This is a genomic window from Pseudomonas sp. TAA207 (assembly GCF_001529285.1).
Lineage (GTDB): Bacteria > Pseudomonadota > Gammaproteobacteria > Pseudomonadales > Pseudomonadaceae > Aquipseudomonas > Aquipseudomonas weihenstephanensis.
In genome coordinates this window covers 1-57,671 of the sequence record NZ_LLWJ01000049.1, presented here as the reverse complement: position 1 = coordinate 57,671, position 57,671 = coordinate 1, and the positions used below count along the sequence as shown (strand labels likewise).

Genomic DNA, 57,671 nt, shown 5'->3' with positions numbered 1-57,671 from the left:
CCAGGTAGTCGTGCAGTTCAATAAATTGCCGGGTGAGTTTGTGCTTGGGGTCGTAATGCACTAACGGTTGGCTGGCCTGATGCGATTCGCGCATGCGCACCGAGCTGCTGAGGTACACCGGCAGCACCGGCAAGCCTTCGGCAATCAGTTCGTCGAGCATTAGCTGCGGCAAACTGGCCCGGGCCTGAAACTGATTAACCACGATGCCTTCGACTTGCAGCGCGTCGTTGTGGTCTTCTTTGAGCTCTTCGATTTCGGCCAGCAGGCCGTACAACGCCTGACGCGAGAAGCTGTCGCAATCGAAGGGGATCAATACGCGATCGCTGGCAATCAGTGCCGACACGGCATAAAAGTTCAGCGCTGGCGGGGTGTCGATGTAAATGCGGTCGTAATCTTCAGCCAACTCATCGAGCAACTTACGCAGCTTGTTGATCTTGTGCTTGGCCTCAAGCTTGGGCTGGAGGTCTGCCAGCTCCGCAGTCGCGGTGATGACGTGTAAGTTCTCGAAGGGCGTTTCGTAAATATCAACACGATTTTTCTTGCCCCCCACCCCGGCTGACAGGCTCTGTTTAAAGAACTCGGCAATCCCCATCGGAATATCGTCACCGGTCAAGCCCGTGAGGTATTGAGTGGAGTTGGCCTGAGCGTCGAGATCGACCAACAAGGTTCTGTAACCCTCGCTGGCACTGACGGCAGCCAGGTTGCACGCGATGCTGGACTTGCCCACACCGCCTTTTTGATTGAACACCACGCGACGCATTTCATGACCTCCGTGTATCAATGAATGCCCGAGTGTAGATGCCCTTGGCGCGGCTTCGCTACCTCGTGGCGAAATCAACTACAGCTCTAAGCCGGTTATCTGCGAGCACTGACGAATATCTCTCACACCTTCAATCCATTTGCCCTTCCCTTAGACCAATACTGGCAAAAAGACAGTGGCTTTTTTGTAGATCGTTAAAAAACCATACTAAATCTGTAAGCAATATTTGCTACCAGCCAACTGCACCGGGATAATGCCGCCACTCTGTTACAGGTGTGGCGTCGGTCGATGCCCACTTTCGCATCAAGGAAGCCTGCAAAGGCGGGATGATTCTCCAGTGATCAATTTCAATATCGCCGCGTGGCGAGCCTGGGCACCGGGCCTCGACAGCGTGGCCGATTGGCAGGCCTGGAGCCAGCAACCCGGCGTATTTGCCGCCAGCGGTGCAGCCCCCGACGTCTCGTTTTTACCCGCCATGCAACGGCGTCGCCTCAGCCGCCTGGCACGTATGGCGTTCAGCGTGGGCTGGCCATTGGCCGAAGGCCATCAGGCGCTGCCGCTGGTGTTTGCCTCGCGCCACGGCGAAACCCCACGCACCTTCGACATCCTCAGCGACCTGGCGGCCGAACAACCGCTGTCGCCCACTCAATTCAGCCTGTCGGTGCATAACGCGGTGATTGGCCTGTGGTCGATCCTGCGCGGCGAAACCAGCGAAATGACAGCACTGGCCGCCGCCGGTGACGGGTTGGAACACGGCCTGATTGAAGCCTGCGCGCTGCTCAATGAAGGCGCGCCGGCCGTATTGCTGGTTATTACCGAAGAACAGCCCCCTGAAGCTTACGCCTGCTGGATCGACGACGTGCCCTTCCCCTATGCCGTGGGCCTGCTGCTGACACCGGGTTCACAATGGCAGGTCACGCTCACCAGCGGCCCTGCCGACGCCGAAAAAGCCCCGTGGCCGCACGCCCTGAACCTGCTGCGCCAACTGCTCGATGGGCAGGTTTCATTCCAACACGCCTGGAAAACCCGTGTATGGAACTGGCAACGCAACCTGTGAGTACGCGACAGGACGCGTGGTACTGGCGCCTGATCGCGACGGCGATCAGTTTCGGCCTGTTCGGGCTGGGCTGCCTGGGCCTGCGTTTGATCATCTTTCCGGTGTTGAGCTGCCTGCCGGGCAATACCGTTCGTCGTCGCGAACGCGCCCGCGCAACGGTCAGCCGGTTGTTCTGGCTGTTTATCCGCACGATGGCCCGTATGGGCGTGCTCACCTATGACGTACAAGGCGCCGAGCGGCTTGGCCGACCAGGGCAAATGATCATCGCTAACCACCCGTCGCTGATCGACGTGGTTTTTTTGATTGGCCTGGTGAGAAACGCCAATTGCGTGGTCAAACAAAGCCTTTGGCAAAATCCGTTTACTCGAAGCCCGGTGCGCGCCACGCAGTACATCAGCAATGATGGCAGCGTCGACATGCTGGACAACGCCGCCCGCGCCCTGCAAGAAGGCCAGACGCTGATTATTTTCCCGGAGGGGACACGCACGCAGCCGGGACAATCGCCCGCCTTTCATCGCGGCGCAGCCTCCATTGCGTTGCGAGGTGCCAAGCTCCTCACCCCGGTGATAATCAAGGTCAGCCCCACCACGCTGACCAAAGCCGAACCCTGGTACCGCATACCCGATCGGCGCGTGCACTTCAGTTTTCGCGTGGGGGCCGATATAGACCCACACACCTTTACTGCGCTGGGCCCGCCACCTAAAGCCTCGCGCCTGCTCAATGACTTCGTGCATGACTACTTTATTAAGGAGCTCGCCACAGATGAGCGATCTGAACACCCACATTAAACAACTGATCATCGACGCCCTGGGCCTCGAAGACATCAGCACCGACGACATCGGCGACGAGCAAACCCTGTTTGGCGAAGGGCTGGGACTGGATTCGGTCGACGCACTCGAACTGGGCCTGGCGATTCAAAAAACCTACGGCATCAAAATAGACGCCGACGCCAAAGACACCCGCAATCACTTTTCCAACGTGGCCAGCCTTGCGGCTTTTGTCACGGCCAAACAGGCAGCCTGAGACCGAACCATGCAAAACCGTGACGACATTTTCATTACCCTGCGCGATGCTCTGGTCGAACTGTTTGAGCTAGAACCTGAGCGCGTGACCCTGGACGCCAACCTGTACCAGGACCTGGAAATCGACAGCATCGACGCCGTCGACCTGATTGACCACATCAAGCGTAAAACCGGCAAAAAAATTGCCGCCGAGGAGTTTAAATCGGTACGCACCGTCAATGACGTGGTCGAGGCGGTTTACCGTCTGGTTCACGCTGACGCATGAGTCGCCTGATTGGCCTTGGCCTGTTGCTGGCCGGTCTGCTGTACCCCTTCGCGGTGTATTTCGGCATGGCCCATTTCGCCCCGTGGCAGTTTGCGCTGCTGCTCGGCGGCCTGTGGCTGGCCCGCGCGCTGACCGGCCAGCGGCGCCCAGGCAGCCTGTGGATGGCCGTTGTGGCACTGGCGTTTTGCGCACTGCTGGCGCTGTTCAACAGCCCCGCGCTACTGCGCTGGTACCCGGTGCTGATCAGCGGTTTCATGCTCAGCCTGTTCGGTTTGAGCCTGAAGTTTGGGCCACCGATGATCGAGCGTCTGGCGCGCCTGCGCGAGCCGGTACTGCCCGACATTGCGATTCATTACACGCGACAGGTGACCAAGGTCTGGTGCCTGTTTTTTCTGCTCAACGGGTTAGTCGCAGCCGGTTTGACGCTGTGGGCGCCGTTGAGCTGGTGGACGTTGTACAACGGCCTGATCGCCTACGGGCTGATGGGGCTGCTGTTTGCCATTGAATGGCTGATACGACAACAGGTAAGAGGCCGGGCATGAATTGGATAAAGCTTGAGCAGTTGTTGCTCAAGGGGCACGCCGGGCGCGCGGTCACGGTTGACCCGACGCTGGACCACGCCACCCTGTGTGAACACGCATTGCGTCTGGCTGGCGGCTTGCAACAGCACAACGTGCAGCGCATTGCCGTACACCTTGAAGACGCCGCCGAGTTGGCCGTCGCTTTGCTTGGCGCCTGGCGCGCCGGGGTCAGCGTGTTGTTGCCTGCCGACCTGCAAGCACAAACCCGTCAGCGTTGGGATTCGCAGGTTGACCTGTGGATAACTCAAGGCAGCGAGCTGGAGGCGTTATACGCCGAGCCGCTGGCGGCCGCGCAACTGGATCTGGACGCCTGCCAGCTCAGCCTGTGCACCTCCGGCTCCAGCGGCGAGCCCAAACGCATCGACAAAAGCTTGCGCCAGATCGCCAACGAAGTTCAGGCGCTGGAGCACTTGTGGGGCGCCGAGCTGGGCGAGGCGTGCATCATCGCCAGCGTGGCGGCGCAGCACATTTATGGGTTGCTGTTCCGCGTACTGTGGCCGCTGTGTGCAGGCCGGCGCTTTGTGCGCAAGCAACTGGCGTTCCCTGAAGACATGCAGCGCGCCAGCCGCGAGCACGCATCGTTCGCATGGGTTGCCAGCCCGGCACTGCTCAAGCGCACCAGTGACAACCTCGACTGGCCCGCTTTGAGCCAGGTGCGCCGAGTGTTTTCCTCGGGCGGCGCTCTGCCTGACGAGGCCGCGCAGAGCCTGCATGAACGCTTGGGGCAGTGGCCCACCGAAATCCTCGGCAGCTCCGAAACCGGTGGCATCGCCTGGCGCCAAGGCCCCGGCCTGTGGCAGCCATTTGCCGATGTGCAACTGAGCCAGAATGAAGAAGGCGCCCTGCTCATCGCCTCGGCGTACTTGCCCCACGGCCATCTCGAACACACTGCCGACGCCGCACGCATCGAAGCTGACGGACGATTTGAGTTGCTGGGGCGGCTGGACCGCATCGTCAAACTCGAAGAAAAACGCATCTCCCTGCCGATGCTGGAACAGGCGCTGGTCAACCACGACTGGGTGGCCGAAGCCCGCTTGGGCGTGATCCATGAAAACCGCGCCTCGCTGGGCGCCCTGCTGGTGCTCAGCGACAGCGGTCTGTATGCCCTGCGCGAACACGGCCGCCGTGCCCTGACCCACGGTCTGCGCCAGCACCTGAGCCAACACTGCGAAGCGCTGGCCTTGCCACGCCGCTGGCGGTTGCTGCGCCAATTGCCGCTCACCAGCCAGGGCAAATTGCCTCAGGCACAGGTAGATGCACTCCTGTTGGCGCCACGCCCCAAACTGCCGCAAGTGCTGAGCCAGACCGAGACCGACGGGCAATGGACGCTCAACCTGTCGATCCCGCCAGACCTGGCGTTTTTCAGCGGTCACTTTCCCAAAACCCCGGTGCTGCCGGGCGTGGTGCAAGTGGATTGGGCGTTGGCCTTGGGCCAGCAACTCCTCGACCTGCCGCCGCGATTTGCCGGGATGGAAGTGCTCAAGTTTCAGCAATTGGTGCGCCCCGGCGACGCCATTGAATTAACCCTGCGTTTTGACCGTGAGCGCGGCAAATTGCACTTCGCCTACCGCAACGCCACAGCGCCGTGCGCCAGTGGTCGCATTCTGCTGGAGGCGACCTGTGGATAAGTTACGTGACGCAATGCTCTCTGTAGCCGCTGCCGCAGGCGGCGTGCGGGGGCCAAGCGCAATCTTGTGCCTGGAGGTGACTGAGCATGCATAACCCTTGCGCCGTGATCCCGGTTTACAACCATGAAACCGCCGTACCTGCGGTGGTCGACGCCCTGCTCGCAGCCCAGTTGCCTTGCGTGCTGGTCGATGACGCCAGCAGCCCGGCCTGCCGTGATGTGCTCCAACAGCTGTCGCTGCGTGAACACGTCTTCCTGATCCGCCTGGCGGTCAATCAGGGCAAGGGCGGCGCGGTGATGGCCGGTTTGCGTGAGGCTTCGCGGCTGGGGTTCACCCATGCCCTGCAAGTGGACGCCGACGGCCAGCACGACCTGCGCGACGTCGCCACCTTCCTGCAAGTCTCGCAACACAACCCCGACGCGTTGATCTGCGGTTACCCACAGTACGACGCCAGCGTGCCCAAAGGCCGTTTGTATGCGCGCTACCTGACCCACGTCTGGGTGTGGATCAACAGCCTGTCGTTACAGATTCCCGATTCGATGTGCGGTTTTCGGGTGTACCCGCTGGCGCCGACACTGGCCCTGATCAACTCGGTCAAGCTGGGTAAACGCATGGACTTCGACCCCGAAATCCTCGTGCGTCTGGCCTGGCGCAACCAACCCATGCGCTGGCTGCCAACCCAGGTGCATTACCCGCAAGACGGCCTGTCGCACTTTCGCCTGTTCCACGACAACGCGCTGATTTCCAGCATGCACACCAAGCTCTTTTTCGGCATGTTGCTGCGCTTGCCGAGCATTCTCTGGAGACGCTGTAAGGCATGAGCGACCCTCAACAGCATTGGGCTGACCACAAGGAGCGCGGCAGTTTCCGGCTGATGAAGCTCACCGCCTTTGGCGTCAAACTCCTCGGCCGCCGCGTCCTCGCACCGGTGCTGTACTCCATCGTGTTGTACTTCTTTTTGTTCGGCACCCGTGCGCGGCGCAGCATTTGGCAGTACCAGCAACGCTTGGCCGACTGGAGCGGGCAAAGCGCGCTGCGCCCCACCCGCCGCCGCGTGTTCCGACAGTTCATGGCCTTTGCCGACGCCCTGCTCGACAAGCTCGACGTGTGGAACGGCCGTTTGAAGATTGAAGACATCGACATCGTCGACCCCGCTCGCCTGCGCGACCAATTGCGTGGCGAGCGCGGGCAACTGCTGGTGGGCGCACATTTGGGCAACCTTGAAGTGTGCCGCGCCCTCGCCGAGCTGGGTGAGCAAGTCACCATGAACGTGCTGGTGCACACCAAGCACGCCGAACAGTTCAATCGCCTGCTGGGCGAGGCGGGCGCCAGCAACCTGCGCCTGATTCAGGTCAGCGAACTCAACCCTGCGGTGATGCTGCAATTGAGCCAGCGTCTGGAAAACGGCGAATGGCTGGCGATTGCCGGTGACCGCGTGCCGCTGCATGGCGGGCGTAATGTGCAGGTGGATTTCCTCGGCCACACGGCGGCCTTCCCTCAAGGCCCGTGGCTGCTGGCCGGATTGCTCAAATGCCCGGTCAATCTGATGTTTTGCCTCAAACACCAAGGCCGCTATCGGGTAATCCTCGAACCGTTCGCCGAGGCCGTGCACTGGCGGCGCAGCGACCGCGAACAGGTGATTGCCGACTGGACCACCCGCTACGCAGAGCGCCTGGGGCATTACTGCCTTCAGGCGCCGCACCAATGGTTTAACTTTTACCCATTCTGGAAGACCGATGACGACGCATCCGCATGAGCCAGTAACCTTCGGCCAAACCCCTTTGCGCATTGAAGACGTGCTGGCCTTGGCCAATCGTCAGGTGCCGACCCAACTGCAAGACGACGCCCAATACCGCGAACGCATCGCCAAAGGCGCACGTTTTCTGGATTCGTTGCTCGACAAAGAAGGCGTGATCTACGGCGTCACCACCGGTTACGGCGATTCGTGCGTGGTGGCGGTGCCGCTGGAGCATGTCGAAGCGTTGCCGCGCCACCTCTACACCTTCCACGGCTGCGGGCTGGGCAAACTGCTCGACGCTCAAGCCACCCGCGCCGTGCTGGCAGCGCGCTTGCAGTCGTTGTGCCACGGCGTGTCCGGGGTGCGCATCGAGCTGCTGGAGCGTCTGCACGCCTTCATCGCCCACGACATCCTGCCGCTGATCCCCGAAGAAGGCTCGGTGGGCGCCAGCGGCGACCTGACGCCGCTGTCGTACGTGGCCGCGACCTTGTCCGGCGAGCGCGAAGTGCTGTTCAACGGCGAGCGCCGCTTCTCGGCTGACGTACACCGCGAGCTGGGCTGGACCCCGCTGGTGCTGCGCCCCAAAGAAGCGTTGGCGCTGATGAACGGCACCGCGGTCATGACCGGCCTTGCCTGCCTGGCTTACGCGCGCGCCGATTACCTGCTCAAACTCGCCACGCGCATCACCGCGCTCAACGTGGTGGCGCTGCAAGGCAACCCGGAACACTTCGACGAACGCCTGTTCGCCGCCAAGCCCCATCCTGGGCAAATGCAAGTGGCCGCATGGCTGCGCCAAGACCTGGCCATCGACGCCCCGACCGCGCCGCTGCATCGCCTGCAAGACCGTTACTCACTGCGTTGCGCCCCGCATGTGCTCGGCGTGTTGGCTGACAGCCTGGGCTGGCTGCGCGGGTTCATCGAAACCGAACTCAACAGTGCCAACGACAACCCGATCATCGACGCCGAAGAAGAACGCGTGCTGCACGGTGGGCACTTCTACGGCGGGCACATCGCCTTTGCCATGGACAGCCTCAAAACCTTGGTGGCCAACGTCGCCGACCTGCTGGACCGTCAACTCGCGCTGCTGGTGGACGTGCGTTACAACCACGGTTTGCCGAGCAACCTGTCGGGCGCAACGGCCGAGCGCGCCATGCTCAACCACGGTTTCAAAGCGGTGCAAATCGGTACCAGCGCCTGGACCGCCGAAGCGCTGAAAAACACCATGCCGGCCAGCGTGTTCTCGCGCTCTACCGAATGCCATAACCAGGACAAAGTCAGCATGGGCACTATCGCCGCCCGCGATGCGATCCGCGTACTGGAACTGACCGAACAAGTGGCCGCCGCGGCCTTGCTCGCGGCCAATCAGGGCGTGTGGCTGCGCAGCCGCGCCGAAGACGCCCGTGCACTGCCGCCCGCTCTGGCGGTGATGCACGCCGAACTGGCCAAAGACTTTGCACCGGTGGTTGAAGACCGCGCCCTCGAAGCTGAACTGCGCCTGTGCCTGAGCCGTATTGCCCAACAACACTGGAGGCTGCATGCGTAGCAAAGGCGTGTTGCACGTTGATACCGAAGTGTTGGTGCCGTTTTTCGACATCGACACCCTGCACGTGGTGTGGCACGGGCATTACGTCAAATACCTCGAAGTGGCGCGGTGTGCGCTGCTCGACCATGTGGGCCACAACTATACGCAGATGCTCCAAGCGGGCTACGCGTGGCCGGTGATCGACCTGCAACTGCGTTACGTGCGCGGCGCCACGTTTGGTCAACGCATCAACGTGCGGGCCAACCTGGTGGAGTGGGAGAACCGTTTGAAGATCAGCTACCTGATCACCGATCTGGCCAGCGGCGAGCGTTTGACCCGGGCTTGTAGCGTGCAAGTGGCGGTTGAGATTGCCAGCCGTGAAATGCAACTGGCGTCGCCCCAGTGCTTTATCGATGCAGTTGAGCGGGTGTTGTCATGAGTGTCTGTTTAACGGCAAAAGCCCTTCACCCCACCCCTCTCGCGCAGGCTTGGGATGAGGGCAAAAAACGCGCCCGAATCTGCAGGGTGTTCGCCGCTTTATTGGCCTTTTCACCGCTGGCCCACGCCTTCGACCTGCAACAACTGAGCGAGCAACTGGCCAAACCCCACGTGATCCACGGCGACTTCATTCAAGAAAAACACCTGCGCGCCCTGCCCAAGCCCCTGACCAGCACCGGCACGTTTGTACTGGCCAAAGATCACGGCCTGCTCTGGCAGTTGAAAACCCCGCTGCAACAGGATTACCGCATCACAGCCCTTGGCATCGCACGGCGTAACGCCAACGCGTGGCAAATGCTCCCCGGCAAAAGCGCAGGCGCTGAACAAAACCGCTTGTTCCTCGCCGTGCTGCAAGGTGACAGCAGCGGTTTGCAACGCGATTTCGACCTGCAACTGCACGGCGAATCCGCGCACTGGACGCTGACCCTGACCCCGCGCTCGCTGCTGCTCAAGCAAGTGTTCAAGCAGATCAACATCGACGGCGGCGCACTGGTGCAGCGCATCGAGCTGCAAGAAACCCAAGGCGACAGCACACTGCTGAAGATGCAAAACAGCGTCAGCAACCAGCCGTTGAGCGACGCGGAGCAACTCGATTTTGCGCAGTGAATATTGGCTGCCCCGAGGGTTTTTGATCTTGCTGCTGGTCGTGCTCGCGCTCGCCGGGTGGCAGTGGCGTCACGGCGCACCGCTGTCGGCCAACTTGATGGAGCTGGTGCCCGGCGACGCACCCGACGCGCTGCAACTGCGCGCCGAACAGCGCATGCAAGAACCCCTGAACCGCGAAATGCTGGTACTGGTGGGCAGCACGGATCGGCAACAGGCCGTCGCCGCCGCGCAGCAATTGGGCGAGCAATGGCAGGCCAGCGGTCTGTTTGAAAGCGTGCAATGGAACCTGCAAGCCGACCTCCCCGCGCTGCGCGAGCAACTGCTGCGCGGGCGTTTGGCGATGTTGTCCAGCGCCGACCGCGAACAACTGATCGACCACCCGCAGGCGTTTATCGAGCAACGGGTGCAAGCGCTGTTCGACCCGTTCACCGGGTTCAGCCTGGTGCCCAGCCAGGACGATTGGTTGGGCCTCACCGGGCGTATTCAGAACAGCCAGCCGCAACGGGGCGCGGTGCAACTGGACATTGGCAGCGGCGCCCTGATCGCCGATGCCGATGGCAAAAGCTGGGTGCTACTGCGCGCTCGCACCCAAGGCAACGCGTTTGACATGACCCTGCCACTGCACGTCGCCGCGCTGCTGGAGCGCAGCCGTGAGCACGTGGCCAGCCAACACGTCGAGCTGCTGGCGGCCAGTGGCTTGCTCTACGCCGCCAGCGGTCAGCAGCAAGCCACCCGCGAAATCACCTGGGTCGGCGGTGGCGCGACCGTTGGCATCCTCTTGTTGCTGCTGCTGGCGTTCCGCCGCTGGCGGGTGCTGTTGGCGTTCGTGCCGGTGCTGGTGGGCATGCTGTTCGGCGCCGTCGCGTGCGTCGCGTTTTTCGGCAGCATGCACGTCATGACGCTGGTGCTGGGGTCCAGCCTGATCGGCGTGGCGGTGGATTACCCGCTGCATTACCTGTCCAAAAGCTGGAGCCTGAAACCCTGGCGCAGTTGGCCCGCCTTGCGCCTGACCCTGCCCGGCCTGAGCCTGAGCCTGGCCACCAGTTGCATCGGCTATCTGGCATTGGCCTTTACCCCGTTTCCGGCCTTGACCCAAATTGCCATCTTCTCTGCCGCCGGTTTGATCGGCGCCTATCTGAGTGCAGTGTGTTTGCTGCCGGCATTACTCAACGGGGTGGAACTGCGCCCCGCGCAATGGCCACTCACGGTCGCGCAAGGTTTGCTCAACGTGCGCGACGCGTTGCTGAGTAAAGTCCCGACGCCCGCGCTGCTGGCCTTGCTGGTGGCGTTTTGTGCCGCCGGCTTGTGGCAACTGACCAGTAAAAACGACATCCGCCAGTGGGTCGGTGCGCCGCCGCAGTTGACGGCTGAAGCGCAAGCGATTGCACGCATCACCGGGTATCAGCCCACTAGCCAGTTTTTTCTGGTGCGGGCCGAGAATGAACAACAACTGCTGGAGCGCCAAACCGCCCTCAGCGAGCGACTGGATCAGTTGATCAACATGGGCAAATTGCAGGGTTATCTGGCGCTGAACCAGTTGGTCAGCCTGCCCCGCGAGCAACAGCAATTGCGCGCTGCGCTCAACGCCCTGCCCCGGCACTGGCAGCCGCTGCTGGCGCTGGGCGTGCCGCAAGCGGCGCTGCAACACGAGTTGAGCCAACTGCAAAGCTTGCCCGAGCAAGGTATCGACGACGCACTCAACGGCCCGCTGGCTGAGCCGTGGCGCCTGCTGTGGCTGGGCAAACAAACCGAGGGCGTGGCCGCGATGGTCAGCCTGCAAGGGCTGAACAACGCCAGCCTGCTGCGGGTGCAAGCGCACGATTTACCCGGCGTCGAGCTGGTGGATCGTTTGGGCGACTTGAACAACGTGTTCGCCGCCACACAAATCAGCGCCGCCGAATTGAAGCTGTTGTCCTGCGCCCTGATCGTGCTGTTGCTGATCGCCCCATTCGGCTTTGGCGGTGCGCTGCGCATCGTCGCCCTGCCGCTGCTGGCTGCGCTGTGCAGCCTGGCCAGCCTCGGTTGGCTGGGTCAGCCACTGACACTGTTCAGCCTGTTCGGCTTGCTGCTGGTGACGGCGATCAGCGTCGACTACGTGATTTTGATGCGTGAGCAAATAGGCGGCGCCGCCGTCAGCCTGCTGGGCACACTGCTGGCGGCGCTGACGACGTGGTTGTCGTTCGGCTTGCTGGCCGTCTCCAGCACGCCTGCGGTGAGCAACTTCGGCCTGTCGGTGAGCCTGGGCCTGGCGTTCAGCTTTATCCTCGCGCCATGGGCCGGCAAGCAGGAGCATCGCGCGTGATGACGCTTGTGTTCTGGCTGCTGGCCTTGGCCTTGTTTGCGCTGGCGACCCGTGTGGGCCGCCATTTTGGGCTGATCCCGATTGTCAGCCAGTTACTGCTGGCGTCCATCGGTTTGCCGCTGTTGATGCTGCTGTGGATCGAACCGCACTGGCAACTGACTGGCGCGCAACTGGTCTCGCCGACGTGGCTAAAAAGCCTCTACAGCCTCAGCTTCGCGCTGTTGCTGGGGCATATTTTGAGTGACGTGATTGACCTGCGACTCGACCGCCAAAGCGTGAAAATCGCCCTGCCCAGTTTTCTTGTGCCCTTCGCCTGCGGGCTGGCTTGCGCCATGTGGTTGCTACCGCCACAGCCGTGGCTGAGTTCGCTGGCGGTCGGGCTGGTGTTTGCCATCACCGCCATTCCGGTGTTGTACCTGTACCTGCGCCACATCGGTTACCCGCCCGCCGCCACCCGGCGGCTGGTGCAAAGCGCAATCCTCATCGACCTGACCTGCTGGAGCCTGTTCGGGCTGGCGCAGGGCAGCCTGGACCTCAACAGCCTGTTGCTGCCCATCGCCGCAGCCTTGCTGCCGTTGCTGCTGCGCGCCCTGCGCATCCGCCAGCCGCTGTGTTACAGCCTGAGCTTTTTTGCCTTGCTGGTGGTGGCCGAGCATTACCGCCTTAATGCGCTGATTTTTGGCGTGGGCTATTTGTTGTGCATGGCGTGGCTCAAGGTGGCGCTGGTGATGCCGTTAAAGGCTGTCTGGCTTGAGCGTTTGCAAACCTTTGTAGCGATTCCGCTGATCCTCACGTTCGGCATTGTGCAGATCAATGTGCACAGCGCCTTGAGCGCCATCAGCCCGCTGCAACTGTGCGCGCTGTTGCTACTGCCGGTGCTGAGCAAAGTGTTGGGCAACTGGCTGGGCCTGAGCTGGGCCACGCCCTCGTTTGCCGGTGCCAGCCGCTGGCGTGAAAGCCTGTTACTGAATATTCGCGGGTTGAGTGAAATCGTGTTCCTCAACCTGCTGTTGCAACAACAGCTCATCAGCCCCGCGCTGTACTTCGCGCTGATGCTGATGGGCCTGGCCGCCACGCTGTTACCGGCGCTGGCGGGCATGAACAAAACCCCTTTGAAGTCTGCCGTAGTCCCCGGCAAGGAGCCCTTGTGTCAGTAGTAGAAATGGAACGTCGTCAGGTGGTAGTGATCGGTGCCGGGCCGTCTGGCGCGATTGCCTCGGCCTTGCTCAAGCGCAAAGGTCACGATGTGTTGATCATCGAGCGCCAGCACTTTCCGCGTTTCTCGATTGGCGAAAGCCTGCTGTCGCATTGCATCGATTTTCTCGAAGAAGCCGGCATGCTGGAGGCCGTGCAAGCCGCGGGTTTTCAGGTCAAAAACGGTGCTGCATTCGCCTGGGGCGAGCAGTACAGCGCGTTCGATTTTGGCGACACGTTCAGCAACGGCAAACCCACCACTTTTCAGGTACAGCGGGGCGACTTCGACAAGTTGCTGGCCGATCAGGCCGCGCTGCAAGGCGTTGAAATCCGTTACGGCCAAACCGTCATCGCCACCGACATTGAACGGGCCAAACCGCAGTTGCAGGTCGAACGCGAAGACGGCAGCCGCTACACGGTTGAAACCGACTTCATCCTCGACGCCAGTGGTTATGGGCGCGTGCTTCCACGCTTGCTCGACCTTGAGGCACCCTCCAACTTCCCAGTGCGCCAAGCGGTGTTCACCCACGTCGAAGACCGCATTGATTGCCCAGGTTTTGAGCGCAACAAAATCCTCGTCACCACTCACCCGACCCACCGCGACATTTGGTTCTGGAGCATTCCGTTCAGCAATGGCCGCTGTTCGGTGGGCGTGGTCGCGGCGGCGGAACATTTTGCAGGGCGCAGCGAAAACCTCGATGAGCGCCTGCGCAGCTTCATCGACGAAACCCCGAGCCTGCAACGGGTGCTGGCCAACGCGGTATGGGACACCCCGGCACGCACCATTGGCGGCTACTCGGCCAATGTCAAAACCCTGCACGGCCGGGGTTTTGCCTTGCTGGGCAACGCGGCTGAGTTCCTCGACCCGGTGTTTTCTTCGGGCGTGACCATTGCCATGCGTTCGGCGAGCATGGCCGCAGGCGTGCTGCACCGTCAGTTGCAAGGCGAGGCCGTCGATTGGCAAACCGAGTTTGCCGACCCGCTCAAACGTGGGGTCGACACCTTCCGCTGCTACGTCGAAGGCTGGTATGCCGGGACCTTTCAAGACGTGATTTTCCACCCCGGCAGCTCGCCCCAGATTCGCCGCATGATCAGCTCGATTCTGGCGGGTTATGCCTGGGATGAACGCAACCCATTCGTCAGCGAACCCAAGCGCCGTTTGCGCATGCTGTCAGATATCTGCGCCACGGAGCCTGCATGAAACCTCTGAGCGACACCTATGTTGAAGAAACCCGTTTCGGCTTTTGGTTTTTGCGCAGCCACACTTGGCAGCACCACGTATTGCGCGTGGCGATCAACGACCTGCACGGCCTGTTCAGTGACCACCTGCCCTGCGCACCGGTGATCCTGGATGCCGGGTGCGGTCAGGGGAAGTCGTTCCAGTACCTGCACAAAACCTTCGCCCCGCAGCGTTTGATCGGCCTCGATGCCGACCCGCTGAGCCTTGAGATGAGCCGCGCAGAAGCCGCGCGCCAGGGCATCGACATCGAACTGATCGGCAGCGACTGCGCGCAACTCGACGTGCCTGACGACAGCGTCGACATTCTGTTCTGCCACCAGACGTTTCATCATCTGGTGCAGCAGGATCGGGCGCTGACCGAGTTTTACCGAGTGCTCAAACCGGGCGGTTACTTGCTGTTTGCCGAGTCCACCGAAGCCTACATCGACACCTGGGTGATTCGCTGGTTGTTCCGCCACCCGATGCACGTCCAAAAAAACGCCGCGCAATACCTCGACATGATCCGCGATCAGGGCTTTGAGTTTGATGCGCAGAACGTGTCCTACCCGTACCTGTGGTGGAGCCGTTCCAAAGACTTCGGCCTGTTGGAGCGCTTTGGCCTGCGCCGCCCCAAACCGGTGGGCCAGCGCGAGGAGACGCTTGTTAACGTCGTGGCCCGCAAACCCCTGACAGGCACACCGACATGCTAAACACACGCCCCGCAGGCGGCCAAACGTTGCGGTGTAAAGGGCCTGCGGCGCTTATCGACGCCGTTGCCAGCCGCTACAGACTCTGCGCTGCGTTGTGTGTGGCGCTGCTCCTGAGCGGTTGCAGCACTCAGCCGTTGCCGCGTCAGACCCCGACTCTCGCGCTGCCGATGCAATTGCATGTACAGCGCCAGCAAGCCGATCAGCGCCAAGACTGGTTGCTGGTCATTCAGCAGGAAGACGGCGGCCTGCGCTGGTCACTGATGGACCCGCTGGGGATTCCGCTGGCGCGCCAGTTGCTCACGCACAACCGCTGGCACGCCGACGGCTTGTTGCCGCCCAACCCCGAGGCCCGAGAGTTGTTCGCCGCACTGTTGTTTGCGCTGACCCCGGCCCATGAGTTGAAGCGTAATTATCCACAGGCCAAGTCCGTGTCCAATGTGCGCGTGATCAGCCAGCGCTGGCAGATCCAGTACGACCAGCCGCAGGTGTTTCGCATCGATACCCAAGGCGATGTGTATTACGACATCAGCCCACTCAACGCCGAGGCGGCTCAATGACTGCGTACCTGAATGCCGTGGGCCTGATCTGTGCGCTGGGCCGTGGCCCCGACGAGGTCGCGCGCAACCTGTTTGCCGGTGATTGCACCGGCATGCAGCGCGAAAACGGCTGGGTGCCAGAGCGCTCGCTCACCGTGGGCGCAGTGCACGACGCGTTACCGGTCATCCCGCCCGAGCTGCGCCAGCAAAGCAGCCGTAACAACCAGCTGTTGCTTGACGCCGCGTTGCAGATTCACAGCCAAATCCAACAGGCGATCAGCACCTACGGCCCTGCGCGCGTAGCCATTGTGTTGGGCACCAGCACCTCGGGCATTGATGAGGCCAGTCGTGGCATCGCCCACTACTTGCAGGCGCAGCTTTTCCCCGACGATTACGACTACCGGCAACAAGAGTTGAGCGCCCCGGCTACCTTCCTCGCCGACTGGCTGAACATCACCGGCCCCGCCTATGTGATTTCCACGGCCTGCACCTCCAGCGCCCGTGCCCTGATGAGCGCCCAGCGCTTACTGGACATGAACCTGTGCGACGTGGTGCTGTGCGGTGGCGTCGACAGTTTGTGCAAGCTGACCCTCAACGGTTTTAGCGCGCTGGAAGCAGTGGCGGATGAACGCTGTAACCCGTTCTCGGCCAATCGGCGCGGTATCAATATCGGCGAAGCAGCCGTGCTGTTTGTGATGAGCAAACAACCGGCCGCTACACATGCCATCGCACTGCTGGGCGCCGGCGCCAGTTCGGATGCGCACCATATTTCGGCCCCGGAGCCGTCCGGGCGCGGCGCGGCGCAAGCCATGCGCAAAGCCTTGAGCCGTGCGGGCCTGCAACCCGGTGACATCGGCTACCTGAACCTGCACGGCACCGCGACCCATCACAACGATGCGATGGAAAGCCACGCCGTGGCGCAGGTGTTCCCGCACGGCGTGCCGTGCTCCTCGACCAAACCCATGACCGGCCACACCCTCGGCGCGGCCGGTGCCCTTGAAGCCGCGTTTTGCTGGCTGAGCCTGACCCACGCCAACGCCCTCGCGCCGCATGTGTGGGACGGCCAGCCCGACCCGACGCTGCCCGCGCTGGATTGGGTGACGCCCGGCCGCACCCTGGCTTCTAACGCACAGCGCTGCCTGATGAGCAATTCGTTTGCCTTCGGCGGCAACAACGTCAGCCTGATTATCGGAGACGCCCCATGATTGATTGGCCTCTCGCCCAATTGCTGCCCCACGCTGGCGACATGATCCTGATCGATCAGGTGCTGGCGTTCGATCAAGAGCAGATCCACACCCGCCTTACCGTGCGCGCAGGTGGCTTGTTCAACCGCGAAGACGGCAGCCTGCCCGCCTGGGTCGGCGTCGAGTTGATGGCACAAAGCGTGGCCGCCTACGCCGGTTGCCGCGCCCGCGTGCAAGGCGATCCGGTCGAGCTGGGCTTTTTGCTCGGCACGCGCAAATTTGAATGCAACGTCGACCACTTCCCGCTGGGCTGCGAGTTGCATATCCATGCGCTGCGCTCGCTGGAAGACGACAACGGCATGGGCGTATTCGAGTGCCACCTCACGGGTCCCGATATCCATGCCACCGCCCGCCTGAACGTGTTCCGTCCGCCTCAGGCCGATAACTACCTTGCTCAAGCATCTCAGGAGACCCGCCATGACTGAGTCTATTTTGGTCACCGGCTCCAGCCGTGGCATCGGTCGCGCCATCGCCTTGCGTCTGGCGCAGGCCGGTTTTGATCTGGTGCTGCATTGCCGCAGCGGCCGCAGCGAGGCCGACGCCGTGATGGCCGAGGTGCACGCCTTGGGTCGTAGCGCACGCGTGCTGCAATTCGACGTGTCAGAGCGCGCCCAATGCAAAGCCATTCTGGAGGCCGACGTAGAAGCGCATGGCGCTTATTACGGCGTCGTCCTCAACGCCGGCCTGACCCGCGACGGCGCCTTCCCCGCGCTCAGCGAAGACGACTGGGACGTGGTGATGCGCACCAACCTCGACGGTTTTTACAACGTGCTGCACCCGGTGATGATGCCCATGATCCGCCGCCGCAAGGCCGGACGCATCGTGTGCATCACCTCGGTGTCGGGCCTGATCGGCAACCGTGGGCAAGTCAATTACAGCGCCTCCAAAGCCGGGCTGATCGGCGCCGCCAAGGCGCTGGCCATCGAGCTGGGCAAGCGCAAGATCACCGTCAACTGCGTAGCGCCGGGGTTGATCGACACCGCCATGCTCGACGAAAACGTCCCTGTAGAAGAACTGATGAAAATGATCCCGGCACAACGCATGGGCACCCCGGAAGAAGTCGCGGGCGCGGTTAACTTTTTGATGTCGGCCGAAGCCGGTTACATCACCCGCCAAGTGCTGGCCGTCAACGGGGGCCTGTGCTGATGAAACGCGTTGTCGTCACCGGCATGGCCGGCATCACCTCGCTGGGCAGTGACTGGGCCAGTATTGAAGCCCGCTTTGTGGCCGGACGCAGTGGCATCCGGCGCATGGATGAATGGGACCGTTTCACCGAACTCAACACGCGCCTGGCCGGGCCGATTGATGACTTTGCAGTGCCCAAACACTGGACCCGCAAACAACTGCGCAGCATGGGCCGCGTGTCCCGGTTGGCGGTGGGTGCGGCCGAGCAGGCGCTGCAAGACGCGGGCTTGCTGGGCAACCCGATCATTCGTGACGGGCGCATGGGCGTGGCCTGCGGCTCGTCCACCGGCAGCACCGACGAAATCAAAGCCTTCGGCAACATGTTGCTCAACTCCGTGGCCGAAGGCCTGAACGCCAACAGCTACGTGCGCATGATGCCGCACACCACAGCGGCCAATATCAGCATCTTTTTTGGCCTCACCGGGCGTTTGATTCCCACCTCCAGTGCCTGCACCAGCGGCAGTCAGGGCATCGGCTACGCCTACGAAGCCATCAAGTTCGGGCGTTTACCGCTGATGCTCGCCGGTGGCGCCGAAGAACTGTGCCCCACCGAAGCCATGGTGTTTGACGCGCTGTACGCCACTAGCCTGAAAAACGACGCCCCGCACACCAGCCCACGGCCTTACGACAACGGCCGCGACGGCCTGGTGATCGGGGAAGGTGGCGGCATGCTGGTACTCGAAGAACTGGAACACGCACTGGCCCGTGGCGCTCACATTCACGCTGAAATCGTCGGTTTTGGCAGCAACGCCGATGGCCAGCACACCACGCGCCCGGAAGTCAGCACCATGCGCCGGGCGATGGAGCTGGCGCTGGAAGACGCAGGTATCGAGGCCAGCGCCATCGGTTACGTCAACGGTCACGGCACCGCCACCGAACAGGGCGACATCGCCGAAACCCTGGCCACCAGCGAACTGTTCGGCCCAAGCATGCCGATCAGTTCACAGAAGAGCTTTTTGGGCCACACCCTTGGCGCCTGTGGCGCGCTGGAATCCTGGTTCTGCATCGAAATGATGAACCGCGACCGCTACGTGCCGACCCTCAACCTGGACGTCATCGACCCGCGCTGCGGCGAGCTGGACTACCTGCGCGGCGAGTTGCGCACGATGCACAACGATTACGTGATGAACAACAACTTTGCCTTCGGCGGGGTCAACACGTCGTTGATCTTCCGTCGCTGGTCGTGACCTTCTGGAGTCAATGGAATGCCTTACCTGTTACGCGCAACCCTGATCGCCCTGGCGCTGCTGAGCACAGTGTCGTGCAGCAGCAAACGCCTGCTCACGCCCGACCGCAGCGTGCCGGTGTCGATCCAGACCGACCGGGCGAGCATGCAGCACGCCATCGTCAAAACCCTGGTCGCGCGCCAATGGACGGTACAGAAAATCACCCCGCAGTTGGTGCAGGCGCACATTACCGTACGCGGCCAATACCACGCCGAAATTGACATCCCGTACAGCGCCGACCACTACCGTATCCAGTACCGCGACAGCAGCGGCCTGGACTACAAGGACGGCAAGATTCACAAGAATTACATCCGTTGGGTGCGCCTGTTGGACAAAGGCATCCTGCGTGAGTTGAAAGACCACCAGAACGAACAGACCGCTCAACAGCTGTCGCAATCGGCTTTGGCAAAACCGCAATAACACACCTTTTTGACGTCAAGGAGACTTCAATGCAATTCAAAACTCTGGCCGCTGCCACCACCCTGCTGCTGTGCACCCTGCCAGCCGTGAGTCAGGCGCGTGATACCGCGCTGTACCTGCCATTTGACCAGGTGGTGACCGAAGCCATCAGCACCGGCAAAATCGACGGCAGCGTCAAGTTCTACCTGGCAGGCAACACGCCACGCGGCAAAGTCACCGTGGTCAGCCCGGGCGCTGTGACCAACAAAAAGACCAACGCCTTCAACAAAAGCGACGAACAAGCCTGTTCTTGGGCCCTGCAATCGGCGCTGATCACAATGCACGAAGCGGCGAAAAAAGTCGGGGCCAACGCTGTGACCAACATCGCCAGCTTCTACAAACGCAACGAACGCAAAGACCCTAAAACCTACGAATGCCATGCGGGCGCGGTCATCGCGGGCGTGGCGCTGAAGGGTGATCTGGCGAAGGTGAACTAAGACCTCGTAGATACGCTGTACTCTCACGGCCTTGCCGTGCCTCCCGCAGGCTGCGATCTTTTGACCTTAAGAAAGATCGCAGCCTGCACCAGCGCCTACGGGATGTTGGGGACGGTTTTGCGTGTTAGCAGGTCGGCAAACGCATGGGCCATCGGTGAGTGCTGACCTTTGCGTTGCACCAGCCACACGGCGGTGTTGGCATCCGGGTCGAGCAATGCCCGATACACCACGCCTTTGATACGCATGTGCTGGAACGACGCAGGTAAAACCGACACGCCCAACCCCGCCGACACCAGCCCGATGATGGTCATGGCCTCGCCGGCTTCCTGTGAAAAATGCGGGCTGAACCCGGCTTGCCGGGCCAGGCTCAGCAACTGCGCGTACAAGCCGCTGCCATAACTGCGCGGAAAGAATACAAACGGCTCTTCGGCCAGCGCCGCCAGGTGCAAGCCCTCTTCACTGCCTTCGGCCAACGGGTGGTCAGCGCGAATCACGGCGACCAACGGCTCGCGGAACAATTCCACGGCATGCAGCGAATCGGGCAATACCAGCGGGCGCATCATGCCCACTTCGATGGACTCATCCACCAGCCCTTCGGCGACTTCGCGGCTGCTCATTTCTTTGAGGTTCAAGTGCACGGCGGGGAAAGCCTGACGAAAGGCAAAGATCGCCTGCGGGATGCTGGAGCTGAACGGGGCCGATGAGGTGAAGCCGATCTTTAATTCGCCCAGTTCACCCAACTGCGCGCGCCGCGCCACATCGGCGGCTTTATCGACCTGCGCCAGCACCACGCGCGCCTCTTCCAAAAACAATCGTCCCGCTTCGCTGAGTGCAACGCGCCGGTTGGTGCGCTCGAACAATCGCGCACCCAACTCCTGCTCCAGCGCCTGTATTTGCTGGCTCAGCGGCGGTTGGGAGATGCCCAGTAACTGAGCCGCACGGCCAAAGTGCAGCTCTTCGGCGACGGCGATGAAGTAGCGCAAATGACGCAGTTCCATACAGGCTCCATTGAGTCGTAAAACCTATCAAACAGGTCGAACAATATATTGGAAAGAATCGTTAGCCGCCTATATTCTTTTGCCATTGCCGCCCGGCTTTACGTGTTTTTTGAGGTCTCCCGTGAAAACTGCTGTTGCCCCGCTCGCCCACGAAGTCCCGCCTTCTGCGCTGGATGATGTTGTCGCTGAACTCAATGACGTGTTTATCGAAAAAGGCACACCGATGTTTATGCGCACGGTGCTGGCGTTGTTCTCGGGCGGGTTTGCGACCTTTGCACTGCTGTATTGCGTGCAGCCGATGATGCCGGTGCTGTCCCATGAATACGGGATCAATGCAGCGCAAAGCAGCCTGATCCTGTCGGTCGCCACCGCGATGCTGGCCATTGGTCTGCTGGTAACCGGGCCTATTTCTGACGCCTTTGGGCGTAAACCGGTGATGGTGTTTGCGCTGTTTTCAGCCGCCGCTTTTACCGTACTCAGTGCCTTGATGCCGACGTGGGAAGGCGTGCTGATCACCCGGGCGTTGGTGGGTTTATCGCTCAGTGGTCTGGCCGCAGTGGCGATGACCTATTTGAGTGAAGAAATTCACCCGCAGCACATCGGGCTGGCGATGGGGTTGTACATCGGCGGCAACGCGATTGGCGGCATGAGCGGGCGTTTGATCAGCGGCGTATTGATTGACTTTGTGAGCTGGCACACGGCGATGCTGGTGATCGGCGGGCTGGCACTGGTGGCGGCGCTGGTGTTCGTAAAAATCCTTCCCGAATCGCGCAACTTCCGCCCACGGGCCATGAACCCACGCAGCCTGCTTGACGGCTTCACCATGCACTTTCGCGACGCCGGGTTGCCGTGGCTGTTTCTCGAAGCGTTCCTGCTGATGGGCAGCTTCGTGACGCTGTTCAACTACATCGGCTATCGCCTGCTGGCCGACCCGTACAACATGAACCAGGCCGTGGTGGGCTTGCTGTCCATCGTGTACCTGTCGGGCATCTACAGCTCGGCGCAAATTGGCGCGCTGGCGGACAAACTGGGGCGCCGCAAAGTGCTGTGGGCGGTCATCGTGCTGATGCTGGCCGGGATTGCCCTGACCCTGCTGGAACCAATCGCGTTCGTGGTCATCGGCATGCTGCTGTTCACGTTTGGTTTCTTTGGCGCGCACTCGGTGGCCAGCAGCTGGATTGGCCGGCGCGCCACCAAGGCCAAGGGCCAAGCGTCGTCGCTGTACCTGTTCAGCTACTACGCAGGCTCGAGCGTGGCCGGAACCTTGGGCGGGGTGTTTTGGCACCTCGCGGGCTGGAACGGCATTGGTCTGTTTATCGGCGGTTTGTTGGTGATTGCCCTGCTAGTGGCACTGCACCTGGCCAAACTGCCCGCGTTGCCGGGAAATGTGAAGAACGCCTGAGCTTTCAACCCGCCATAAAAAAGGCCCGGGTCTCTAACGAGAACCGGGCCTTTTGCGTACCGCTACTTACTGGTGGTATTGCCCCGAGAACTCATGCACGGCGCTGATGAAGGCCCCTGCGTGTTCCGGTTTAACTTCCGGGGTGATGCCATGGCCCAAGTTGAACACGTGGCCCGAACCGTTGCCGTAGCTGGCCAGAATGCGTTTAACCTCGGTGCGGATGGCTTCGGGGTTGGCGTAGAGCACGGTGGGGTCCATGTTGCCTTGCAGCGCGACTTTGTTACCCACGCGACGGCGGGCTTCGCCCAGGTCGCAGGTCCAGTCCAGGCCCAGTGCGTCGGCGCCTGCATCGGCGATGCTTTCGAGCCACAGTCCACCGTTTTTGGTGAACAGGATGACCGGTACTTTGCGGCCTTCGTGCTCGCGGATCAGGCCGCTGACGATTTTGCGCATGTAAGCCAGGGAGAACTCCTGATACGCCGCCGACGACAGGTTACCGCCCCAGGTGTCGAAGATTTGCACCGCTTGCGCACCGGCAAGAATCTGCCCGTTGAGGTACGACGTCACCGACTGCGCCAGCTTGTCGAGCAGCAAGTGCATGGCCTGCGGGGTGTCGTAGAGCATGGCTTTGGTTTTGCGGAAGTCTTTGGACGAGCCGCCTTCAACCATGTAAGTGGCCAGCGTCCACGGGCTGCCGGAGAAGCCGATCAGCGGCACGCGACCGTTGAGTTCTTTGCGGATGGTGCTGACCGCGTTCATCACGTAGCCGAGGTCTTTTTGCGGATCAGGGATTGGCAGCGCTTCGATGTCGGCCAGGGTGCTGACCACCTTTTTGAAACGCGGGCCTTCGCCGGTTTCGAAGTACAGGCCTTGGCCCATCGCGTCGGGGATGGTCAGGATGTCGGAAAACAGAATCGCGGCATCGAGCTGCGGGAAACGGTCCAGAGGCTGCATGGTGACTTCGCAGGCGAACTCGGCGTTCTTGCACAAGCTCATGAAATCACCGGCCTTGGCGCGGCTGGCGCGGTATTCCGGCAAGTAGCGACCGGCCTGACGCATCATCCAGACAGGCGTTACGTCTACGGGTTGCTTGAGCAAAGCGCGAAGGAAACGGTCATTCTTGAGATCAGTCATGTCAGCATCCGGAAAAAAAGTGGGGGCATTTTCTCAGAGACGGACGCAAAAGGCACGGCAAGAGCCGTGCCTTTTATCTATAGGGGCGATTTGCCGCGTTTGGGGTGACGCTTTGCCCTCACCCCAACCCTCTGCCAAAGGGAGAGCGAGCTGTTTTATGGCGTTGCATAAATCTGCGGTACACCCAGTCAATACCCTCTCCCTTTGGGAGAGGGTTTTTAGACCCCCAAATAATCCATGATCCCTTCGGCCGCCGTACGGCCTTCGAAGATCGCGGTCACCACCAGGTCAGAGCCACGCACCATGTCGCCACCGGCAAAAATCTTCGGGTGGCTGGTCTGGTGCTTGAACTGCGACTGCTCAGGCGCAATCACGCGGCCCTGGCTGTCGGTCTGGATCTCAAACTGTTCAAACCACAGCGCAGGGCTTGGGCGAAAACCGAACGCGATGATCACCGCATCTGCCGGAATGATTTCTTCTGACCCCGGAATCGGCTCCGGGCTACGGCGGCCACGCGCATCCGGCTCGCCCAGACGGGTCTCAACCACCTTCACGCCTTCGACGCGACCTTCACCCACAATGGCAATCGGCTGACGGTTATAGAGGAACTTGACGCCTTCTTCCTTGGCGTTTTTCACCTCTTTGCGCGAGCCGGGCATGTTGGCTTCGTCACGACGATAGGCACAGGTCACAGACTTGGCGCCCTGGCGGATGGAGGTGCGGTTGCAGTCCATCGCCGTGTCGCCACCCCCCAGTACCACGATCTTTTTGCCTTTCATGTCGACGAAATCGTCCGGCGACTTTTCAAAGCCCAGGTTGCGGTTGACGTTGGCGATCAGGAAATCCAGCGCATCATGCACGCCCGGCAGGTCTTCACCGGCAAACCCCCCTTTCATGTAGGTGTAGGTGCCCATGCCCATGAAGACCGCGTCGTACTCTTCCAGCAGCTGTTGCATGCTGATGTCTTTGCCGATTTCGGTGTTGAGGCGGAACTCGATCCCCATCCCGGTAAAGACTTCACGCCGATGGCTGAGCACGGTTTTTTCGAGCTTGAACTCGGGAATACCGAAGGTCAGCAGGCCGCCGATTTCCGGGTTTTTGTCGAACACCACCGGGGTCACCCCACCGCGCACCAGCACGTCAGCGCAACCCAGGCCCGCAGGCCCAGCACCAATGATGGCCACTCGCTTGCCGGTCGGTACGACCTTGGACATGTCCGGGCGCCAGCCCATAGCGAAAGCGGTGTCGGTGATGTACTTCTCGACCGAGCCGATGGTCACGGCGCCAAAACCGTCATTGAGGGTGCAGGCACCCTCGCACAGGCGGTCTTGCGGGCACACCCGGCCGCACACCTCGGGCAGGGTATTGGTCTGGTGCGACAGCTCGGCGGCGGCGAGGATGTTGCCCTCGGCCACCAGCTTGAGCCAGTTGGGAATGAAGTTATGCACAGGGCATTTCCATTCGCAGTATGGGTTGCCGCAGCCCAGGCAGCGGTGGGCCTGATCGGCCGACTGCTGGGGTTTGAACGGTTCGTAGATCTCCACGAACTCTTTTTTGCGTTGACGTAACAGTTTCTTCTTCGGATCTTTGCGCCCGACATCGATGAACTGGAAGTCGTTACTCAGACGTTCAGCCATGGTTAAAACCTCATCACACTATTCAGGCGCATATCACTGCGGGTTGGCACGGATGCTGGAAAGCAGCGATTTCAAGCTGGCAGCCTTGGGCTTGACCATCCAGAAACGACGCAGGTAATCATCGAGGTTTTCCGAGAGATTACGGCCCCACTCGCTGTTGGTTTCCTCGACGTATTCGTCCAGCACGTGTTGCAGATGGTTGCGGTACGCCTCCATCGCTTCGCCGCTGATGCGCTGGATTTCCACCAGTTCGTGGTTAACGCGGTCGACGAAGGTGTTGTCCTGATCCAGCACGTAGGCGAAACCGCCAGTCATGCCTGAGCCGAAGTTGTAACCGGTTTTGCCCAACACGCAGACAAAGCCGCCCGTCATGTATTCGCAGCAGTGATCGCCGGTGCCTTCAACCACGGTGTGAGCACCGGAGTTACGTACGGCGAAGCGCTCGCCCGCGGTGCCCGCCGCAAACAGTTTGCCGCCAGTGGCGCCGTACAGGCAGGTGTTGCCGATAATCGCACTGTCCTGGGTTTTGTACACGCTGCCGGTCGGCGGCACGATCACCAGCTTGCCGCCCGTCATGCCTTTGCCTACGTAGTCGTTGGCATCGCCTTGCAGGTAGAGGTTCAAACCACCGGCGTTCCACACACCAAAGCTCTGACCCGCAGTGCCTTTGAAGCGGAATGTGACCGGCGCCTTGGCCATGCCCTGGTTGCCGTGGGCACGGGCGATTTCACCCGAGATGCGGGCACCGATGGAACGGTCGCAGTTGCAGATATCGAGGTCGAACTCGGCACCGCTCAGGTCGTTGATGGCCGAACGTGCCATGTCGAGCATTTGCTCGGCCAGCAGCCCTTTATCGAACGGCGGGTTGCGCTCCACTTGGCAGAACTGCGGTTTGTCCGCCGGGATATGGTCGCTGCCCAACAGCGGCGTCAGGTCCAGATGCTGCTGCTTGGCGGTTTCGCCCGGCAGGAGGTTCAGCAGGTCGGTGCGCCCGATCAGTTCTTCGAGGCTGCGCACGCCGAGCCGGGCCAGCCACTCGCGGGTTTCTTCGGCCACGTAGGTGAAGAAGTTGACCACCATGTCGACCGTGCCGATGTAGTGGTTTTTGCGCAGTGATTCGTTCTGCGTGGCCACGCCGGTGGCGCAGTTGTTGAGGTGGCAGATACGCAGGTATTTGCAGCCCAGTGCGATCATCGGCGCCGTACCGAAGCCGAAGCTTTCGGCACCCAGAATCGCCGCTTTGATCACATCGAGGCCGGTTTTCAGGCCGCCGTCGGTCTGCACCCGCACTTTGCCGCGCAGGTCGTTGCCGCGCAGGGTCTGGTGGGTTTCAGCCAGACCCAGCTCCCACGGTGCGCCTGCGTACTTGATGGAGGTCAGCGGCGAAGCGCCGGTGCCGCCGTCATAGCCGGAGATGGTGATGAGATCGGCATAGGCCTTGGCCACGCCTGCGGCGATGGTGCCCACGCCCGCTTCTGCCACCAGCTTCACCGAGACCAGCGCTTTGGGGTTGACCTGTTTCAAGTCAAAAATCAGCTGCGACAAGTCTTCAATCGAGTAGATGTCGTGGTGCGGCGGTGGCGAAATCAGGGTCACGCCCGGTACGGCATAACGCAATTTGGCAATCAGGCCGTTGACCTTGCCGCCCGGCAGTTGCCCGCCCTCGCCCGGCTTGGCGCCTTGCGCGACTTTGATTTGCAACACTTCAGCGTTGACCAGGTATTCGGGGGTTACGCCGAAACGGCCGGTGGCCACTTGCTTGATTTTTGAGCTTTTGATGGTGCCGTAGCGCGCCGGGTCTTCGCCGCCTTCACCGGAGTTGGAGCGCGCGCCCAAGCGGTTCATGGCTTCGGCCAGGGCTTCATGGGCCTCGGGCGACAATGCTCCGAGCGAGATACCGGCCGAGTCGAAACGCTTGAGGATCGATTCCAGCGGCTCGATCTGGTCGATGGCCAGCGGCGTGTCGAGGGTTTTGACCTGCAACAGGTCGCGGATCATCGACACCGGGCGCTTGTCGACCAGAGCGGTGTATTCCTTGAACTTGTTGTAGTCGCCTTGTTGCACAGCCGCTTGTAGGGTGGCGACCACGTCCGGGTTGTAGGCGTGGTATTCGCCGCCGTGCACGTATTTGAGCAGGCCGCCTTGCTGGATCGGTTTGCGCGCGCTCCAGGCTTCGGCCGCCAACAGTTTCTGCTCGGCTTCAAGGTCGACAAACCGGGCGCCCTTGAGACGGCTTGGTACGCCGCGAAAGCTCATGTCGCAGATTTCTTCAGACAAGCCAATGGCTTCAAACAACTGCGCGCCACGGTACGAGGCGATGGTCGAAATGCCCATCTTCGACAGAATTTTCAGCAGGCCCTTGGTGATGCCTTTGCGGTAGTTTTTGAACACCTCGTAGAGGTCGCCCAGCACTTCACCGGTGCGGATCAGGTCACCCAGCACTTCGTAGGCCAGGAACGGGTACACCGCCGAAGCGCCGAACCCGATCAGCACGGCAAAGTGGTGCGGGTCACGGGCAGTGGCGGTTTCGACCAGGATGTTGCTGTCGCAACGCAGGCCTTTTTCAGTCAGGCGGTGATGCACCGCGCCCACAGCCAGCGACGCGTGAACCGGCAATTTGCCCGGCGCGATATGACGGTCGCTCAGCACGATCTGGGTACGGCCCGCGCGGGCCGCTTCTTCGGCCTGGTCCGCAATGTTGCGCACCGCGGCTTCCAGCCCAAGGCTCTCGTCGTAGTTGAGGTCGATGATCTGACGCTCGAAACCCGGTAGGTCGAGGTTCATCAGCGAGCGCCACTTGGCAGGCGAGATGACCGGCGAGCTGAGGATCACGCGCGAAGCGTGCTCAGGGGATTCCTGGAAAATGTTGCGCTCGGCACCAAGGCAGATTTCCAGCGACATGACGATGGCTTCGCGCAACGGGTCGATGGGCGGGTTGGTGACCTGCGCGAACTGCTGGCGGAAGTAGTCATACGGGGTGCGCACACGCTGGGACAACACCGCCATTGGCGTGTCGTCGCCCATCGAGCCGACGGCTTCGTAGCCTTGCTCGCCGAGCGGGCGCAGCACTTGGTCGCGCTCCTCGAACGTGACCTGATACATCTTCATGTACTGCTTGAGCTGGTCGACGTCGTAAAACGCCGAACCGTGGTCATGGTCATCAATGGTGGCCTGAATGCGCAGGGCATTCTTGCGCAGCCATTGCTTGTACGGATGGCGCGACTTCAAGCGGTTGTCGATGGAATCGGTGTCGAGCACCTGACCGGTTTCGGTGTCTACCGCCAGAATTTGGCCGGGGCCGACGCGACCTTTGGCGATCACGTCTTCTGGCTGGTAGTTCCACACGCCGATTTCCGAGGCGATGGTGATGTAGCCATTGGTGGTGGTCACCCAACGCGCCGGGCGCAGGCCGTTACGGTCGAGCAGGCAAACGGCGTAGCGACCGTCGGTCATGACCACGCCCGCCGGGCCGTCCCACGGCTCCATGTGCATGGAGTTGTACTCATAGAACGCCCGCAGGTCGGGGTCCATGGTTTCAACGTTTTGCCACGCAGGGGGTATCAGCATGCGCACGCCACGGAACAGGTCGATGCCGCCAGTGACCATCAGCTCCAGCATGTTGTCCATGCTGGAGGAGTCAGAACCCACACGGTTGACCAGCGGGCCGAGTTCGTCCAAATCGCCGATCAGGTCGTTGGCGAACTTGGTGCGACGAGCCAGCGCCCAGTTGCGGTTGCCAGTGATGGTATTGATTTCGCCGTTGTGGGCAAGAAAGCGAAAGGGCTGGGCCAGCGGCCATTTCGGCAGGGTGTTGGTGGAGAAGCGCTGGTGGAACACGCAGATTGCGGTTTGCAGGCGCTCATCGCTCAGGTCCGGATAGAAAGCGGTGAGGTCCGCCGGCATCATCAGGCCTTTATAAATGATGGTCTTGTGGGAAAAGCTGCAAATGTAGTGATCGGTGTCGGCGGCATTGGCCACGGACGAACGACGGCGAGCGCTGAACAGCTTGATCGCCATGTCCTGATCGCTCAAGCCATCGCCTGCGATGAACACTTGTTCGATCTGCGGCAAACGCTCCAGCGCCAGACGACCCAGCACGCGGGTGTCGATCGGTACTTTGCGCCAGCCCACCAGGTGCAGGCCGGCCGCGAGAATCTCGCGGTTCATGTTGTCGCGGGCCGCTTGGGCCTTGATCGGGTCCTGGTTGAAAAACACCATGCCGACCGCGTATTGCTTGGGTAAATCGGCACCGAACTGTTCTTTGGCGACTGCACGCAAGAACAGATCAGGCTTTTGAATCAGCAGGCCACAACCGTCGCCGGTTTTGCCGTCTGCGTTGATCCCACCGCGGTGGGTCATGCAGGTCAGTGCCTCAATGGCTGTTTGTAAAAGGGTATGACTGGGTTCGCCCTGCATATGGGCAATCAGGCCGAAACCACAGTTATCCTTGAATTCGTCGGGGTGGTACAGACCTGCTTTCATAGACACTTTCTCACCAGGCTGCCCCAAAAAGGGGCAAATTTCTTTTTAATTCAACCACTTGCTTCCCGCGCTGAACGTACGCCAGCTTGGCAGGGGCAAAAGGGTGGTCATTCTACACACCGCCAGAAACACCCACAAATTAAGCGGCGATTAACCGTACATTCGTGTCGCATTTATGAAAGGTTTAAAGAGATTACTTGTGCTAGTCAAAACATTTTTGATGTTGACTGCCACAAGGCGCAGACACCACAAGGCACACGGCTTGAAAAGCCGCATGCGCAAGCAGGAATGTTAGGTGTGAAGCACGGCGACCTGGGTAAGGTCGCCGGGGCATCAACGAGCGGCTGCCAGTTCTTGTTGGACGCTGGCGACAGTGCGAGGCCAAGGTTTACCAGCCTGAATCTTCGCTGGCAAGCTCTTGATAGCGGCGGTGGCCGCGGCATGGCTTGAGAAATTGCCGTAAGTCACGACATACAACGGTTTGCCGTTGAGCATTTTTTTGAAGTAACGGGAGTCGCCGCCTACTTCTTTGACGACGTTTTGCGCAGACGCTTCGGAGCTGGTGCCCACGATCTGGACTACATAATTACCCGCTGGCTGGCTGCTGTACCAGCTACCACCCGGTGCTGCTTTGGCCAGAGTCACCGGTTTTTCGGCTGGTTTGGCTGCAGGCTTGGCCGCTGGCGCAGGTGCTGGCTTGGCTGCCGGAGCAGGTGCTGGCGTCGGCTTGGCGGCGACAACCGGCGCGGGGGCCGGACGTGGCGCAGGAGCAGGCGTTGGCACGGGCTCAGGGCCTGCTGGCACACCCACAGGCGGTGCAGTGGTGGTCACGGTCGGCGGCACATTGGCACCACCTTCGACCGCAGGCACGCCGCCGTCATCGCCTTCAGAAATTCCGCCTGCTGCTTCCGCCAAAGGACCACGCATCACTGGCTGCGACTGACCCACCAGCGGCAGCGGCATAGGCTGCGAAGAGCCGGCGAAGTCAACCGACGGGTTAGCGCCGTTAGGTGTGGCCTGGCCCAATGGCAATTGGGCTTGCTCGGCAGTGGGCGCCGTCGGTGTTTTGCCGCGACCCGGAATCAGAATGGCGGCGGCGACGGCCACTACCACTACGGCACCAATGGCCAATACGTGTTTTTTCGGCATGTTGAACCCCATACTTGGACGCTTGACCGCTGTGCGGCTGGCAATCATGGCTTCGATCATTGCATCGCGGGCGACCTGATTGATGTTGCCAGGCCAGCCATCGGAGCTTTCGTGTATCTCTGAGATCTGTTGCGCGCTTAAGAGTTCGATTCCGGCGCCCGCTCCTTCAAGGCGCTGCGCCAGATATTCGCGGGTTTCTTCTTCGGTGTAAGGCTGCAATTCGATGACGTGAAAGCGTTCTTCGTCCGCGCTCAGTTGCTCAAGCCCGGCAATCATCGACGGCTCGCCAAACAGGAACACATGCGGACGGCCTTCGGGCGTGCCGCCTGCCAGCGCCAGCAGGGCTTCCAGTGCAGAGTCATCGAGCTGCTCGGCATCGTCGATCAGCAAGTAGACTTCTTGGCCGGTGAGGGCCAATTGCACCACTTGCGCCAGAATCGAGCCGACATCGGCATGGGCTACGTTGAGGGTTTGCGCAATCTGGCGCAACACGCCTGCCGCATCACCGGCGCCACGGGCCGACACCACCACACTTTGCACCGACTGTTTGTTGGTACTGGCGACCAACGCCTGACGCAGCAACGTTTTGCCGCTGCCCTCAGGGCCGGTAACGACCAGCAGCAACTGGCTGTAGCGGGCAAGGTGATGCAGTTGACCCAACACCGGTTTGCGCTGGGCCGGGAAAAACTTGAACCCAGGCACCCGGGGGGCAAAAGGGTCGTGGTTGAGCTGGAAGTGACCGAGAAACGCCTCGTCGGCATGCAAACTAGTCATCGGGATCTTATTAACCTTTGAGCTGAGCCAGCGCGCGGTAATCCGCACCCAGCGTGGCCTGTAGAACCTCTTGTGGATAATCGTCGGTCACTGTGGCTTCGCCCATCCGGCGCAACAGCACCAGGCGCAAGCGGCCGTCGATCACTTTTTTATCAATTGCCATGTGTTCCATGAAATCGGCGGGGGTCATTTCGGCCGGTGGCACCACTGGCAAACCCGCACGTTCAAACAAGCGAATACCGCGGTCACGTTCGGCGTGGGTGATCCAGCCCAAACGTGCGGACATTTCCAGCGCCATCACGGTGCCTGCCGCCACGGCTTCACCGTGCAACCACACGCCGTAGCCCATATGGGTTTCGATGGCATGGCCAAAGGTGTGGCCCAGGTTGAGGGTGGCGCGCACGCCTGCCTCGCGTTCATCCGCGCCCACCACTTCAGCCTTGGCCGCGCACGAGCGCTGAATGGCGGTCGTCAGGGCCACCTGATCGAGCGCGCGCAGCGCGTCAACGTGGTCTTCAAGCCAGGTCAAAAACGGTTCGTCGCAGATCAGGCCGTACTTGATGACCTCCGCCAGCCCTGCGGACAATTCGCGGGCCGGGAGCGTGTTCAGGCTGGTGGTGTCGATCAGCACCAGGTTGGGCTGATAGAACGCACCGACCATGTTTTTGCCCAGCGGATGGTTGATGCCGGTTTTGCCGCCTACCGATGAGTCCACCTGAGACAACAACGTGGTGGGCACCTGAATGAAATCAACGCCGCGCTGATAGCACGCCGCTGCAAAGCCGGCCATGTCACCAATCACGCCGCCGCCCAAGGCGATCACCGTGGTGCGACGGTCATGGCGTGCGGTGAGCAGGCCATTAAAAATCAGTTGCAGGGTTTCCCAGTTTTTAAACGATTCGCCGTCGGGCAGGATAATCGGCAGTACCGAATACGCCGCCAGGCTGCGGGTCAGACGCTCAAGATAGAGAGGCGCTACGGTTTCGTTGGTCACAATCGCCACTTGGCGACCGGCGATGTGTGGGGCCAGCAACTGCGGCTGATCCAACAGGCCTTCGCCAATATGAATCGGGTAGCTGCGCTCGCCTAGATCAACCTTCAGTGTCTGCATGAATCCCCGCATTAAAAAAGGACGACGGGCGCCCTGTCTCGCAATTATCAAGTGTTGGCCGCGCCGGGTAATGACGCAGCCCAGTAGCCTTTGGCCATACCGCTGAACGGGCAAGGCCGGCGCCGAGGATAGCGCATTTTGTGACAAGCTTTAACGGGGAGGAAGCTGAGCCAGACGCTCCAGAATGTCCAAAACCACCATTCGCGGTGGCCGCTCATCGGTTTCGACCACTACATCGGCGATTTCGCGATAAAGCGGATCACGGATCGCCAGCAAATCGCGAAGGATTTTCTCGGGGTTGGCATTGCGCAGCAGCGGCCGATTACGGTCACGCGAGGTGCGCGCGACCTGCTGCTCAATCGAGGCATGCAAATACACCACACGGCCACCGGCATACAGCAACGCACGGTTCTCGGGGCGCATGACGGCGCCACCGCCGGTCGCAAGCACAATGCCATCTTCCTTGCACAGGCACTCAATCATGGCGGTTTCGCGATCACGAAAACCCGCCTCGCCTTCTTTATCGAAGATCCACGGGATATTGGTGCCGGTGCGCAGTTCGATTTCCTTGTCGGAATCTTTGAACGGCAGCCGCAGCTCCTTTGCCAGCAAACGTCCAATGGTGCTTTTACCGGCGCCCATTGGCCCAACAAGAATCAAATTTCGCACAGAATCAATGACTCGCAGCAATCGCCTGGTTGTTCATGATACGCGGAGTCAAGAACACCAGCAGCTCGGATTTTTTTTCGAGGACCAGGTCCCGGCGGAAAAGTCGGCCAACATACGGTAGATCGCCTAAAAATGGCACTTTATCTACCACATTGCTTTGCGTATTTGAGAACACGCCTCCAATCACGATGGTTTCGCCATCTTTGACCAGCACCTTGGCCTGCACTTCGTTTTTCTTGATGGGGGGCACGTTGTTGACCATGTTCAGGTAGTCAGGCTCATCTTTGGTGACGACGACTTGCATGATGACGCTGTTATCAGCAGTGATCTGCGGGGTCACTTCCAGCGACAGGGACGCCTCTTTGAACGACACCGAGGTTGCACCGCTGGAGGTGGACTCCTGATAAGGGATTTCAGTGCCCTTTAAGATGCGGGCGGTTTCCTTGTCTGCCGTGACGACCTTAGGCTGAGAAATAATCTCGCCATTCCCGGTTTTTTCCATGGCGCTGAGTTCAAGGTCCAGCAACACATTGTTGGTGATGAATGCGATGCCCAGCCCCGAGGTATGGCCTGCAATGCCCATGTCCACAAACGGCGCACTCACCTCCCCTGCCCCCTGCACAACCGGTTTGGCGATGCCGCTCGCCGTCCACTGGCTGGCCTGGCGTAATGCCCCGCCCCAACGCACCCCCAGGCTTTTTTCGAAATCGACACCGGCCTCCACAATTCGCGCCTCGATCATGACCTGACGCACCGGCACATCCAGTTGAGCCACGATGCGCCGCAACTCGTCCAGCCGCTCGGGTGACTGAAACGCGATGATGTGGTTGGTGCGCTCATCCACTGTGATCGAACCGCGCCCTGGCTCGCCTGTTTGCCCACTGATCACTGACTGAAAGAGCGCCGCAATATCCGCCGCCCTGGCGTGATTGACCTGCACCAACTCACGCCGTAAAGGCGCCAGATCGGCCAGCGGGTTGCGCTCAGCCAGGTCCTGATGCGCGTAGCTCGCGATTTCGTCCTTGGGCGCAATCAATAACACATTGCCCTGCACGCGCTTATCCAACCCTTTGCTTTTGAGCACCACTTCCAGTGCCTGATCCCACGGTACGTCTTGCAGGCTGAGCGTGACATTGCCTTGCACCGTATCGCTGACCACCACGTTGAGCCGGGTGAAATCGGCCAGCACGTGCAGCACCGTGCGCACTTCGATGTCTTGAAAGTTGAGGGACAGCACGTCCCTTGAGTAAACCGGGGGGGTGCTCGGCACAGGCGATTCGAGCCACGGTGAGGCGTGGTCAGGCAACATCGCGGGCACATTGGCCAGCACTGCCTGTGAATTCAGCGCACTCCATAGCGCCAGTCCACAGACCGGGAAAATCCTTTTCATGGTGTATTTCCGTTAAGACTGCTGTTTCAGAGAGATCGTCAGGGTTCGCTCAAGCCATCCGCCCCGACCATCGGAAATCACTTCAAACACGTCAACGTGTTGCGGAGTAATGTCGGCAATCTGTCCGTTGTTGCGGCCAAGGTAATCACCTGGCTGCACACGGTGAACGACGCCCTTGGCGCGCAGCAAGGCGTTGGCCTGCTGGTGATTGGACAACGTGCCCACCAGTTCGAATTGCGCCAGCTCGGTGCCTTCCAACAAGCTTCTGCTGCGCGCCTCATGCAGTGGGTAATCCACCAGGCTGGCTTGCCAACGGCTGCCTTCATCTTCGTACAACCCGTGAAAAGGGCTGCGCAATAAGGTGGCCTCGTAGATAAACGGCTGGCGTTGCACCCGCACAGGCAGGGGGTCAATCACACTGACAACGTGCGCGTGGGCAGTGTGCAGGTCGCGCGCTAACTGCGCGGTGCCTTGCGGGCTGTCACACCCCATCAAACTGACCAGCGCCGCCGCGACAAGGCCGTGGGCATGCACACTCATGGGATCAATCCTTGATCATTGGCGCGATAGGTTTTAGCCAGCAACGTCATGCGCAACGGGCCGTTGGCGCCATCCGCGGCGGCCGTGAGGGTGAAGTCGTGGAGCGTGACGATACGCGGCAAAGTGGCGATGTCACTGAGGAAAAGCCCCAGGTCGTGATAACCACCCACCAGTAGCAGTTGCAGGGGGAGTTCGGTGTAAAAAGGTTGCAGGGTTTGGGGCAGCCATTGCATGTGCTCGATGACCAGGCCACGGCTGAGGCTGATCCGTGACACTTCTTCCAGCAGGCCAGGCACTTGAGCCTGGCTGGGGAGCTGGCTGTGCACATCGTCGAAGGTGGTTTGCAGCGATTGCAGGTGTTGGCGATAGCGCTCAAGCGTCGCAACCTCCCGCACTCTGGCCTCCCATTGCGCTTTCAATTGCGGTTCAACACTGCGCTGCTGCTGAAGGTGTGCCAACCCGGGCTGCACTAAAAGCATGTATCCCAGCGCCAGGACTGCGGCCATCACTAGCACCGCCGTCGCTGCTTGACGCCCTGTTGTCCAGGCGCCTGCCTGCTTGAAACTTAACGTTTGCACGTCAAAAGTACGCAGGCTCTCCAGCCATTGCGTACCCATCAAAACTGACTGCCATCATGGGCGTTTTGCGACTGGTGCACGGTCATCTGAAACAGTCGGGTATGGCTGCCATCTTTTTCGATGCCCGCCTTCACTTCTATCAGTGCTGGCGCTTCGAGCCAGTGCGAGGCATCCAGGTTACGCATCAGCTCTGCAACCAGCGCGTTGGACTGCGCTACGCCCGTTATCGCGATTGTGCGCTCGGCCATTTTCACGTCGGTGAAATACACCCCGCCGGGCAAACTGCGCGCCAACTGATCGAGCACAATGCTGCTGCCGGACCGATTACCTTGCAGGGTCTCGATGGTTTGCATGCGTTCGAGCAATTGCTCGCGCCGCACTTTCAACTGATCAATTTGTTGCGCCCGACCATCGAGCTGCACCATCGCGCTGCGGATCAGATCATTGCGCGCCAGCTGGCGCTCTACCGCCCGGTCAACGAAATGATCCAGCGCATACAGCCCTGCGGCCGCAACGGCCAACAGTGCAACCAACACCATCACATAGCGTTTGCGACGTTTTTCGCGCAGCCACTCGCGCCAGGGCAGTAAATTGATTCCTGCCATTAATCGAACCCCCTCAAGGCCAGACCACAGGCTGTTAATAGCTGCGCAGCATCGCAGAACACAGCGCCGGGCGCGAGTCGGGGGTTACGCTTGATGCCCGCTAAAGGTTCGCTCACCTCATAGCCGGGCAAACGACTTAACCCTTCAAGCCCGCGGGCCAAGGCATGGCTTTGAACCTCAATGACACGCGGGTTCAAGCCTGCGCCCAACAACACAGCTTGATGCCAATCGAGGGTCTCTTGCCGGCACACGACCAGCAAAACATCCAGTTGTTGAGGGTCTACGTCTGATACCCCCAACACGTCGAAATCCAGTGCCGCTTCGTCGAGGCTGTACGGGACGTATTGCTCGGCCTCCAGCCGCACATGCAGCTCTAGATCGCTGGTGCTCAGGTCCGCCTCCACTCGAATGACTTTACTGATGACCTGTGTATCGGGCATCGACATCACGGCATCCCGCGCCTGCACCCCAGCGGCGCCGAGTGCCTTTAGTAAAGCCTGTGCGACACTTTTTGCCGGGATGCCGGTCAGATCGTGCACAGGCATGGCTGGCAGAGGTTCTATGGCATAGGCTTCAAGCTGAATGCCACTGCGCGAGCGGCTCAGTTCGACCATATTGATCGACTGCGCACCGACTTCGATGCCCACATACCGCTGGGGCTTTGTCGTGAAAAATCCGGGCACTGCTGTTTTCCCTAATGCAATCCGTGACTTACGGAGGGTTAAAAATGAGATCCGTTCATATCCCGTTCCGACATGAGGCCCATGACGCTCATGCTCGAAAAATGCTTATAATGCCGGGCGTTTTTTTCCGCATTGTCGACCCGGCGCTCCTGCGCACTGCCCTGACGTGCAACCCATTTCTTAATCTGGAAATTCAAAAGCCTTGATTCGTCTGCTGAAGTTTTTCGGGTGGTCATTCGTTGCTGTGATCTGCGGGCTCGTGCTCGGGTTGAGCGGTGCGTTTCTCTATCTTAGTCCTGGCTTGCCGTCTGTAGAGTCGTTGAGAAGCATCCAGTTGCAGATTCCTTTGCGGGTCTACACCAGCGACGGCAAATTGATCGCAGAGTTTGGCGAAATGCGCCGCTCACCGATCAAGTTCGCCGACATTCCGCCCAATTTCATTAATGCGCTGCTGTCGGCAGAAGATGACAACTTCGCCAATCATTACGGGGTCGACCCCAGCAGCCTGATGCGCGCCGCCACCCAGTTGGTAAAAAGCGGACACATACAATCGGGCGGCAGCACGATCACCATGCAGGTGGCGAAGAACTATTTCCTCTCCAGTGAGCGGAGCTTTTCGCGCAAAACCAACGAAATTCTGCTGGCCCTGCAAATCGAGCGCGAACTGACCAAGGACGAAATCCTTGAGCTGTACGTGAACAAGATTTACCTGGGCAACCGCGCCTATGGCATCGAGTCAGCCGCACAGGTCTATTACGGCAAATCGATCCGGGACTTGAGCCTGGCGCAGATGGCAATGATCGCCGGCCTGCCAAAAGCCCCGTCGCGCTTCAACCCGCTGGCCAACCCGGTGCGCAGCAAAGAGCGCCGCGACTGGATTCTGGGCCGCATGTACAAGCTGGGCAAAATCGATCAGGCCAGCTACCAGGCCGCCATTGCCGAGCCGGTAAACGCCAGCTATCACGTGCCAACCCCCGAGGTGAACGCGCCTTACATCGCTGAAATGGCCCGCGCCGAAATGGTCGGCCGTTATGGCAGCGAGGCCTACACCGAAGGCTACCGTGTCACCACCACCGTGCCGAGCGATCTTCAGGAGTTGGCGAACAAGTCCGTCGAAGAAGGGCTGATCACCTACGATCAACGCCACGGTTATCGCGGGCCAGAATCGCGCCTCCCTGGCAAGACCCTGGCCGCGTGGACCCAAGAGCTGGCCAAACAACGTGCAATCAGCGGCCTTGAGCCTGCGATCGTGACCGAGGTCGACAAAGACGGCCTGCAAGTGCTGACCCGCACCGGTGAAGGCCGTGTGGCGTGGGACAGCATGAAATGGGCGCGGCGCTTTCTGAATACCAACAGCATGGGCCCGATGCCCAAGCAGCCTTCGGATGTGGCGCAAGTAGGCGATTTGATTCGTGTGCAGCCGCAAGCCGACGCCAGCCTCAAGTTCAGCCAGGTGCCGACCGTGCAAGGCGCACTGGTGTCTCTGGACCCGAACAACGGCGCCATTCGCGCACTGGTGGGTGGCTTCGCGTTCGAGCAAAGCAATTACAACCGTGCGATGCAGGCCAAGCGCCAACCGGGTTCAAGTTTCAAACCCTTCGTTTACAGCGCGGCGCTGGATAACGGCTACACCGCCGCCACGCTGGTGAACGATGCACCGATCGTGTTTGTCGACGAGTACCAGGACAAAGTCTGGCGCCCGAAAAACGACAACAACACCTTCCTCGGCCCGATCCGCGTGCGCGAAGCGCTGTACAAGTCGCGCAACCTGGTGTCGATTCGCCTGCTGCAAAGCCTGGGCGTCGACAAGACGGTCGACTACATCAGCCGTTTTGGCTTCAACAAACAGGACCTGCCGCGCAACCTGTCGCTGGCACTGGGTACCGCGACGTTAACGCCGATGGAAATCGCCACCGGCTGGAGTACGTTTGCCAACGGCGGTTACAAAATCACGCCGTATCTGATCGACAAAATTGAAAGCCGCAACGGCGAAACGCTGTTCGTGGCCAACCCGCCAAGCGTGCCAAAAACCGACAGCAAAGACGTACCGCCGCAGGCCGAAGCGCTGACCATCGACACGATCAATGCCGCACCGGGCCTGCCGACCGTTGAAACCCAGGCGGTCGCCGAGCGCATTATTGACGGGCGCACCGCCTACATCCTGACCAGCATGTTGCAGGACGTGATCAAGCTGGGCACCGGTCGCCGCGCACTGGCCTTGGGCCGCACCGATCTGGCGGGCAAAACCGGTACCACCAACGAATCCAAGGATGCGTGGTTCTCGGGCTATAACGCCGATTACGTGACCACGGTCTGGACCGGTTTCGACCAGCCTGAAAGCCTGGGTCGTCGCGAATATGGCGGTACGGTGGCGCTACCGATCTGGATCAACTACATGGGCGGCGCGCTCAAGGGCAAGCCCGCGCATACTCAGGCAGAACCCGAAGGCATCCTCAGCCTGCGAATCGACCCGATCAGCGGTCGCGTCGCCTCGCCGGGCACACCGGGCGCGTACTTTGAGTTGTTCAAAAGTGAAGACACGCCGCCGTCCAACAGCGAGTTGGGCAATGGCGTCGCACCGGGCAGCCCGTTGCCGGCGGATGAAGGCGCCCCGATCGACCTGTTCTAATTCCCGACGACACGCTGCCATGCATGGGCAGCGTGTCGTTAGGCCCCTTTCAGAAGGTCATCAATATCAAACGGCGCACCGATTACATGCTCCCTGAAGCCGGTGATCGAGGCCGTTAACTCCCGCATCGACAGCCCAGGCGGCGCCATCGCCAATTGCTCTTTGCGCTTATTTTCAGCGTGGGCCAGCCAGCGCTCGATATTCACGGCCAGCGCCTCAGGCTGTGCAGCGTGATGGCCATACACTTCGTCCGCTTCGAGCGCTTGATGCTTCAAGTGCAGTAAGCGCATCAGGGTCTCTTCGATCTTTTTGGCCTCCAATTGCAGCGAACTGATCGCATATTGCGTGGTGCGCCGATAAGGGTCCGCCGAACTGCGCAACTCCCTGCTGCGCTGAATCACTTGCTGCTTGACCCGCTCCAGCAAGGTTTCGACCCACTCCAGCTCCAGATCGGTAATGCGCGCGCGATTAAGGTCCAAGGCCTCCTGCCAGCGTTTTAACGTCGCCCAACTGCATGGCACATACCCGTGGGTCATGGAGTGATCCGCCGCGCTCAGCATCTGCTCCACCATCCCGGCCCGCCGGGGCAGCCCTTCATACACCTCAAGCGCCAGAGAGCAGGCCGCGTGCTGCGCCAGGGTTTCGCAGGCCGGCGCCCACAAAATGTGCGACCTCTCGCCTTTGCCCAAGTCCACCGGCATAAAGTGCTGCAACTCGCCGTGATGGCCAAAAGGCTCACCGTCCCAATTGATGATGCTGGTGACATACGCGCCAATAAACCTGGGCACCCCACCAAACAACAGGCCGGACCGCGGCTCATAGTCTGAGGGTTTAATCTTCATCCACGTCATTGGCACACTGGGCACCGGGTCGTTGTGATTGACCATGCGGTGATGCACCAACGGCTTGGCGCCAGCGATAAACACCTCATCCCCCGCACGGGGCGCGCCGTAAGTGTAGAGAACGATGTTGTAGCCTTCAGGTCGGCGACGCAGGGTTTCGGCAAGGATCAAGGCAATCGCACCCCCCAGGCTGTGGCCACAGATCAGGAGGGTTTGGCCGGAGTAGAATCTTTCTAGATATTCAGTGACAAACTTTGCCGCCACCTTCGCCGCTTCGTAAAACCCATGATGCACAGCACCCACGCCTTCATCGAAAGGCACCTGGAACGCATCGATATCACGCAAACCGTCCGGGCCAATTTCGCTGGTACCGCGCACGGCTATCAGGATGATTTCATCGCTGTGGGTAACAAATGCTTGAGTATCTGTGTTATTCGCATGACCACGATCATCTAGAAAATGCACTTTGGCAGGACTTTCCTGATCAGCGCCCAGCCTGTGGTCATTTGATGGATACAACTGAGAATCAAACGGCACAGTTTCAAAACGTCTGGAGTAAGCCACTTCCTCATACAACGGGTAATGCGCTTCTATCTGTCCAGCATCCACGCGCCATATTTCCTTGTAAGTGGCCAGCGCTTCCGCAAACCAGTTACCCACGCTGGGAACTTGAGTAAAGCTGACGCTGGGCTCAAGGATGGGGGTTGTGTCCGGTCGCTGACCAAAGGGGCAATAGCTCAAGGTGGCCATCAACGCCAGTTGGTAGAGGTTCAGCGCACAGAATTGCGGGGTGGTGGACAGCAAGGGTCGCAGGGCGCGTAAGGGTCGAATTTGCAACACCGTATGCCGACTGCCCGAAATGCACACCCCACGCTGGCCGTGCTTGCCCATCAAACGTTTGGCACCTATGCAGGGGGGGTAGTGCGACTCAACTTCGGGCGGTAAATGTGAGACGTGCTCAACCAGATGCCGAACCTCAATCTGGCAAAAATCGGTGTCCCCATCTGTTTTATAGGGGTTGCTTTGAGGGCGGCTGGCGTCTTGATTGATAAAACGTGTTTGCTCGGCGCGGACTTGGAGTTCGGTTATTTTTAGGGGGTAATTCTGACGAGCCATCAGATCCCGATAGCTAACACCTAGCCCCTGATAGAGAGTAGAAATTATTAATGCAACAGGCCCAGCAAAATGATCTTCAACAATACCCACTCCTTCTGAATTCAAGACGCCTTGATACTTGATACCCTCTGAATCCACGCACACATACGCAAGCCCAGCATAATGCTCGCCAGAACCTGACTCATCCACCACCTGAAAACTGGATCGCTTACCACCTACAGGGCAAGTAAACATTACGGACTGACGCTCACTATGCATTCTATTTTGCAAGATGTTCATTTCCCGAAATATCCTTATTCAGTACAACTTGGATAAATAGTGCACGGCGTGCCATCCGACATAATGAAAGAACTAAAGTCCGTTTCATTACCATTACAAAAAGCATGCTGATCTTCGAAACCTTCCCCCAGACATCTTTTCCACCCCAAGGGAAATTTCACCCACTTACCCTCATAATAAGGCGTCTCTTCTTTAGCCATGACTACCTTCATTTTGATGGTCTTATTCGCAAGCTGATCAAATGTATACAAAGCTATAGGCCCGCCTCGAGAAGACGGTCGCCCCTCATTTAAATCTTTGCAATTGAGCAATTTTCTAAGCACTCGTGTTTTCCCGGAGGTTCTAAACCACCACTCACACTCTCCTGTAAACGTACTCACACCCAATACGTCAAAAACCTCTCGATGTATTTCAGTATCCAGCTCTTTTTTAACGACGACCTGCGCACTTGCTCTTCCAAAGTCAGCCCATGACTTTCCGTAAGTGCCATAAACGTCAAGCCTGATGTTGTACACCACTAACGGGCAACCTCGGGGATTACGATAAATAGGTATTTCTATCGTAGGCTTATAATTTTCCCACCATAAGTAATTAAAGGTTGGCAGCCGACTGTCTTTATCTGTCACCGTACAAGTCTCACCCGGCGCTGGAACATAGTGGACATCCGCTTTATATTTAAACCCCGGCGGCATATCCACGGTAAACATGAAGGTATTTTGCTGTCGGGCATACCAAACACCGACAGCAATCCCACACCCAAGTATTATTAGAATCACATAAACCACACTTCGCTTCATCACCATAGTCATCTACTCAGTACAACCGGGATAAATAGTGCACGGCGTTCCATCCGACATAATGAAATGACTGAAGTCTTTTTCATTGCCGTCACAAAAAGCATGTTGATCTTCGAAGCCTTCCCCCATACAGCGCTTCCATCCACCTTCAAATTTAACCCAAGCCCTCTTATAATAAGGCGTCTCTTCTTTAGCCATGACTACCTTCATTTTGATGGTCTTATTCGCAAGCTGATCAAATGTATATGCCGCTATAGGTACGCCTCGCGAAGACGGCCGACCCTGATTTAAATCTTTGCAATTAAGTAATTTTCTAAGCACCCGGGTCTTCCCCGACGTACGAAACCACCATTCACATTCACCCGTGAAGGTACTGACACCTGAAGCATCAAAAAACTCTCGATGTATTTCATCAGGCAGTTCTTTTTTGAAAACAACCTGCGCGCCACTCGAGCTAAAATCGGCCCACAACTTCCCATAAGTAGCATAAATATCCAGTCGTATATTCTTCACCACCAAAGGGCAGCCTTTACGAGTGCGATAAATAGGCACTTTGAAATCGGGCTTATAATCTTGCCACCATCGATAGTTAAATGTCGGCGCCAAGTTATCTTTTGTGGCGACCGTACAGGTCTCGCCCGGCGCAGGAACGTAATACACCGCCGCTTTATATTTAAACCCCGGCGGCATATCCACGGTAAACATGAAGGTATTTTGCTTGCGGGCATAGCCAATCCCCACCGCTGTACAGCACGCGATAAACACCAGCAACCCATAAACTAGTACGCGTTTCATAACTCGCCCTCGCCCGCCCAGTACTTGGCGGTCAGGCTCACGCGTTCAAAATGGGCCACGGGGTCTTCATGGGGTTGCGGGTGTAAGTCTGACGGCAGTTCGCCGGGGGGAAATCCCAGGCTCAGGGCCAGCAGGGTTTCGAATTGTTTGGCGCCGCTCCACCCCCATTTGTCGGCCTGTAGCCAGCGTTCATGGGCCCATGCCGCAGGGCATTGTTGCGTTGCCAAGCGCTGGTACGCGGGCAAGTGGTGATCCAGCAAGTATCGACGGGCGTTGGTTTCCCGGATGGCTGCAATCTGTGGCGGCTGCAAGGGCGCGTGCAGCCACGCGGGGTCTTGCGGCACGGGGTAGGTGCCCGGTGCCGGGTTGTGAGGGGTGGCCCAGGTGTCACCCGCCCAGTAGCACACGCTGATGGCCGGGCCGAGGTAGGCAGGGTGCGTGCCTTCAGGCAGCCAGGCCAAAGCTCGCGTGAGTACGCGGTTGTCGTGGAACCGGTACAGGGCAAGGTGGGGTCGCGTACCAGACACACACCGTTCACGCCAATGCGCTGTCCACGCCGGTAACGCGCCCGGTGGCAAACTGGCGAGCCAACCCCAGTCACGTTGCGGTGCGCTGCACAACGCTCGTACAGACTCCGTGTCGGCGGGGTCGAGCAGGATCAAAAAGGGACTGGCGGCGGCAAGTTCGGCGACGACGGTTTGGGCGTAGACGTTGCTGTACCGGTCGTGCGCCCGCCCCTTTAGCAGCCTTTGGAGGGCGGGCAGTGCGCTCTGCGAGTCCAGGGTCACACACAGTTCGTTGCCCAGTCGCCGTTGCTCCTCTAGCCACTGGCCCGGCACGCTCGTGCTCATGACAGGCTTCCTTGTGGTGAACCCGGCGCTTGTTTACAAGCCTCGCAAATGGGGCATTGGCAGGCACCCAACTGGCGGCTGTCGTCGATGATCAGCGACAGCGCGGGCGACATGGCTGGCAACTGCGCAAGCGCTGGTTGCATGGAGGCGACTTGCCCCGGCAGCAAGGGCGCAGCCGCGAGCACAGCCTGCGGCACACCCCCGAGTTCAAGCGCGGTGCTGCTGAAAATACCTGCCGCATTGATCACCAGGTGCTGCCCGCCCGCCGTGAGCGTGAGGCTCTGCCCGCCGTCCAGCACCATGTGCCCACCGGCCTTGATGTGAACCTGTTGTCCGGCTTGCACCAGCAGGTCTTGCCCGGCGCAGGTCTGGATACTGGCCGCGACGTGCAGATGGTCGTCAGCCTTGAGCTGTACTTTGCGGTCGGCCCCGACGGTGTGCTGTTCTTCGCTCTGAAACACGCAGCGGCTGGTGCCGCTGATGTGCGCTTCACGCTGACCCTCAATGTGCACGCGGCTGTCGTGCTTGATGATGTGGTGCATGTCGCGCTCGGCGTGCAGGTAAATCAGTTCCTGGCCTTTGCGGTCTTCGATGCGCAGTTCGTTGTAACCCGCGCCGCCGGGTGTACTGCGGCTACGAAATACGCTCTGGGTTTTATCGGCGGGCAGCGTCAGCGCAACGGGATGCGTGCTATTGGCCAGGCAACCGCAAATGATCGGGCAGTCCGGGTCGCCATTTTCGTACTCAATCAGCACTTCCATGCCCACCCGCGGGATGGTCACCGCACCGTACTGTGCACCCGCCCAATTCGACGCCACCCGCACCCAGCAACTGCTGCTGTCATCGTTGGCCTCGCTGCGGTCCCAATGGAATTTAACCCGCACCCGGCCGTATTGATCGCAGTGGATTTCTTCGCCCGCAGGCCCGGTCACGCGAGCCGTCTGGCTGCCAAAGATGCGGGGTTTGCCGTATATCTTTTGCGCCCGGTACGTACCCTCCTCAGGCGTTGCCCGAAACACGTTGCGGTAGCCCTCAGTGAAATCCAGCTCGTGTTCAAGCGTGGAGTGGGCCGCGTATTGCTCAAGGACCTGCGGCTGTTTGCCTTCGTGCTGAAGGTGCGTCAGCAGCCACTGCACGTTGCAGGCGGCAGCGGGATGCTGGCTCAGAGTAAAAAAGTGGCCGCTGAGCCAGGCGGGCTGATCGCTGCTGCCCGTCACCACAGAGGCTTCAGCCTGATGGCGCTCAAGGGTTCGCTGGTTGTAGCGCTCGCCCTGCTGGGCAGTATTGAACCGGCCGGGGTAGCTGTAGTGCTCCAGCACCCGCTCGGTATCGGGCTGGGCCGTGCGGCTGTCCGCTTCCAGCGTTCGACTGGCGGTGTCGAAGTCGTAGTCACGGGTGAACGTTTGATTGGTGCAGGCCTGGCGTTGTAGCGAAAAGCGATTAACCGAAGGCTCAGTGGCCACCAGCCCTTGGTCGGTGACGTAAGGCGTCGGCTGTTCAATGGGGCTAAACGCCTGCTGTTTGTCCCCGAACACCACATGGTGGTGCTCTGGCGAATGCTTGAAGTGGTAATGAAAGCCCTCTTCAAAACACAGGCGTTGAATAAACGCCAGGTCGGACTCGCCGTACTGAACGCAATATTCACGCGGCGCGTAAGTCGAGAACGCGACGAAAGTGTAAGCGTCGCTGAAAATGCCGTGTTCTTTGAGCACCTGCTCGATGATCTGCTGCACGCTCTGGTGCTGAAAGATTCGATGCTGGGTACGCAAGGCCAGATACGCCAGGCTCGGCACCAGCGTCAGTTGATAGTGAGCCAGCCGTGTATCGGCGCGTGTTTGAGCAATGCGCTGGATCTGCCCGTGGATACCGTGGCGTTGGTTAAACGCCAGATACGCGCTTTGGTGCAGCAGCGCCTTGAGGTCCAGCGAGGTGCGATCACTGACGAGTTCAACGTTGAAGGCGTAAGGTTCACTGATGGCCTCGTGACCTTTGAACGCCAATACGTGCAACGCGTGTTGGCAGGCAGGCACCGTCAGGCTAAAGCGGGCGTGGCGAGTGAGCGTGGACATCCGTGGTCCCTCTTAAAAGCTGAGGCTCGCTTCAATCAGAAACCGCCCTCATTAAGAGATGAACGCTAACGGATAGCCCTAGACGTCACGTGTAGGTGCTTTCCTAATTTTTTATAAGATGCCGATAAATGACTACGCGTTAATTCACTGAGCATAAAAAAGCCCCGGCTCTCATGAGCCGGGGCTTAGGTAAACGCTATCGCGGCTTAGCCGTTGAACACGTCATCCACGCTTTTGAGCGGGTAGTTTTTCGGGTACGGCAGGGTCGCAACACCGGTCTCGATGGCGGCTTTGGCCACAGCATCGGAGATCACGGTGATCAGGCGGGCATCCATTGGTTTGGGGATGATGTACTCACGACCAAATTCCAGCTTGATACCGCCGTAGGCGTCACAGACCTCTTGTGGCACTGGCAGTTTGGCCAATTCACGCAAGGCGTTGGCCGCTGCGATTTTCATCTCTTCGTTGATGCGCTTGGCGCGAACGTCTAAAGCACCGCGGAAGATGAACGGGAAGCCCAGCACGTTGTTGACCTGGTTCGGGTAGTCCGAACGGCCAGTGGCCATGATCACGTCGTTACGCGTGGCGTGTGCCAGCTCTGGCGCGATTTCCGGGTCGGGGTTCGAGCACGCGAACACGATCGGGTTCGGCGCCATGCGCAGCAGGTTTTCAGCGCTCAGCAAGTTTGGACCCGACAGGCCGACAAACACGTCTGCGCCGTCCAAGGCATCTGCCAGGGTGCGTTTTTCAGTCGCGTGAGCAAACACTGCTTTGTACTGGTTCAGGTCGTCGCGGCCGGAGTGGATCACACCGGTACGGTCAACCATGAAAATGTTTTCGAGGGTCGCGCCCATGCTCACCAGCAACTTCATGCAGGAGATGGCCGCAGCGCCAGCGCCCAGGCAGACGATTTTGGCGTCAGACAGGGTTTTGCCTGCGATTTCCAGGGCATTGATCATGCCGGCCGCCGTCACAATCGCGGTGCCGTGCTGGTCATCGTGGAATACCGGAATATCGCACTGCTCGATCAGAGCACGTTCGATCTCAAAGCACTCAGGGGCTTTGATGTCTTCGAGGTTGATGCCGCCGAAGGTGATGGAAATGCGTTTAACGGTGTCGATGAAAGCCTGTGGGCTCTCGGAATCAACTTCGATATCGAATACGTCGATACCGGCAAAGCGCTTGAACAGTACGCCTTTGCCTTCCATTACAGGCTTGGAAGCCAATGGGCCAAGGTTACCCAGGCCCAGAATGGCGGTGCCGTCAGAAATCACTGCGACCAGGTTGCCCTTGCCGGTGTACTTGTAGGCCAGTTCAGGATCGCGGGCGATTTCACGCACTGGTTCGGCTACACCCGGGCTGTAGGCCAGCGCGAGATCGCGGGCAGTAGCGGTAGGTTTGGTGAGCTCGACACTCAGTTTCCCTGGACGTGGCTGGGCATGATATTCGAGAGCGGCGGTTTTCAAATCAGACATAGGGGCATTCCGCTTTTTTGCTGTTGGACAGACGGATCGCCGAGCATACGCGTGTCGTAAAGTCCCGACAAGACTGACCAGTCAGCAGTGTCAAGGGCTTTACCCTACGACTTTGGACCAAGAGCCGCGGCCCGTAAGGGCTACAGTGTTCACAATCCACATTAAAAATTGTCTACAATTTTTAGCGGGTGACGACTTTAAACATCCCCGGATGCGTCAATGGCAGCATCCAGCGCGCCTGACCCGGCTTCAACCCGCCACGCCGTGAACGGTCCAGCACCCAGCCACGCGCCTCAAGCTGCGTGCCCTTCAAGTTCGCGAGACGTTTTTGATCGAAATGGGTCAGTTGATTGGGTGCAATGTGCAGCACCAGTCCGCCCTCAAGGTCGATCCAAAAACCACCACGATTGCGCTGAACCCGACTCACTTTTGCACCCACTATCGCGAAACCGGAGCGGGTGATGTGCTGCGGCGCCTGCACCGGCGATTGGCGCCACACCCCGGCCCTGGCGGAGCGTGCGCGCTGCTCTGCCGCCTGTTGGCAGCCCAGCAGTTCGGTATTGGGTGCAATGGCCACCTGATAACCCAGACCGTCTGCCAGCAGTTGAGCTTCAAGGTTGCTGCCGTCTGCCCCGAACACATGGGCCAGGGTGCGCCCATAGCGGTCCTGCGCCTGCTTGCCTGTCAGCAACCCCACGCGGCCATCACTGCGCGCCACCAGCGCTTGCAGCCGTTGGCGCGCCGCCTCCGCAAAAGGTTCGGCGGTTTGGCCTTTTTTGCCGGTTTCTGGCGCATTGAGACCGATCATGCGCACGCTGCGCCCGTCTTTGAGGCGCAAGGTGTCGCCATCGACCACGCGCTCGACTTGCGCGGGTGTGGGCGCTTTTGGCGCAGGGCAAAGCACCTGGGCCTGTACGCTGGAAAGCCAAATCGCAGGCACAAAAAAGGCGCCCGCAAGGGACGCCTTTTTCAATAACCCGGCCAGCCTCAAAAGGTTGCCCAAGGTCATGCGCCTTACTCGGCGGCTTTTTCTGCTTCTGCTGCTGGAGCGGCTGCTTTAGCGCCGAAAGCACCAAAACGAGTCTTGAAGCGATCAACACGACCGCCAATGTCCAGAGTTTTTTGCTTACCGGTGTAGAACGGGTGGCACTCGTTGCATACGTCAGTGCCCAGTGGCTTGCACAGGTTCGAACGTGTTTCGAACTTGTTGCCGCAGCTGCAAGTTACCAGGATTGTTTCGTACGCTGGATGGATATCGGCTTTCATGGGGTATTCCTCAGGCTAGCGTGCCGCCACTCAACACCATTGTTGAATACCGCACGTAAATTTAGGGCGCCGATAATACCAGACCTATGCATTGACGCAAGCAGCCAATCATGCTCCCGCTAAAATCATTCGCCTTTCAGTGCCCTGCCTTTTAGTCGCGCAGCGCTTTGTCTGCTAGGCTCCGGGCCATCTTTGCCGTTCATCACTTGAGAGCCCCGCGTGCCCGACGCCATTTTGCGCCTTGCCCTGCCTTCCCCCCTGCGCCGCCTGTTTGACTATCGGGCGCCTGCGGGCGTGCGACGCGATCAATTGCAGCCGGGTATGCGCTTGCGGGTGCCGTTCGGGCGGCGCGAGATGATCGGCATTCTGGTTGAAGTGGTCGATCACAGTGACGTCCCGGCCGACAAGCTCAAACCGGCGATTGCATTGCTCGATACCACCGCGCCGCTGCCAGCCTCGCTGCTCAAACTGTGTTTATGGACCTCGCAGTACTACCAGCACAGTCTGGGCGACACCCTGAGCTGGGCCTTGCCCGTACTGCTGCGTCAGGGGGAGCTGGCTGAAACCCGCCAAGAGCGGTTTTGGCAGATGGCGCCCGGCGCCCGTCTCGACGACCCGCGCATCGCCCGCGCACCCCGTCAGCGTGAAGCACTGGCCACTCTGGCCCAGCACCCGCATGGCGTCGCACATACGCTGCTGAGCAAGTTAATGCTGAGCAAAGACAGCCTCGATCTGCTGCTCGCCAAAGAGTTGGTCAGCGTAGAAATCCGCCGCCACGCCCCCCTTGAGCGTCACGACCACTGGCTGGCGCAGCCTGAACTGCCGCTCAACAGCGAGCAGCAGGCGGCCTATGAAGCCATCCACGCAGGACTTGGCAGCTTCCATGCATTTCTATTGGCCGGGGTAACCGGCAGCGGCAAGACCGAAGTGTATTTGCAACTGATCCGCGAAACCCTTCAGGCTGGCAAACAGGCGCTGGTCCTGATCCCGGAGATCAACCTCGGCCCGCAGACCCTGGCCCGCTTCGAGCAGCGTTTCAATGCGCGTATTGCGCTGGTGCACTCGGCGGTTAACGACCGCGAACGTCTGGAAAGCTGGCTGGCCGCTCGCGATGGCGAAGCCGACATTATTATTGGCACCCGTTCGGCACTGTTCACCCCGATGAAAAACCCGGGGCTGATCATCATCGACGAAGAACACGACGGCTCTTATAAACAGCAAGAAGGTTTGCGCTATCACGCCCGCGATTTGGCGCTGGTGCGCGCACGCCAGGAAAACATCCCCATCGTGCTCGGTTCTGCCACGCCATCTCTCGAAAGCCTGCATAACGCCTACACCGGTCGCTATGGTTTGCTGCGCCTTAATGAGCGCGCTGGGGGCGCCAGACAGCCACGGTTCCTGCGCCTGGACGTGAAAAGTCGCCCGCTGGACAGCGGCATATCCGGGCCAATGCAACAAGCCATTGGTCAGACCCTGGCGGCAGGCCAGCAAGTGCTGGTCTTCCTTAACCGCCGTGGCTTTGCCCCCACGTTGTTGTGCCATGACTGCGGCTGGATGTCGGAATGCCAACGCTGCGATGCGCGCATGACCGTGCACCAGCGCTCAGGCGAGTTGCGCTGCCATCACTGCGGCCATGTTGAGCGTGTGCCGCGCAATTGCCCGCAATGCGGCAAAGTTGACTTGCGCCCTGTCGGTGCAGGTACCGAGCGGGCTGAAGAGCGGCTGGGGATTTTATTTCCCGACTACCCGGTTTTACGGGTCGACCGCGACAGCACTTCGCGCAAAGATGCGATGAACCAGCTGTTTGCCACCATCCAGAAAGGCAAGCCGTGCATTTTGATCGGCACACAAATGCTCGCCAAGGGTCATCACTTCCCACGGGTGACGCTGGTGTCGATTCTGGACGCCGATGGTGGCCTGTTCTCCGGCGACTTTCGCGCCAGCGAACGCATGGCCCAATTGATTGTGCAGGTGGCCGGGCGTGCCGGGCGGGCGCAAGAGCCGGGCAAAGTGATTATCCAGACCCACTTGGCTGACCACCCGCTGCTGATTCAACTCACCGAACAAGGCTACTTTGCCTTCGCTGAACAAGCGTTGAGCGAGCGGCGAGCGGCGGGCCTGCCGCCTTTTGCGCACTTGGCCCTGCTACGGGCCGAAGCCCACAAACCGGGGCAAGCCGAAGGCTTTTTGGACCAGGCATGCAGCGAGGCCGAACGCCTGCTGGGCGAGCTGAACCTGACCGGCGTCGAACTGCTCGGCCCGGTGCCTGCGCCCATGGAACGCCGTGCCGGACGCTACCGCGCGCAACTATTGTTACAAGCCAACGCGCGCGCGCCGCTGCACCGCTTGCTCAACCAATGGCTGCTGCTGCTCGAACAAATGCCCAGCGGGCGGCAAGTGCGTTGGTCCCTGGACGTTGATCCGGTCGACCTGTATTGACCGCCAAACTGTTGATCGTGAGCAAGCTCACGCCGCAAAATTTATGCACCCTGATAAGAGCGAAGTGATCCGGGACCACCGCGTGATCATCACCGCAGATCCATTACCCAACTGCCAAGGTTGGCAAGGCCGACCCGGCAACGGATAATGCCCAGTTTTTCCACCTGCGCACTGAAGCGCTACCGCGCTTGCGGTCGAAAGAGAAGACCATGAAAGACACCATTCGCCAGCTGATTCAACAAGCCCTAGCTCAACTCGTCACAGAAGGTGTGTTGCCTGAAGGCCTGACGCCAGCGATTCAGGTGGAAAACGCCCGTGACAAGACCCACGGCGACTTTGCCAGCAACATCGCCATGATGCTGGCCAAGCCGGCCGGCATGAAGCCGCGCGATCTGGCTGAAAAAATCATCGCCGCCCTGCCGGCCGATGAACAAATCAGCAAAACCGAAATCGCCGGTCCCGGCTTCCTCAACTTCTTCCAAAACACCCAGGCACTGGCCTCACGCCTGGACGCAGCCCTGGCTGACGAGAAAATCGGCGTACGCAAGGCTACCCCCGCCATGCGCACCGTGATCGACATGTCCGCGCCCAACCTGGCCAAAGAAATGCACGTCGGCCACTTGCGCTCCACCATTATTGGCGACGGCGTGGCCCGGGTACTTGAGTTCCTCGGTGACGACGTGATTCGTCAAAACCACGTGGGCGACTGGGGCACTCAGTTCGGCATGTTGATGGCCTACCTGGAAGAAAACCCCATCACCAGCGACGAGCTGTCTGACCTCGAAAACTTCTACCGTGCGGCCAAACAGCGTTTCGACGAGTCGCCAGAGTTCGCCGACCGCGCCCGTAGCCTGGTGGTCAAGCTGCAAGCCGGCGACCCGGACTGCCTGGCACTGTGGGCCAAGTTCAAAGACATCTCGCTGTCGCATTGCCAGAAAATCTACGAACTGCTGAACGTCAAACTGACCATGGCCGATGTGATGGGCGAAAGCGCCTACAACGACGACCTGATCAACGTCGTCAACGACCTCAAGGCCAAAGGCATGCTGGTCGAGAGCAATGGCGCACAATGCGTGTTCCTCGACGAGTTCAAAAACGCTGACGGCGAGCCGTTGCCGGTGATCATCGTCAAGGCCGACGGCGGCTACCTGTATGCCACCACCGACCTGGCAGCCATCCGCTATCGCAGCGGCGTATTGAAAGCAGACCGCGCCCTGTACTTTGTAGACCAGCGTCAGGCGCTGCACTTCCAGCAAGTGTTTGCCGTTGCGCGCAAAGCCGGTTTCGTGACCCACCCGATGGAAATGGAACACATGGGCTTCGGCACCATGAACGGCGCAGACGGCCGCCCATTCAAAACCCGCGACGGTGGCACGGTTAAATTGATCGACTTGCTCAATGAAGCCAAAGAGCGCGCCTACACCCTGGTCAAAGAGAAAAACCCTGAGCTGCCAGAAGACGAACTGCGTGCCATCGCCAAAGTGGTCGGCATCGACGCGGTGAAATACGCCGACTTGTCCAAGCACCGCACCAGCGATTACAGCTTCAACTTCGACCTGATGTTGAACTTCGAAGGCAATACCGCGCCTTACTTGCTGTACGCCTACACCCGTGTGGCGGGCGTGTTCCGCAAACTGGGCAAAAACTTCACCGAAGTTGAAGGCCAGATCGTGCTGCAAGCGCCACAAGAGCAAGAGCTGGCCGCCAAGCTGGCGCAGTTCGGTGAAGTGCTCAATAACGTGGCTGAAAAAGGCACGCCGCACACCTTGTGCACCTACCTGTACGAGGTGGCAGGCCTGTTCTCCAGCTTCTATGAGAACTGCCCGATCCTGAACGCCGAAGACGAAGCACAAAAACAAAGCCGCCTGCGCCTGGCAGCCCTGGCGGGCCGTACCCTCAAGCAAGGTCTGGAATTGCTGGGCCTGGAAACTCTGGAGCGCATGTAAGTTGGCCGCCAAGAAAAAACCTGCACCCAAGCGTGGCGCCAGCCGGTATCAGGCGCCCGCCAAACAACCGATTCCAGGTTGGCTGTGGATGGCCATCGGCCTGACCGTGGGCGCATTCATCGTATTTTTGATGAAACTCGAACCCGGCAAGGGCGACGACGTCAAACGCGTCAAGCAAGAGCAGCAAAAGGCGGCGCAAACGGCCCAGGCGAATAAAACGCCGCCAAGCCCTGCGCAACCGGTCAAGCCCAAGTACGACTTCTACACCTTGCTGCCCGAGTCTGAAGTGATCGTGCCGCCAGAAGCCGTACCGGAAAAAACCCCGCCAACGCCGCAAACTGCGCCGCTGGCACCGGTAACCCCGGCCGAAGCGGCAAAAATTGACACGGCCCGTGCTCAGGCTGCCTTGAGCGGTGTAACCCCGCCACCTGCACCGCCCGTGGTAAAAGCGGCGCCGGTGACCAAGTTCTTCTTGCAGGCGGGCTCGTTCCGCAAACAAGCCGACGCGGAAAAAGTGCGTGCGCAAATCATCTTGCTCGGCCAAACCGCCACTGTTGAAGCCGGCACCGTGAAAGACGAAACCTGGTACCGCGTGCTGGTTGGCCCCTTCAGCAACCGTGACCAACTGACTGTTGCGCAAAAGCAACTGGCGGGCAGCGGCTTTAGTAACTTGTTGCTACAGCAGCGCCGCTGATACCCGTCGGCTTGACCCGTAGCAGTTGCCGAAGGAACGAGGCTGCGTCCGATTGCGAAGCGATCGTAAAACCCAAGTCCGAGATTTAACTGACAGATCACGGCTTCAGGTTTTACGACGGCTTCGCCGACGGACGCAGCCATCGTTCCTCGACAGCTGCTACAGGATTTGTCCTTTCTCCGTTCATCCGCATTCCCTCCCCACTGTTGAAATATTCGCTACAACCCCCATATGTATCTCCATCAGGCATTTTCGCCCCGCTGCGTGGAGACTCTTCCCTTGACCACCATCGTTTCAGTACGCCGTCACGGCAAAGTTGTCATGGCTGGCGACGGCCAGGTTTCACTTGGCAACACCGTCATGAAAGGCAACGCGAAAAAAGTCCGTCGTCTCTATCACGGTCAGGTCATTGCCGGTTTCGCCGGTGCCACCGCTGATGCATTCACCCTGTTCGAACGCTTTGAAGGCCAGCTTGAAAAACATCAAGGCCATCTGGTTCGCGCAGCCGTCGAGTTAGCCAAAGAATGGCGTACCGACCGCTCGCTGAGCCGCCTTGAAGCCATGCTGGCCGTGGCCAACAAAGACGCATCTTTGATCATCACCGGCAACGGTGACGTGGTTGAGCCAGAAGACGGCTTGATCGCCATGGGTTCGGGGGGTGCATTCGCCCAGGCCGCAGCCCGCGCGCTGCTGATGAAAACCGATCTGTCGGCCCGCGAAATTGCCGAAACTGCGCTGGGCATTGCCGGCGACATCTGTGTATTCACTAACCACAACATCACTCTTGAGGAGCAGGACCTCGCCGAATAAGCCGCTGGCCGGGTCAATTCACCGACCCGTTTGTGCCCCTTCATTCTGCTAGAGGAACGCCAACTACTATGTCCATGACTCCCCGCGAAATCGTCCACGAACTCAATCGCCATATCATCGGCCAGGACGATGCCAAACGCGCCGTCGCCATCGCGCTGCGTAACCGCTGGCGCCGCATGCAGCTGCCCGAAGAGCTGCGTGTTGAAGTGACCCCCAAAAACATCTTGATGATCGGCCCCACCGGTGTCGGTAAAACCGAAATCGCCCGCCGCCTGGCCAAACTGGCCAACGCACCGTTCATCAAAGTCGAAGCCACCAAGTTCACCGAAGTGGGCTATGTCGGCCGCGACGTAGAGTCGATCATTCGTGACCTGGCCGATGCAGCCATCAAACTGCTGCGCGAGCAAGAGATCGTCAAAGTTCGCCATCGTGCAGAAGACGCCGCAGAAGAGCGCATCCTTGACGCACTGCTGCCACCGGCTCGCACCTTCGGCGAAGAAGCGGCCACCCCGCAGGATTCCAACACCCGTCAACTGTTCCGCAAGCGTCTGCGCGAAGGTCAGCTGGACGATAAAGAAATTGAAATCGAAGTCGCCGATGCTGTGGGCGTCGATATTTCCGCGCCGCCTGGCATGGAAGAAATGACCAACCAATTGCAGAGCCTGTTTGCCAACATGGGCAAAGGCAAGCGCAAGAGCCGCAAGCTGAAAGTCAAAGAAGCCCTGAAAATGGTGCGTGACGAAGAAGCGGGCCGCCTGGTCAACGACGAAGAACTCAAAGCCAAGGCGCTGGAAGCGGTTGAGCAGCACGGCATTGTGTTCATCGACGAAATCGACAAAGTGGCCAAGCGTGGCAACGTGGGCGGTGCTGATGTATCGCGTGAAGGCGTACAGCGCGACCTGCTGCCGCTGATCGAAGGTTGCACCGTCAACACCAAACTGGGCATGGTCAAAACTGACCACATCCTGTTTATTGCTTCGGGCGCCTTCCACCTCAGCAAACCTAGCGACCTGGTACCTGAGCTGCAAGGCCGTTTGCCGATTCGGGTTGAGCTCAAAGCGTTGTCCCCGGAAGACTTCGAACGCATCCTCAGCGAACCGCATGCCTCCCTGACCGAGCAATACCGCGAGCTGCTGAAAACTGAGGGCCTGAACATCGAGTTCATGCCTGAAGGCATCAAGCGCCTGGCTGAAATTGCCTGGAAAGTGAACGAGAAAACCGAGAACATCGGTGCGCGTCGCTTGCACACGTTGCTGGAGCGCTTGCTCGAAGAGGTGTCTTTCAGTGCCGGTGATATCGCCAGCGCTCATCAAGACGAACCGATTCGTATCGATGCTGAATACGTGAATAGCCATTTGGGCGAATTGGCAGAAAACGAAGACCTGTCGCGCTACATCTTGTAAAAGCGCTTGCACCTCCTGTAGCCGCTGATGCGGACTGCGATAAGGCCACCGGCCTTCAGTGATCTTAGTATCCTGCGCCAACGTCGTTGGCGATTGCAGTCTGCGCCAGCGGCTTTATTGTTTGTGTGAAACCAAAGGTTATGACCATGATCCCGAGCGCCATCAACCTGCACAAAGCCTCGAAAACGCTGACGCTGAAATACCCCTCAGGCGAGGAGTTTCATCTGCCTGCCGAGTTTTTACGCGTGCACTCCCCCTCTGCCGAGGTGCAAGGCCACGGTAATCCGATCTTGCAACACGGCAAGACCAATGTGGGCATCAACAAAATTGAGCCCGCAGGCCAATACGCCTTAAAGATCAGCTTCGATGACGGCCACGACAGCGGGCTGTTTACCTGGCAATACCTGTATCAATTGGGCCAGCGCCAAGAAGCGCTGTGGGCAGACTATCTGGAAGAATTGAAAAAAGCTGGCAAGTCACGCGACCCGTCCGAGTCCATCGTCAAATTGATGCTGTGACGCCTGCTTGCTCTGTGGGTGCGCGGTTACCGGCCAGGCCCGCGCCGTGCTGGTTTTGTGTAGTCGCTGACGAGTAATGCGAGGCTGCGATCAAATGCGCAGCGCTCCTAAACCCGAGCGCTGCGGTGTGGATCAAGTATCGCGTTAAATGACTCTACGGCCGCTGCGCGCCCGATCGCAGCTACAGGAACACTAGTTTGTGTAGTCGCTGACGAGTAATGCGAGGCTGCGATCGAGTGCGCAGCGCTCGTAAACCCGAGCGCTGCGGTGTGGATCAAGTATCGCGTTAAATGACTTTACGGCCGCTGTGCGCCCGATCGCAGCCTCGTACCTCGACAGCGACGATAGGAACACTAGCTTTTGTAGTCGCTGACGAGTAATGCGAGGCTGCGATCGAGTGC

At 59.8% G+C, this 57,671-nt stretch carries 50 protein-coding genes and 1 pseudogene (1 of these 51 running past the window's edge); 30 read left to right on the top strand and 21 right to left on the bottom strand.

What is annotated here, in order from left to right:
• Nucleotides 1–760 carry the 5' portion of a ParA family protein gene (locus tag AP059_RS02735; RefSeq protein WP_059761785.1) on the bottom strand. 14 nt of this gene lie to the left of the window's left edge, so 760 of the gene's 774 nt are visible here — the first part of the coding sequence; it begins with the start codon at nucleotides 758–760; its stop codon lies beyond the left edge, outside the window.
• Between the two features lie 337 nt (nucleotides 761–1,097).
• Between AP059_RS02735 and AP059_RS02730 the strand changes: the two genes are divergently transcribed.
• The 22 genes from AP059_RS02730 (at nucleotide 1,098) to AP059_RS02625 (ending at nucleotide 20,189) form a co-directional block, all read left to right on the top strand.
• On the top strand, nucleotides 1,098–1,817 hold the full coding sequence (locus tag AP059_RS02730) for a beta-ketoacyl synthase chain length factor (protein ID WP_059761784.1): 720 nt from the start codon (nucleotides 1,098–1,100) through the stop codon (nucleotides 1,815–1,817).
• Nucleotides 1,793–2,605: a lysophospholipid acyltransferase family protein gene (locus tag AP059_RS02725; RefSeq protein WP_059761783.1), complete on the top strand. Its 813-nt coding sequence runs from the start codon at nucleotides 1,793–1,795 to the stop codon at nucleotides 2,603–2,605. The genes AP059_RS02730 and AP059_RS02725 overlap by 25 nt, the downstream gene beginning before the upstream one ends.
• Nucleotides 2,580–2,840 (top strand): phosphopantetheine-binding protein, encoded by a 261-nt coding sequence (locus AP059_RS02720; protein ID WP_048364521.1) that lies wholly within the window; start codon nucleotides 2,580–2,582, stop codon nucleotides 2,838–2,840. Before AP059_RS02725 ends, AP059_RS02720 begins: the two co-directional genes overlap by 26 nt.
• A gap of 9 nt (nucleotides 2,841–2,849) precedes the next feature.
• Complete coding sequence (locus AP059_RS02715) at nucleotides 2,850–3,104, top strand: acyl carrier protein (protein ID WP_059761782.1); 255 nt, start codon at nucleotides 2,850–2,852, stop codon at nucleotides 3,102–3,104.
• Nucleotides 3,101–3,646 carry a membrane protein gene (locus AP059_RS02710; protein WP_048364523.1) on the top strand — a complete coding sequence of 182 codons (546 nt, stop codon included), beginning with the start codon at nucleotides 3,101–3,103 and terminating at the stop codon, nucleotides 3,644–3,646. Before AP059_RS02715 ends, AP059_RS02710 begins: the two co-directional genes overlap by 4 nt.
• Nucleotides 3,643–5,313, top strand: a complete 1,671-nt coding sequence (locus tag AP059_RS02705; protein ID WP_059761781.1) for an acyl-CoA synthetase family protein — start codon at nucleotides 3,643–3,645, stop codon at nucleotides 5,311–5,313. Before AP059_RS02710 ends, AP059_RS02705 begins: the two co-directional genes overlap by 4 nt.
• An 86-nt stretch (nucleotides 5,314–5,399) precedes the next feature.
• Nucleotides 5,400–6,134, top strand: a complete 735-nt coding sequence (locus AP059_RS02700) for a glycosyltransferase family 2 protein (RefSeq protein ID WP_059761780.1) — start codon at nucleotides 5,400–5,402, stop codon at nucleotides 6,132–6,134.
• Nucleotides 6,131–7,069, top strand: a complete 939-nt coding sequence (locus AP059_RS02695) for an LpxL/LpxP family acyltransferase (protein WP_059761779.1) — start codon at nucleotides 6,131–6,133, stop codon at nucleotides 7,067–7,069. Before AP059_RS02700 ends, AP059_RS02695 begins: the two co-directional genes overlap by 4 nt.
• Nucleotides 7,050–8,594 (top strand): HAL/PAL/TAL family ammonia-lyase, encoded by a 1,545-nt coding sequence (locus tag AP059_RS02690; RefSeq protein ID WP_048400589.1) that lies wholly within the window; start codon nucleotides 7,050–7,052, stop codon nucleotides 8,592–8,594. The genes AP059_RS02695 and AP059_RS02690 overlap by 20 nt, the downstream gene beginning before the upstream one ends.
• Nucleotides 8,587–9,012, top strand: coding sequence for an acyl-CoA thioesterase (locus tag AP059_RS02685; RefSeq protein WP_059761778.1), 426 nt, complete (start codon nucleotides 8,587–8,589; stop codon nucleotides 9,010–9,012). Before AP059_RS02690 ends, AP059_RS02685 begins: the two co-directional genes overlap by 8 nt.
• Nucleotides 9,009–9,677, top strand: coding sequence for an outer membrane lipoprotein carrier protein LolA (locus tag AP059_RS02680; protein WP_256209664.1), 669 nt, complete (start codon nucleotides 9,009–9,011; stop codon nucleotides 9,675–9,677). The genes AP059_RS02685 and AP059_RS02680 overlap by 4 nt, the downstream gene beginning before the upstream one ends.
• On the top strand, nucleotides 9,667–11,979 hold the full coding sequence (locus tag AP059_RS02675; RefSeq protein WP_059761776.1) for an MMPL family transporter: 2,313 nt from the start codon (nucleotides 9,667–9,669) through the stop codon (nucleotides 11,977–11,979). The genes AP059_RS02680 and AP059_RS02675 overlap by 11 nt, the downstream gene beginning before the upstream one ends.
• Nucleotides 11,976–13,136, top strand: a complete 1,161-nt coding sequence (locus AP059_RS02670) for a hypothetical protein (protein WP_059761775.1) — start codon at nucleotides 11,976–11,978, stop codon at nucleotides 13,134–13,136. The genes AP059_RS02675 and AP059_RS02670 overlap by 4 nt, the downstream gene beginning before the upstream one ends.
• On the top strand, nucleotides 13,127–14,374 hold the full coding sequence (locus AP059_RS02665; protein ID WP_120752307.1) for an NAD(P)/FAD-dependent oxidoreductase: 1,248 nt from the start codon (nucleotides 13,127–13,129) through the stop codon (nucleotides 14,372–14,374). The genes AP059_RS02670 and AP059_RS02665 overlap by 10 nt, the downstream gene beginning before the upstream one ends.
• Nucleotides 14,371–15,102: a class I SAM-dependent methyltransferase gene (locus tag AP059_RS02660; protein WP_059761773.1), complete on the top strand. Its 732-nt coding sequence runs from the start codon at nucleotides 14,371–14,373 to the stop codon at nucleotides 15,100–15,102. Before AP059_RS02665 ends, AP059_RS02660 begins: the two co-directional genes overlap by 4 nt.
• On the top strand, nucleotides 15,096–15,659 hold the full coding sequence (locus AP059_RS02655; RefSeq protein ID WP_165599908.1) for a DUF3261 domain-containing protein: 564 nt from the start codon (nucleotides 15,096–15,098) through the stop codon (nucleotides 15,657–15,659). Before AP059_RS02660 ends, AP059_RS02655 begins: the two co-directional genes overlap by 7 nt.
• Complete coding sequence (locus tag AP059_RS02650; RefSeq protein WP_059761772.1) at nucleotides 15,656–16,843, top strand: beta-ketoacyl-[acyl-carrier-protein] synthase family protein; 1,188 nt, start codon at nucleotides 15,656–15,658, stop codon at nucleotides 16,841–16,843. The genes AP059_RS02655 and AP059_RS02650 overlap by 4 nt, the downstream gene beginning before the upstream one ends.
• Complete coding sequence (locus AP059_RS02645) at nucleotides 16,840–17,307, top strand: ApeP family dehydratase (RefSeq protein ID WP_048364534.1); 468 nt, start codon at nucleotides 16,840–16,842, stop codon at nucleotides 17,305–17,307. The genes AP059_RS02650 and AP059_RS02645 overlap by 4 nt, the downstream gene beginning before the upstream one ends.
• Entirely contained in the window at nucleotides 17,300–18,028 is a 729-nt protein-coding gene (fabG, locus tag AP059_RS02640) for a 3-oxoacyl-ACP reductase FabG (protein ID WP_048400605.1), read from the top strand. The genes AP059_RS02645 and fabG overlap by 8 nt, the downstream gene beginning before the upstream one ends.
• Complete coding sequence (locus AP059_RS02635) at nucleotides 18,028–19,254, top strand: beta-ketoacyl-ACP synthase (RefSeq protein ID WP_059761771.1); 1,227 nt, start codon at nucleotides 18,028–18,030, stop codon at nucleotides 19,252–19,254. Before fabG ends, AP059_RS02635 begins: the two co-directional genes overlap by 1 nt.
• Before the next feature lie 18 nt (nucleotides 19,255–19,272).
• Nucleotides 19,273–19,713, top strand: a complete 441-nt coding sequence (locus AP059_RS02630; protein ID WP_048364537.1) for a hypothetical protein — start codon at nucleotides 19,273–19,275, stop codon at nucleotides 19,711–19,713.
• Nucleotides 19,714–19,742: 29 nt separating this feature from the next.
• Complete coding sequence (locus AP059_RS02625; RefSeq protein WP_059761770.1) at nucleotides 19,743–20,189, top strand: hypothetical protein; 447 nt, start codon at nucleotides 19,743–19,745, stop codon at nucleotides 20,187–20,189.
• A gap of 95 nt (nucleotides 20,190–20,284) precedes the next feature.
• Here AP059_RS02625 and AP059_RS02620 read toward each other — a convergent pair whose 3' ends face one another.
• Nucleotides 20,285–21,187 (bottom strand): LysR family transcriptional regulator, encoded by a 903-nt coding sequence (locus AP059_RS02620; protein WP_059761769.1) that lies wholly within the window; start codon nucleotides 21,185–21,187, stop codon nucleotides 20,285–20,287.
• Nucleotides 21,188–21,356: 169 nt separating this feature from the next.
• On the opposite strand from AP059_RS02620, the gene AP059_RS02615 reads away from it, so the two are divergent.
• Nucleotides 21,357–22,589, top strand: a complete 1,233-nt coding sequence (locus AP059_RS02615) for an MFS transporter (protein WP_426247737.1) — start codon at nucleotides 21,357–21,359, stop codon at nucleotides 22,587–22,589.
• A 66-nt stretch (nucleotides 22,590–22,655) separates the two neighbouring features.
• Here the strand turns inward: AP059_RS02615 and hemE are convergent, their stop codons facing one another.
• The 11 genes and pseudogenes from hemE to pilM all read right to left on the bottom strand — a co-directional run bounded on the left by hemE (nucleotide 22,656) and on the right by pilM (nucleotide 37,341).
• Nucleotides 22,656–23,723 (bottom strand): uroporphyrinogen decarboxylase, encoded by a 1,068-nt coding sequence (hemE, locus tag AP059_RS02610; protein ID WP_048364541.1) that lies wholly within the window; start codon nucleotides 23,721–23,723, stop codon nucleotides 22,656–22,658.
• A gap of 218 nt (nucleotides 23,724–23,941) precedes the next feature.
• A complete protein-coding gene (locus tag AP059_RS02605; protein ID WP_059761767.1) occupies nucleotides 23,942–25,360 on the bottom strand; it encodes an FAD-dependent oxidoreductase in 1,419 nt (472 codons plus the stop codon).
• Nucleotides 25,361–25,393: 33 nt separating this feature from the next.
• Nucleotides 25,394–29,842 (bottom strand): glutamate synthase large subunit, encoded by a 4,449-nt coding sequence (gltB, locus tag AP059_RS02600; RefSeq protein ID WP_059761766.1) that lies wholly within the window; start codon nucleotides 29,840–29,842, stop codon nucleotides 25,394–25,396.
• A gap of 333 nt (nucleotides 29,843–30,175) precedes the next feature.
• Nucleotides 30,176–31,765, bottom strand: a complete 1,590-nt coding sequence (locus tag AP059_RS02595) for an AAA family ATPase (protein WP_059761765.1) — start codon at nucleotides 31,763–31,765, stop codon at nucleotides 30,176–30,178.
• Between the two features lie 10 nt (nucleotides 31,766–31,775).
• Nucleotides 31,776–32,876, bottom strand: a complete 1,101-nt coding sequence (gene aroB, locus AP059_RS02590; RefSeq protein ID WP_059761764.1) for a 3-dehydroquinate synthase — start codon at nucleotides 32,874–32,876, stop codon at nucleotides 31,776–31,778.
• A gap of 150 nt (nucleotides 32,877–33,026) precedes the next feature.
• Complete coding sequence (gene aroK, locus AP059_RS02585) at nucleotides 33,027–33,545, bottom strand: shikimate kinase AroK (RefSeq protein WP_048364758.1); 519 nt, start codon at nucleotides 33,543–33,545, stop codon at nucleotides 33,027–33,029.
• Between the two features lie 4 nt (nucleotides 33,546–33,549).
• Nucleotides 33,550–34,794: pseudogene (locus AP059_RS02580) on the bottom strand (type IV pilus secretin PilQ); the annotation flags it as partial.
• Nucleotides 34,795–34,947: 153 nt separating this feature from the next.
• The gene (locus AP059_RS02575) at nucleotides 34,948–35,475 is read right to left on the bottom strand and encodes a pilus assembly protein PilP (protein ID WP_059761762.1); all 528 of its coding nucleotides are present in this window, start codon (nucleotides 35,473–35,475) and stop codon (nucleotides 34,948–34,950) included.
• On the bottom strand, nucleotides 35,472–36,092 hold the full coding sequence (locus AP059_RS02570) for a type 4a pilus biogenesis protein PilO (protein ID WP_059761761.1): 621 nt from the start codon (nucleotides 36,090–36,092) through the stop codon (nucleotides 35,472–35,474). Before AP059_RS02570 ends, AP059_RS02575 begins: the two co-directional genes overlap by 4 nt.
• Entirely contained in the window at nucleotides 36,092–36,658 is a 567-nt protein-coding gene (locus AP059_RS02565) for a PilN domain-containing protein (protein WP_059761760.1), read from the bottom strand. The genes AP059_RS02570 and AP059_RS02565 overlap by 1 nt, the downstream gene beginning before the upstream one ends.
• The gene (gene pilM, locus AP059_RS02560) at nucleotides 36,658–37,341 is read right to left on the bottom strand and encodes a type IV pilus biogenesis protein PilM (RefSeq protein WP_082706729.1); all 684 of its coding nucleotides are present in this window, start codon (nucleotides 37,339–37,341) and stop codon (nucleotides 36,658–36,660) included. Before pilM ends, AP059_RS02565 begins: the two co-directional genes overlap by 1 nt.
• Nucleotides 37,342–37,546: 205 nt before the next feature.
• Here pilM and AP059_RS02555 point away from each other — a divergent pair, with 205 nt between their 5' ends.
• Complete coding sequence (locus AP059_RS02555) at nucleotides 37,547–39,970, top strand: penicillin-binding protein 1A (RefSeq protein ID WP_371260599.1); 2,424 nt, start codon at nucleotides 37,547–37,549, stop codon at nucleotides 39,968–39,970.
• A gap of 38 nt (nucleotides 39,971–40,008) precedes the next feature.
• Here the strand turns inward: AP059_RS02555 and AP059_RS02550 are convergent, their stop codons facing one another.
• The 8 genes from AP059_RS02550 to rpmE form a co-directional block, all read right to left on the bottom strand.
• Nucleotides 40,009–41,928, bottom strand: a complete 1,920-nt coding sequence (locus AP059_RS02550; protein ID WP_306354406.1) for a lipase family protein — start codon at nucleotides 41,926–41,928, stop codon at nucleotides 40,009–40,011.
• A gap of 293 nt (nucleotides 41,929–42,221) precedes the next feature.
• Complete coding sequence (locus AP059_RS02545; protein ID WP_131811512.1) at nucleotides 42,222–43,004, bottom strand: hypothetical protein; 783 nt, start codon at nucleotides 43,002–43,004, stop codon at nucleotides 42,222–42,224.
• A 12-nt stretch (nucleotides 43,005–43,016) separates the two neighbouring features.
• Nucleotides 43,017–43,799 (bottom strand): hypothetical protein, encoded by a 783-nt coding sequence (locus tag AP059_RS02540; RefSeq protein ID WP_059761755.1) that lies wholly within the window; start codon nucleotides 43,797–43,799, stop codon nucleotides 43,017–43,019.
• Nucleotides 43,796–44,650, bottom strand: a complete 855-nt coding sequence (locus AP059_RS02535; protein WP_059761754.1) for a DUF4123 domain-containing protein — start codon at nucleotides 44,648–44,650, stop codon at nucleotides 43,796–43,798. The genes AP059_RS02540 and AP059_RS02535 overlap by 4 nt, the downstream gene beginning before the upstream one ends.
• The gene (tssI, locus tag AP059_RS02530; protein ID WP_059761753.1) at nucleotides 44,647–46,719 is read right to left on the bottom strand and encodes a type VI secretion system tip protein TssI/VgrG; all 2,073 of its coding nucleotides are present in this window, start codon (nucleotides 46,717–46,719) and stop codon (nucleotides 44,647–44,649) included. The genes AP059_RS02535 and tssI overlap by 4 nt, the downstream gene beginning before the upstream one ends.
• A 206-nt stretch (nucleotides 46,720–46,925) precedes the next feature.
• A complete protein-coding gene (locus tag AP059_RS02525; RefSeq protein ID WP_048364553.1) occupies nucleotides 46,926–48,194 on the bottom strand; it encodes a malic enzyme-like NAD(P)-binding protein in 1,269 nt (422 codons plus the stop codon).
• A 181-nt stretch (nucleotides 48,195–48,375) separates the two neighbouring features.
• Nucleotides 48,376–49,203, bottom strand: coding sequence for a thermonuclease family protein (locus AP059_RS02520; RefSeq protein ID WP_059761752.1), 828 nt, complete (start codon nucleotides 49,201–49,203; stop codon nucleotides 48,376–48,378).
• Between the two features lie 5 nt (nucleotides 49,204–49,208).
• Nucleotides 49,209–49,460, bottom strand: a complete 252-nt coding sequence (rpmE, locus tag AP059_RS02515) for a 50S ribosomal protein L31 (RefSeq protein WP_019825265.1) — start codon at nucleotides 49,458–49,460, stop codon at nucleotides 49,209–49,211.
• 219 nt (nucleotides 49,461–49,679) lie between these two features.
• On the opposite strand from rpmE, the gene AP059_RS02510 reads away from it, so the two are divergent.
• The 6 genes from AP059_RS02510 to AP059_RS02485 all read left to right on the top strand — a co-directional run bounded on the left by AP059_RS02510 (nucleotide 49,680) and on the right by AP059_RS02485 (nucleotide 57,270).
• The gene (locus tag AP059_RS02510) at nucleotides 49,680–51,899 is read left to right on the top strand and encodes a primosomal protein N' (RefSeq protein WP_059761751.1); all 2,220 of its coding nucleotides are present in this window, start codon (nucleotides 49,680–49,682) and stop codon (nucleotides 51,897–51,899) included.
• Between the two features lie 209 nt (nucleotides 51,900–52,108).
• Complete coding sequence (gene argS / locus AP059_RS02505; protein ID WP_048364556.1) at nucleotides 52,109–53,845, top strand: arginine--tRNA ligase; 1,737 nt, start codon at nucleotides 52,109–52,111, stop codon at nucleotides 53,843–53,845.
• Between the two features lies 1 nt (nucleotide 53,846).
• The gene (locus AP059_RS02500; RefSeq protein ID WP_059761750.1) at nucleotides 53,847–54,539 is read left to right on the top strand and encodes an SPOR domain-containing protein; all 693 of its coding nucleotides are present in this window, start codon (nucleotides 53,847–53,849) and stop codon (nucleotides 54,537–54,539) included.
• Nucleotides 54,540–54,818: 279 nt separating this feature from the next.
• Nucleotides 54,819–55,349: an ATP-dependent protease subunit HslV gene (hslV, locus tag AP059_RS02495; protein ID WP_048364558.1), complete on the top strand. Its 531-nt coding sequence runs from the start codon at nucleotides 54,819–54,821 to the stop codon at nucleotides 55,347–55,349.
• A gap of 68 nt (nucleotides 55,350–55,417) precedes the next feature.
• Complete coding sequence (hslU, locus tag AP059_RS02490; protein WP_048364559.1) at nucleotides 55,418–56,752, top strand: ATP-dependent protease ATPase subunit HslU; 1,335 nt, start codon at nucleotides 55,418–55,420, stop codon at nucleotides 56,750–56,752.
• A 146-nt stretch (nucleotides 56,753–56,898) separates the two neighbouring features.
• The gene (locus AP059_RS02485; RefSeq protein ID WP_059761749.1) at nucleotides 56,899–57,270 is read left to right on the top strand and encodes a gamma-butyrobetaine hydroxylase-like domain-containing protein; all 372 of its coding nucleotides are present in this window, start codon (nucleotides 56,899–56,901) and stop codon (nucleotides 57,268–57,270) included.
• Nucleotides 57,271–57,671: the final 401 nt, after the last annotated feature.

Coding starts and splice junctions, on each gene's coding strand:
- AP059_RS02725 (WP_059761783.1), top strand. CDS start 1,793: ATGGAACTGGCAACGCAACCTGTGAGTACGCGACAGGACGCGTGGTAC.
- AP059_RS02720 (WP_048364521.1), top strand. CDS start 2,580: ATGAGCGATCTGAACACCCACATTAAACAACTGATCATCGACGCCCTG.
- AP059_RS02715 (WP_059761782.1), top strand. CDS start 2,850: ATGCAAAACCGTGACGACATTTTCATTACCCTGCGCGATGCTCTGGTC.
- AP059_RS02710 (WP_048364523.1), top strand. CDS start 3,101: ATGAGTCGCCTGATTGGCCTTGGCCTGTTGCTGGCCGGTCTGCTGTAC.
- AP059_RS02705 (WP_059761781.1), top strand. CDS start 3,643: ATGAATTGGATAAAGCTTGAGCAGTTGTTGCTCAAGGGGCACGCCGGG.
- AP059_RS02700 (WP_059761780.1), top strand. CDS start 5,400: ATGCATAACCCTTGCGCCGTGATCCCGGTTTACAACCATGAAACCGCC.
- AP059_RS02695 (WP_059761779.1), top strand. CDS start 6,131: ATGAGCGACCCTCAACAGCATTGGGCTGACCACAAGGAGCGCGGCAGT.
- AP059_RS02690 (WP_048400589.1), top strand. CDS start 7,050: ATGACGACGCATCCGCATGAGCCAGTAACCTTCGGCCAAACCCCTTTG.
- AP059_RS02685 (WP_059761778.1), top strand. CDS start 8,587: ATGCGTAGCAAAGGCGTGTTGCACGTTGATACCGAAGTGTTGGTGCCG.
- AP059_RS02680 (WP_256209664.1), top strand. CDS start 9,009: ATGAGTGTCTGTTTAACGGCAAAAGCCCTTCACCCCACCCCTCTCGCG.
- AP059_RS02660 (WP_059761773.1), top strand. CDS start 14,371: ATGAAACCTCTGAGCGACACCTATGTTGAAGAAACCCGTTTCGGCTTT.
- AP059_RS02655 (WP_165599908.1), top strand. CDS start 15,096: ATGCTAAACACACGCCCCGCAGGCGGCCAAACGTTGCGGTGTAAAGGG.
- AP059_RS02650 (WP_059761772.1), top strand. CDS start 15,656: ATGACTGCGTACCTGAATGCCGTGGGCCTGATCTGTGCGCTGGGCCGT.
- AP059_RS02645 (WP_048364534.1), top strand. CDS start 16,840: ATGATTGATTGGCCTCTCGCCCAATTGCTGCCCCACGCTGGCGACATG.
- fabG (WP_048400605.1), top strand. CDS start 17,300: ATGACTGAGTCTATTTTGGTCACCGGCTCCAGCCGTGGCATCGGTCGC.
- AP059_RS02635 (WP_059761771.1), top strand. CDS start 18,028: ATGAAACGCGTTGTCGTCACCGGCATGGCCGGCATCACCTCGCTGGGC.
- AP059_RS02630 (WP_048364537.1), top strand. CDS start 19,273: ATGCCTTACCTGTTACGCGCAACCCTGATCGCCCTGGCGCTGCTGAGC.
- AP059_RS02625 (WP_059761770.1), top strand. CDS start 19,743: ATGCAATTCAAAACTCTGGCCGCTGCCACCACCCTGCTGCTGTGCACC.
- AP059_RS02620 (WP_059761769.1), bottom strand. CDS start 21,187: ATGGAACTGCGTCATTTGCGCTACTTCATCGCCGTCGCCGAAGAGCTG.
- hemE (WP_048364541.1), bottom strand. CDS start 23,723: ATGACTGATCTCAAGAATGACCGTTTCCTTCGCGCTTTGCTCAAGCAA.
- AP059_RS02605 (WP_059761767.1), bottom strand. CDS start 25,360: ATGGCTGAACGTCTGAGTAACGACTTCCAGTTCATCGATGTCGGGCGC.
- gltB (WP_059761766.1), bottom strand. CDS start 29,842: ATGAAAGCAGGTCTGTACCACCCCGACGAATTCAAGGATAACTGTGGT.
- AP059_RS02595 (WP_059761765.1), bottom strand. CDS start 31,765: ATGACTAGTTTGCATGCCGACGAGGCGTTTCTCGGTCACTTCCAGCTC.
- aroB (WP_059761764.1), bottom strand. CDS start 32,876: ATGCAGACACTGAAGGTTGATCTAGGCGAGCGCAGCTACCCGATTCAT.
- AP059_RS02575 (WP_059761762.1), bottom strand. CDS start 35,475: ATGAGTGTGCATGCCCACGGCCTTGTCGCGGCGGCGCTGGTCAGTTTG.
- AP059_RS02570 (WP_059761761.1), bottom strand. CDS start 36,092: ATGGGTACGCAATGGCTGGAGAGCCTGCGTACTTTTGACGTGCAAACG.
- AP059_RS02565 (WP_059761760.1), bottom strand. CDS start 36,658: ATGGCAGGAATCAATTTACTGCCCTGGCGCGAGTGGCTGCGCGAAAAA.
- AP059_RS02550 (WP_306354406.1), bottom strand. CDS start 41,928: ATGGCTCGTCAGAATTACCCCCTAAAAATAACCGAACTCCAAGTCCGC.
- AP059_RS02545 (WP_131811512.1), bottom strand. CDS start 43,004: ATGAAGCGAAGTGTGGTTTATGTGATTCTAATAATACTTGGGTGTGGG.
- AP059_RS02540 (WP_059761755.1), bottom strand. CDS start 43,799: ATGAAACGCGTACTAGTTTATGGGTTGCTGGTGTTTATCGCGTGCTGT.
- AP059_RS02535 (WP_059761754.1), bottom strand. CDS start 44,650: ATGAGCACGAGCGTGCCGGGCCAGTGGCTAGAGGAGCAACGGCGACTG.
- tssI (WP_059761753.1), bottom strand. CDS start 46,719: ATGTCCACGCTCACTCGCCACGCCCGCTTTAGCCTGACGGTGCCTGCC.
- AP059_RS02525 (WP_048364553.1), bottom strand. CDS start 48,194: ATGTCTGATTTGAAAACCGCCGCTCTCGAATATCATGCCCAGCCACGT.
- AP059_RS02520 (WP_059761752.1), bottom strand. CDS start 49,203: ATGACCTTGGGCAACCTTTTGAGGCTGGCCGGGTTATTGAAAAAGGCG.
- rpmE (WP_019825265.1), bottom strand. CDS start 49,460: ATGAAAGCCGATATCCATCCAGCGTACGAAACAATCCTGGTAACTTGC.
- argS (WP_048364556.1), top strand. CDS start 52,109: ATGAAAGACACCATTCGCCAGCTGATTCAACAAGCCCTAGCTCAACTC.
- hslU (WP_048364559.1), top strand. CDS start 55,418: ATGTCCATGACTCCCCGCGAAATCGTCCACGAACTCAATCGCCATATC.
- AP059_RS02485 (WP_059761749.1), top strand. CDS start 56,899: ATGATCCCGAGCGCCATCAACCTGCACAAAGCCTCGAAAACGCTGACG.